57 protein-coding genes, 1 tRNA gene and 1 pseudogene (2 of these 59 cut by a window edge) are annotated in these 55,067 nt (G+C 68.5%); 28 read left to right on the top strand and 31 right to left on the bottom strand.

Annotated features, from left to right (window positions below; all coding sequences use genetic code 11):
- On the top strand, nt 1-517 hold the 3' portion of the coding sequence (locus ACQUSX_RS01395; RefSeq protein ID WP_428905191.1) for a 3'-5' exonuclease. It extends 191 nt beyond the left edge of the window; only the last 517 of its 708 coding nucleotides appear in the window; its start codon lies off the left edge, out of view; its stop codon occupies nt 515-517.
- Nucleotides 518-618: 101 nt separating this feature from the next.
- On the opposite strand, the gene ACQUSX_RS01390 is transcribed toward ACQUSX_RS01395, so the two are convergent.
- The 3 genes from ACQUSX_RS01390 to glgA form a co-directional block, all read right to left on the bottom strand.
- Entirely contained in the window at nt 619-876 is a 258-nt protein-coding gene (locus ACQUSX_RS01390; protein ID WP_047520045.1) for a type B 50S ribosomal protein L31, read from the bottom strand.
- 84 nt (nt 877-960) lie between these two features.
- Nucleotides 961-1,743: an ABC transporter ATP-binding protein gene (locus tag ACQUSX_RS01385; RefSeq protein ID WP_428905190.1), complete on the bottom strand. Its 783-nt coding sequence runs from the start codon at nt 1,741-1,743 to the stop codon at nt 961-963.
- Nucleotides 1,744-1,761: 18 nt separating this feature from the next.
- Nucleotides 1,762-2,946, bottom strand: coding sequence for a glycogen synthase (gene glgA, locus ACQUSX_RS01380; RefSeq protein WP_428905189.1), 1,185 nt, complete (start codon nt 2,944-2,946; stop codon nt 1,762-1,764).
- 46 nt (nt 2,947-2,992) lie between these two features.
- Between glgA and glgC the strand changes: the two genes are divergently transcribed.
- The 3 genes from glgC (at nt 2,993) to ACQUSX_RS01365 (ending at nt 5,654) form a co-directional block, all read left to right on the top strand.
- Nucleotides 2,993-4,234 (top strand): glucose-1-phosphate adenylyltransferase, encoded by a 1,242-nt coding sequence (gene glgC, locus ACQUSX_RS01375; protein WP_428905188.1) that lies wholly within the window; start codon nt 2,993-2,995, stop codon nt 4,232-4,234.
- A 16-nt stretch (nt 4,235-4,250) separates the two neighbouring features.
- Nucleotides 4,251-4,886 (top strand): phosphoserine phosphatase SerB, encoded by a 636-nt coding sequence (gene serB / locus ACQUSX_RS01370; RefSeq protein ID WP_428905187.1) that lies wholly within the window; start codon nt 4,251-4,253, stop codon nt 4,884-4,886.
- An 81-nt stretch (nt 4,887-4,967) separates the two neighbouring features.
- Nucleotides 4,968-5,654: an alpha/beta fold hydrolase gene (locus ACQUSX_RS01365; protein WP_428905186.1), complete on the top strand. Its 687-nt coding sequence runs from the start codon at nt 4,968-4,970 to the stop codon at nt 5,652-5,654.
- 9 nt (nt 5,655-5,663) lie between these two features.
- Here the strand turns inward: ACQUSX_RS01365 and ACQUSX_RS01360 are convergent, their stop codons facing one another.
- On the bottom strand, nt 5,664-6,374 hold the full coding sequence (locus tag ACQUSX_RS01360) for a beta-ketoacyl-ACP reductase (RefSeq protein WP_428905185.1): 711 nt from the start codon (nt 6,372-6,374) through the stop codon (nt 5,664-5,666).
- Between the two features lie 135 nt (nt 6,375-6,509).
- Between ACQUSX_RS01360 and ACQUSX_RS01355 the strand changes: the two genes are divergently transcribed.
- From ACQUSX_RS01355 to ACQUSX_RS01335, 5 genes are read left to right on the top strand one after another with little or no spacing between them, the layout of a single operon-like run.
- Nucleotides 6,510-7,073 (top strand): DUF4190 domain-containing protein, encoded by a 564-nt coding sequence (locus ACQUSX_RS01355; RefSeq protein WP_428905184.1) that lies wholly within the window; start codon nt 6,510-6,512, stop codon nt 7,071-7,073.
- A 52-nt stretch (nt 7,074-7,125) separates the two neighbouring features.
- Nucleotides 7,126-7,533: a DUF3099 domain-containing protein gene (locus ACQUSX_RS01350; protein ID WP_428905183.1), complete on the top strand. Its 408-nt coding sequence runs from the start codon at nt 7,126-7,128 to the stop codon at nt 7,531-7,533.
- A complete protein-coding gene (locus ACQUSX_RS01345; RefSeq protein WP_428905182.1) occupies nt 7,530-7,727 on the top strand; it encodes a hypothetical protein in 198 nt (65 codons plus the stop codon). Before ACQUSX_RS01350 ends, ACQUSX_RS01345 begins: the two co-directional genes overlap by 4 nt.
- The gene (locus ACQUSX_RS01340) at nt 7,724-8,539 is read left to right on the top strand and encodes an SURF1 family cytochrome oxidase biogenesis protein (RefSeq protein ID WP_428905181.1); all 816 of its coding nucleotides are present in this window, start codon (nt 7,724-7,726) and stop codon (nt 8,537-8,539) included. Before ACQUSX_RS01345 ends, ACQUSX_RS01340 begins: the two co-directional genes overlap by 4 nt.
- The gene (locus tag ACQUSX_RS01335) at nt 8,536-9,099 is read left to right on the top strand and encodes a GrpB family protein (RefSeq protein ID WP_428905180.1); all 564 of its coding nucleotides are present in this window, start codon (nt 8,536-8,538) and stop codon (nt 9,097-9,099) included. Before ACQUSX_RS01340 ends, ACQUSX_RS01335 begins: the two co-directional genes overlap by 4 nt.
- A 38-nt stretch (nt 9,100-9,137) precedes the next feature.
- Here ACQUSX_RS01335 and ACQUSX_RS01330 read toward each other — a convergent pair whose 3' ends face one another.
- The 3 genes from ACQUSX_RS01330 to ACQUSX_RS01320 form a co-directional block, all read right to left on the bottom strand.
- Nucleotides 9,138-10,550: a glycosyltransferase gene (locus ACQUSX_RS01330; protein ID WP_428905179.1), complete on the bottom strand. Its 1,413-nt coding sequence runs from the start codon at nt 10,548-10,550 to the stop codon at nt 9,138-9,140.
- Entirely contained in the window at nt 10,537-11,820 is a 1,284-nt protein-coding gene (wecB, locus tag ACQUSX_RS01325; protein WP_428905178.1) for a non-hydrolyzing UDP-N-acetylglucosamine 2-epimerase, read from the bottom strand. Before wecB ends, ACQUSX_RS01330 begins: the two co-directional genes overlap by 14 nt.
- Before the next feature lie 143 nt (nt 11,821-11,963).
- Complete coding sequence (locus ACQUSX_RS01320; RefSeq protein WP_428905177.1) at nt 11,964-13,562, bottom strand: ABC-F family ATP-binding cassette domain-containing protein; 1,599 nt, start codon at nt 13,560-13,562, stop codon at nt 11,964-11,966.
- Between the two features lie 162 nt (nt 13,563-13,724).
- On the opposite strand from ACQUSX_RS01320, the gene ACQUSX_RS01315 reads away from it, so the two are divergent.
- The 4 genes and pseudogenes from ACQUSX_RS01315 to ACQUSX_RS01300 all read left to right on the top strand — a co-directional run.
- The gene (locus ACQUSX_RS01315; protein ID WP_428905176.1) at nt 13,725-14,393 is read left to right on the top strand and encodes a DedA family protein; all 669 of its coding nucleotides are present in this window, start codon (nt 13,725-13,727) and stop codon (nt 14,391-14,393) included.
- A 5-nt stretch (nt 14,394-14,398) separates the two neighbouring features.
- Nucleotides 14,399-15,640: a sensor histidine kinase gene (locus tag ACQUSX_RS01310; RefSeq protein WP_428905175.1), complete on the top strand. Its 1,242-nt coding sequence runs from the start codon at nt 14,399-14,401 to the stop codon at nt 15,638-15,640.
- Nucleotides 15,637-16,308 carry a response regulator gene (locus ACQUSX_RS01305; protein ID WP_428905174.1) on the top strand — a complete coding sequence of 224 codons (672 nt, stop codon included), beginning with the start codon at nt 15,637-15,639 and terminating at the stop codon, nt 16,306-16,308. Before ACQUSX_RS01310 ends, ACQUSX_RS01305 begins: the two co-directional genes overlap by 4 nt.
- 118 nt (nt 16,309-16,426) lie before the next feature.
- A pseudogene (locus tag ACQUSX_RS01300) lies at nt 16,427-17,485 on the top strand (acyltransferase family protein); the annotation flags it as partial.
- Nucleotides 17,486-17,692: 207 nt separating this feature from the next.
- Here ACQUSX_RS01300 and ACQUSX_RS01295 read toward each other — a convergent pair.
- The 3 genes from ACQUSX_RS01295 to ACQUSX_RS01285 are packed head-to-tail and all read right to left on the bottom strand — an operon-like array spanning nt 17,693 to nt 19,568.
- On the bottom strand, nt 17,693-18,289 hold the full coding sequence (locus ACQUSX_RS01295) for an energy-coupling factor transporter transmembrane component T family protein (RefSeq protein ID WP_428905173.1): 597 nt from the start codon (nt 18,287-18,289) through the stop codon (nt 17,693-17,695).
- A complete protein-coding gene (locus ACQUSX_RS01290; RefSeq protein ID WP_428905172.1) occupies nt 18,286-18,966 on the bottom strand; it encodes an energy-coupling factor ABC transporter ATP-binding protein in 681 nt (226 codons plus the stop codon). Before ACQUSX_RS01290 ends, ACQUSX_RS01295 begins: the two co-directional genes overlap by 4 nt.
- On the bottom strand, nt 18,963-19,568 hold the full coding sequence (locus ACQUSX_RS01285) for a biotin transporter BioY (protein WP_428905171.1): 606 nt from the start codon (nt 19,566-19,568) through the stop codon (nt 18,963-18,965). Before ACQUSX_RS01285 ends, ACQUSX_RS01290 begins: the two co-directional genes overlap by 4 nt.
- Before the next feature lie 87 nt (nt 19,569-19,655).
- Here ACQUSX_RS01285 and ACQUSX_RS01280 point away from each other — a divergent pair, with 87 nt between their 5' ends.
- Nucleotides 19,656-20,210 (top strand): TetR family transcriptional regulator, encoded by a 555-nt coding sequence (locus ACQUSX_RS01280; protein ID WP_428905170.1) that lies wholly within the window; start codon nt 19,656-19,658, stop codon nt 20,208-20,210.
- Here the strand turns inward: ACQUSX_RS01280 and ACQUSX_RS01275 are convergent.
- From ACQUSX_RS01275 to sufB, 7 genes are read right to left on the bottom strand one after another with little or no spacing between them, the layout of a single operon-like run.
- On the bottom strand, nt 20,185-21,576 hold the full coding sequence (locus ACQUSX_RS01275; RefSeq protein WP_428905169.1) for an MFS transporter: 1,392 nt from the start codon (nt 21,574-21,576) through the stop codon (nt 20,185-20,187). The two genes, ACQUSX_RS01280 and ACQUSX_RS01275, sit on opposite strands and share 26 nt — an antisense overlap.
- Nucleotides 21,573-22,748 carry a MalY/PatB family protein gene (locus ACQUSX_RS01270; protein ID WP_428905168.1) on the bottom strand — a complete coding sequence of 392 codons (1,176 nt, stop codon included), beginning with the start codon at nt 22,746-22,748 and terminating at the stop codon, nt 21,573-21,575. Before ACQUSX_RS01270 ends, ACQUSX_RS01275 begins: the two co-directional genes overlap by 4 nt.
- Before the next feature lie 21 nt (nt 22,749-22,769).
- Nucleotides 22,770-23,099 carry a metal-sulfur cluster assembly factor gene (locus ACQUSX_RS01265; RefSeq protein WP_428905167.1) on the bottom strand — a complete coding sequence of 110 codons (330 nt, stop codon included), beginning with the start codon at nt 23,097-23,099 and terminating at the stop codon, nt 22,770-22,772.
- 9 nt (nt 23,100-23,108) lie between these two features.
- Nucleotides 23,109-23,879 carry a Fe-S cluster assembly ATPase SufC gene (sufC, locus tag ACQUSX_RS01260; RefSeq protein WP_428905166.1) on the bottom strand — a complete coding sequence of 257 codons (771 nt, stop codon included), beginning with the start codon at nt 23,877-23,879 and terminating at the stop codon, nt 23,109-23,111.
- The gene (locus ACQUSX_RS01255; protein ID WP_428905165.1) at nt 23,880-24,206 is read right to left on the bottom strand and encodes a non-heme iron oxygenase ferredoxin subunit; all 327 of its coding nucleotides are present in this window, start codon (nt 24,204-24,206) and stop codon (nt 23,880-23,882) included.
- Nucleotides 24,203-25,399, bottom strand: coding sequence for a Fe-S cluster assembly protein SufD (gene sufD, locus ACQUSX_RS01250; RefSeq protein WP_428905164.1), 1,197 nt, complete (start codon nt 25,397-25,399; stop codon nt 24,203-24,205). The genes ACQUSX_RS01255 and sufD overlap by 4 nt, the downstream gene beginning before the upstream one ends.
- Entirely contained in the window at nt 25,399-26,817 is a 1,419-nt protein-coding gene (sufB, locus tag ACQUSX_RS01245) for a Fe-S cluster assembly protein SufB (RefSeq protein ID WP_428905163.1), read from the bottom strand. Before sufB ends, sufD begins: the two co-directional genes overlap by 1 nt.
- A 238-nt stretch (nt 26,818-27,055) precedes the next feature.
- Between sufB and ACQUSX_RS01240 the strand changes: the two genes are divergently transcribed.
- Complete coding sequence (locus tag ACQUSX_RS01240) at nt 27,056-28,174, top strand: COX15/CtaA family protein (RefSeq protein ID WP_428905162.1); 1,119 nt, start codon at nt 27,056-27,058, stop codon at nt 28,172-28,174.
- A gap of 9 nt (nt 28,175-28,183) precedes the next feature.
- On the opposite strand, the gene ACQUSX_RS01235 is transcribed toward ACQUSX_RS01240, so the two are convergent.
- Complete coding sequence (locus ACQUSX_RS01235; protein ID WP_428907566.1) at nt 28,184-29,098, bottom strand: heme o synthase; 915 nt, start codon at nt 29,096-29,098, stop codon at nt 28,184-28,186.
- A gap of 275 nt (nt 29,099-29,373) precedes the next feature.
- On the opposite strand from ACQUSX_RS01235, the gene tkt reads away from it, so the two are divergent.
- From tkt to pgl, 6 genes are read left to right on the top strand one after another with little or no spacing between them, the layout of a single operon-like run.
- Entirely contained in the window at nt 29,374-31,479 is a 2,106-nt protein-coding gene (tkt, locus tag ACQUSX_RS01230) for a transketolase (RefSeq protein WP_428905161.1), read from the top strand.
- Nucleotides 31,476-32,588, top strand: a complete 1,113-nt coding sequence (gene tal, locus ACQUSX_RS01225; RefSeq protein WP_428905160.1) for a transaldolase — start codon at nt 31,476-31,478, stop codon at nt 32,586-32,588. Before tkt ends, tal begins: the two co-directional genes overlap by 4 nt.
- Nucleotides 32,585-34,189, top strand: coding sequence for a glucose-6-phosphate isomerase (locus ACQUSX_RS01220; RefSeq protein ID WP_428905159.1), 1,605 nt, complete (start codon nt 32,585-32,587; stop codon nt 34,187-34,189). Before tal ends, ACQUSX_RS01220 begins: the two co-directional genes overlap by 4 nt.
- A 32-nt stretch (nt 34,190-34,221) precedes the next feature.
- The gene (gene zwf / locus ACQUSX_RS01215) at nt 34,222-35,766 is read left to right on the top strand and encodes a glucose-6-phosphate dehydrogenase (RefSeq protein WP_428905158.1); all 1,545 of its coding nucleotides are present in this window, start codon (nt 34,222-34,224) and stop codon (nt 35,764-35,766) included.
- Complete coding sequence (locus ACQUSX_RS01210; RefSeq protein WP_428905157.1) at nt 35,763-36,698, top strand: glucose-6-phosphate dehydrogenase assembly protein OpcA; 936 nt, start codon at nt 35,763-35,765, stop codon at nt 36,696-36,698. The genes zwf and ACQUSX_RS01210 overlap by 4 nt, the downstream gene beginning before the upstream one ends.
- 4 nt (nt 36,699-36,702) lie before the next feature.
- Nucleotides 36,703-37,482 (top strand): 6-phosphogluconolactonase, encoded by a 780-nt coding sequence (pgl, locus tag ACQUSX_RS01205; RefSeq protein ID WP_428905156.1) that lies wholly within the window; start codon nt 36,703-36,705, stop codon nt 37,480-37,482.
- Here the strand turns inward: pgl and ACQUSX_RS01200 are convergent.
- A complete protein-coding gene (locus ACQUSX_RS01200) occupies nt 37,476-38,486 on the bottom strand; it encodes a DMT family transporter (protein ID WP_428905155.1) in 1,011 nt (336 codons plus the stop codon). The genes pgl and ACQUSX_RS01200 overlap by 7 nt on opposite strands.
- 43 nt (nt 38,487-38,529) lie before the next feature.
- Here ACQUSX_RS01200 and def point away from each other — a divergent pair, with 43 nt between their 5' ends.
- The 3 genes from def (at nt 38,530) to ACQUSX_RS01185 (ending at nt 40,765) form a co-directional block, all read left to right on the top strand.
- Nucleotides 38,530-39,096, top strand: a complete 567-nt coding sequence (gene def / locus ACQUSX_RS01195) for a peptide deformylase (protein WP_428905154.1) — start codon at nt 38,530-38,532, stop codon at nt 39,094-39,096.
- Nucleotides 39,097-39,194: 98 nt separating this feature from the next.
- Nucleotides 39,195-39,710: a septum formation family protein gene (locus ACQUSX_RS01190; protein WP_428905153.1), complete on the top strand. Its 516-nt coding sequence runs from the start codon at nt 39,195-39,197 to the stop codon at nt 39,708-39,710.
- A gap of 14 nt (nt 39,711-39,724) precedes the next feature.
- Nucleotides 39,725-40,765 carry a diaminopimelate dehydrogenase gene (locus tag ACQUSX_RS01185; protein WP_428905152.1) on the top strand — a complete coding sequence of 347 codons (1,041 nt, stop codon included), beginning with the start codon at nt 39,725-39,727 and terminating at the stop codon, nt 40,763-40,765.
- Between the two features lie 80 nt (nt 40,766-40,845).
- Here the strand turns inward: ACQUSX_RS01185 and ACQUSX_RS01180 are convergent.
- The 5 genes from ACQUSX_RS01180 to dusB all read right to left on the bottom strand — a co-directional run bounded on the left by ACQUSX_RS01180 (nt 40,846) and on the right by dusB (nt 46,234).
- Nucleotides 40,846-40,918 (bottom strand) — tRNA-Asn (locus ACQUSX_RS01180).
- Between the two features lie 86 nt (nt 40,919-41,004).
- Nucleotides 41,005-41,772, bottom strand: a complete 768-nt coding sequence (locus tag ACQUSX_RS01175) for an ATP-binding cassette domain-containing protein (RefSeq protein ID WP_428905151.1) — start codon at nt 41,770-41,772, stop codon at nt 41,005-41,007.
- Nucleotides 41,773-41,806: 34 nt separating this feature from the next.
- Nucleotides 41,807-43,663, bottom strand: a complete 1,857-nt coding sequence (dnaG, locus tag ACQUSX_RS01170; RefSeq protein ID WP_428905150.1) for a DNA primase — start codon at nt 43,661-43,663, stop codon at nt 41,807-41,809.
- Nucleotides 43,663-45,048 (bottom strand): deoxyguanosinetriphosphate triphosphohydrolase, encoded by a 1,386-nt coding sequence (locus ACQUSX_RS01165; protein ID WP_428905149.1) that lies wholly within the window; start codon nt 45,046-45,048, stop codon nt 43,663-43,665. The genes dnaG and ACQUSX_RS01165 overlap by 1 nt, the downstream gene beginning before the upstream one ends.
- Nucleotides 45,038-46,234 carry a tRNA dihydrouridine synthase DusB gene (gene dusB / locus ACQUSX_RS01160; RefSeq protein WP_428905148.1) on the bottom strand — a complete coding sequence of 399 codons (1,197 nt, stop codon included), beginning with the start codon at nt 46,232-46,234 and terminating at the stop codon, nt 45,038-45,040. The genes ACQUSX_RS01165 and dusB overlap by 11 nt, the downstream gene beginning before the upstream one ends.
- 59 nt (nt 46,235-46,293) lie before the next feature.
- Here dusB and ACQUSX_RS01155 point away from each other — a divergent pair, with 59 nt between their 5' ends.
- A complete protein-coding gene (locus ACQUSX_RS01155) occupies nt 46,294-46,788 on the top strand; it encodes a glutathione peroxidase (protein WP_428905147.1) in 495 nt (164 codons plus the stop codon).
- A 10-nt stretch (nt 46,789-46,798) separates the two neighbouring features.
- On the opposite strand, the gene ACQUSX_RS01150 is transcribed toward ACQUSX_RS01155, so the two are convergent.
- Nucleotides 46,799-47,479 (bottom strand): DsbA family oxidoreductase, encoded by a 681-nt coding sequence (locus ACQUSX_RS01150; RefSeq protein ID WP_428905146.1) that lies wholly within the window; start codon nt 47,477-47,479, stop codon nt 46,799-46,801.
- Between the two features lie 53 nt (nt 47,480-47,532).
- On the opposite strand from ACQUSX_RS01150, the gene ACQUSX_RS01145 reads away from it, so the two are divergent.
- Nucleotides 47,533-48,147, top strand: coding sequence for a P-loop NTPase family protein (locus ACQUSX_RS01145; RefSeq protein WP_428905145.1), 615 nt, complete (start codon nt 47,533-47,535; stop codon nt 48,145-48,147).
- Here ACQUSX_RS01145 and ACQUSX_RS01140 read toward each other — a convergent pair.
- Together ACQUSX_RS01140 and recO are read right to left on the bottom strand one after the other, a co-directional pair.
- Nucleotides 48,081-48,890: an isoprenyl transferase gene (locus ACQUSX_RS01140; protein ID WP_428905144.1), complete on the bottom strand. Its 810-nt coding sequence runs from the start codon at nt 48,888-48,890 to the stop codon at nt 48,081-48,083. The genes ACQUSX_RS01145 and ACQUSX_RS01140 overlap by 67 nt on opposite strands.
- The gene (recO, locus tag ACQUSX_RS01135; protein ID WP_428905143.1) at nt 48,887-49,648 is read right to left on the bottom strand and encodes a DNA repair protein RecO; all 762 of its coding nucleotides are present in this window, start codon (nt 49,646-49,648) and stop codon (nt 48,887-48,889) included. The genes ACQUSX_RS01140 and recO overlap by 4 nt, the downstream gene beginning before the upstream one ends.
- A 47-nt stretch (nt 49,649-49,695) precedes the next feature.
- Here recO and ACQUSX_RS01130 point away from each other — a divergent pair, with 47 nt between their 5' ends.
- On the top strand, nt 49,696-50,382 hold the full coding sequence (locus ACQUSX_RS01130; protein WP_428905142.1) for a trimeric intracellular cation channel family protein: 687 nt from the start codon (nt 49,696-49,698) through the stop codon (nt 50,380-50,382).
- Here the strand turns inward: ACQUSX_RS01130 and ACQUSX_RS01125 are convergent.
- Nucleotides 50,372-51,094, bottom strand: a complete 723-nt coding sequence (locus tag ACQUSX_RS01125) for a TetR/AcrR family transcriptional regulator (RefSeq protein ID WP_428905141.1) — start codon at nt 51,092-51,094, stop codon at nt 50,372-50,374. The two genes, ACQUSX_RS01130 and ACQUSX_RS01125, sit on opposite strands and share 11 nt — an antisense overlap.
- 67 nt (nt 51,095-51,161) lie before the next feature.
- Here ACQUSX_RS01125 and ACQUSX_RS01120 point away from each other — a divergent pair, with 67 nt between their 5' ends.
- The gene (locus ACQUSX_RS01120; RefSeq protein ID WP_428905140.1) at nt 51,162-51,542 is read left to right on the top strand and encodes a VOC family protein; all 381 of its coding nucleotides are present in this window, start codon (nt 51,162-51,164) and stop codon (nt 51,540-51,542) included.
- Between the two features lie 194 nt (nt 51,543-51,736).
- Here the strand turns inward: ACQUSX_RS01120 and ACQUSX_RS01115 are convergent, their stop codons facing one another.
- The 3 genes from ACQUSX_RS01115 to leuA form a co-directional block, all read right to left on the bottom strand.
- Complete coding sequence (locus ACQUSX_RS01115; RefSeq protein WP_428905139.1) at nt 51,737-53,029, bottom strand: HNH endonuclease signature motif containing protein; 1,293 nt, start codon at nt 53,027-53,029, stop codon at nt 51,737-51,739.
- Between the two features lie 144 nt (nt 53,030-53,173).
- On the bottom strand, nt 53,174-53,623 hold the full coding sequence (locus ACQUSX_RS01110) for a GNAT family N-acetyltransferase (RefSeq protein ID WP_428905138.1): 450 nt from the start codon (nt 53,621-53,623) through the stop codon (nt 53,174-53,176).
- Nucleotides 53,624-53,717: 94 nt separating this feature from the next.
- Nucleotides 53,718-55,067, bottom strand: partial view of a 2-isopropylmalate synthase gene (gene leuA / locus ACQUSX_RS01105; protein WP_428905137.1) — the 3' portion only. Its footprint extends 411 nt past the window's final position; the window shows 1,350 of its 1,761 coding nt (coding positions 412-1,761); its start codon lies beyond the right edge, outside the window; it ends in the stop codon at nt 53,718-53,720.

The following is a 55,067-nucleotide window of genomic DNA, read 5'->3' as shown; positions in this document are numbered from 1 at the left end:
CGCGGTGCACGGCATCAGCACCGCGCACGCGCGCGAACACGGTCGCCCGGCGCGCGAGGTCGTCTCCGAGGTCACCGAAGCTCTGGCGATGCTCTTCGCTCAGGGCCTGCCGATCGTCGCGTACAACGCGTCATACGATTTCTCGCTGCTCGCGCACGAGGCCCGCCGGCATGGGCTGCCCGAGCTGCACGCGCCGCAGCCGGTCATCGACCCGCTTGTCATCGACAAGGCACACGACCGCTACCGTCGCGGAAAGCGCACTCTGTCGGTGGTCGCCGAGCACTACGCGGTCGTGCTGGATGCCGCTCATGAAGCTTCGGCGGACGCCGTGGCCGCCGGGCGAGTCGCCCTCGCACTCGCCCGGCAGTTCGAACTGCCGGAGACGGCGGCCGAGCTGCACACACAGCAGATCGGCTGGGCGCGCCATCAGGCGGCAAGTCTGACCGAGTACTTCATCAAGGTCGGTCGTCTCGACCCCGAGGAGACCCTCGACGGAAGCTGGCCACTGCGCAGCTGAGGGCGAGCTCTTCACCAGCAGAACTCCGCGCCGCGACGCCGACCGACGTCCCGCGGGCAAGACGAAGGCCCCGCCGAGGCGGGGCCTTCGTCTTGAGCGGCTTACTTGGAGGAGCCGCCGAAGCCCTTGAAGCGCTGGTTGAACTTCTCGACGCGACCGGCCGAGTCCATGATGCGCTGCTTGCCCGTGTAGAACGGGTGCGAAGCCGAGGAGATCTCGACGTCGATGACGGGGTACTCCACGCCGTCCAGCTCGATCGTCTTGTCGCTGGTGACCGTCGAACGGGTGAGGAAGGTCTCGCCCGAGCCGAGGTCGCGGAACACGACGGCCTGGTAGTCGGGGTGAATGTCAGTCTTCATGGGGATCCTTACATGGTGCCCTGGATTGTGCCAGGAACGAGGGAAGTCTGTGGTGCGAACGCACCGAGGATCGAGTTTAGCAGATCAGACCGCACGCGCCGCGTAGCGGCCGCCGTCCATGGTGAGCGCGATCGGCATGCCGAACGCCTCGGTCAGAGTCTCTGCCGTGAGAGTCTCGGCGATCGGACCCGACGCGACCACGGCACCGTCGCGCAGCAGCAGCACGTGCGTGAACCCGACCGGGATCTCCTCCACGTGGTGCGTGACCATGACCATGGCGGGCGTCGTCGGCTCGCCGGCATAGCCGCTGAGCAGCTGGAGCAGCTCTTCCCGAGAGCCGAGGTCGAGGCTGGCCGTCGGCTCATCGAGCAGCAGCAGCTCCGGATCGGTCATCACCGCGCGCGCGATCTGCACGCGCTTCTGCTCGCCATCGCTGAGCGTGCCGAACAGCCGCTCTGCGAGATGCTCCAGACGCCAGTCGGCGAGCACACGACGAGCGCGACGCTCGTCGATGCCCTCGTATGCCTCGTTCCAGCGACCCATCACCGAATATGCGGCGGTCATGACGGTGTTCAGGACGGTCTCGTCGCGCGGAATCCGGCGGGCCATCGCCGAGGAGGCGAAGCCGATGCGCGGGCGCAGCTCGAAGACATCCGTGCGCCCCAGCGTCTCATCGAGGATCGACACGCTGCCGGATGTGGGATGCATCAGCGTGTCGGCCAGCTGCAGCAGCGTCGTCTTGCCCGCGCCGTTCGGTCCGAGCACGACCCACCGCTGATCCTCCGAGACCTCCCAGGTCACGTGATCGACGATGTTGCGACCTTCACGGCGCACGACGACATCGGTGAATTCCAGAGCGCTCGACATGTCGGCCAGCCTATCGGCTCAGGAGGTCAGCTCTTCGTACAGCGCGCGCGTGGTGTCTGCGATCGCTCCCCAGCTGAACTGCGTCCGAGCGCGCTCGCGTCCGGCGGCTCCGTACTCGGCGGCGATCGACGGGTCCCCGGTGACCTCGGTGAGGGCGGCGGCGAGATCCGAGACGTAGCGCTCGGGATCGACGGGGGTTCCGGTGCCGTCCTGCAGCTGCTCGATGGGCACCAGACGTCCGGTCACGCCGTCGTCGACGACCTCCGGGATGCCGCCCGTCGCCGTGCCGACGACCGCGGCTCCGCACGCCATCGCCTCGAGGTTCACGATGCCCAGGGGCTCGTAGACGGAGGGGCAGACGAAGGTGGTCGCGGCGGCCAGGATGGCGGAGAGCTCATCGCGCGGCAGCATCCGCTCGATCCAGATCACGCCTTCCCGGCTCTGCTGGAGCAGCCGGACTCCGTCCTGCACCTCGGCCATGATCTCGGGGGTGTCCGGCGCACCGGCGCACAGCACCAGCTGCACCTCTGGCGGCAGCAGCTGCGCCGCGCGAAGCAGATACGGCAGGCCCTTCTGGCGGGTGATCCGGCCCACGAAGACGACGGACGGTCTCGACGGGTCCATGCCGATGCTCGCCAGGAAATCCGGGTTCTCCACCGGCCGCCAGCGCTCCACGTCGATGCCGTTGTGGATCACGCGCACTCGCGCGGGGTCGACCTGCGGATAGCTGCGCAAGATGTCCTGCCGCATGCCGGCGCTCACGGCGACGATCGCCGCGGCGTTCTCGTAGGCGAGCTTCTCGATTCCGCTCGAGACGGCGTACCCGCCGCCGAGCTGCTCAGCCTTCCACGGGCGAAGGGGCTCGAGGCTGTGGGCGGTCAGCACGTGCGGGATGCCGTGCAGCTGCGATGCGAGATGGCCTGCGAAGTTCGCGTACCAGGTGTGACTGTGCACGAGGTCGGCGCCGGCGACGTCTGCGACCATGGCGAGATCGGTGCCGAGCGTCTGCACGGCGGGATTGGCGGCGACGAGTTCGGCCGGAGTCCGGTACGCGTGGGTGCCCGGTTCTGCGCGCTCCGCGCCGAACGCGCGTACCTGAACGTCGATGCTGCGTCTCAGAGCCGACACCAGTTCGGCGACATGCACTCCGGCTCCTCCGTAGATCTCCGGCGGATACTCCTTGGTGACGATGTCGACGCGCATGACTGCACGGTAGTACAACCACCGGTTCGCGCTCTATGGTGGAGCCATGTCGGCACCCAAGAAGGTTTTCGGGATCATCCTCGCCGGCGGCGAGGGCAAGCGACTGATGCCCCTGACGGCGGATCGGGCGAAACCGGCGGTGCCGTTCGGCGGGCAGTACCGACTCATCGACTTCGCCATCTCGAACCTCATAAATTCAGGGCTGCGCCAGCTGGTCGTGCTGACGCAGTACAAGTCGCACAGCCTTGACCGGCACATCTCGCAGACCTGGCGCATGTCGTCGCTGCTGGACTCGTACGTGACGTCCGTTCCCGCGCAGCAGCGGCTCGGCAAGCGGTGGTTCTCCGGCTCTGCCGACGCCATCCTGCAGAGCCTGAATCTCATCAACGATGAGAAGCCCGACATCGTCGTCGTCATCGGTGCGGATCACGTCTACCGGATGGACTTCCAGCAGATGATCGCCGCTCACGTGGCATCCGGGGCATCGGCGACCGTCGCGGGCATCCGCCAGCCGATCGCGCTCGCCTCGCAGTTCGGCGTCATCGACGCCGACGAGCAGACCGGGCGCATCCGCGACTTCCTCGAGAAGCCCTCCGACCCGCAGGGGCTCGCCGACTCCCCAAACGAGGTGCTCGTCTCGATGGGCAACTACGTCTTCGACGCCGATGCCCTGATCGCCGCGGTCGAGGCCGACGGCGAATCTGCCACCTCGGGACACGACATGGGAGGCGACATCGTCCCCTACTTCGTCGAACGGGGTGAAGCCGGCTACTACGACATGAAGCAGAACGACGTGCCGGGATCGTCGCCGCGGGATCGCTCCTACTGGCGCGACGTGGGGACGATCGACTCGTACTTCGACGCGCACATGGATCTCATCTCGACGCTGCCGATCTTCAACCTCTACAACACCGCGTGGCCGATCCGCACGCAGAGTGTGAACATCCCGCCGGCGAAGTTCGTGCGGGATGCCGTCGGGCGCATCGGCAACGCGATCGACTCGGTCGTCGCCGCCGGCTCGGTGCTCTCGGGCACGCATCTGGAGCGCAGCGTCGTCGGCGTCGGCGGGGTCGCCTCGGGCGGATCGACGATCACCGATTCGGTGCTGCTGGACCAGGTGCAGATCGGCCAGGGCGCGCGGGTGCACCGGGCGGTGCTCGACAAGAACGTGATCCTGGATGAGGGCGCGACGGTGGGCGTGGACAGGGAGCGTGATCTGGAGCGCGGCTTCACCGTCACGGACTCCGGCATCACGGTGGTCGGCAAGGGCATTCGCGTCGAGCGCTGACCGGTACGCTCGACGGGTGACTGCCGCGCGCTTCCTCGTCGTCCTCGATGCCGATTCCACCCTCATCCGCAATGAGGTGATCGAGCTGCTCGCCGAAGAGGCGGGGCGCCGTGCGGAGGTGCAGGCGGCGACCGAGGCCGCGATGCGCGGCGAGGTGGACTTCGCCGCGAGCCTGCGTTCGCGGGTGCGTGCGCTCACGGGCGTGCCGACCGCGGCCTTCGCCCGCGTGCAGAGCCGCATCGAGCCGACCCCGGGCGTGCGTGAGTTGACGGATGCCGTGCATCGGCGCGGTGGCGTCGTGGGCGTCGTCTCGGGGGGCTTCCACGAGATCCTCGACGCGATCGCACCGGGACTCGGCGTGGACCGGTGGCGCGCGAACCGGCTCAGCGTCACCGAGGGCGCGCTGTCGGGAACGGTGGATGGAGAGATCGTGGATGCTGCCGCGAAGGCCGCTTCGCTGACCGAGTGGGCAGCAGAGCTCGGTGTCGCCCCGCACGCCACGATCGCCATCGGCGACGGCGCGAACGATCTGCAGATGATGGCGGCCGCCGGGCTCGGCATCGCGTTCAACGCGAAGCCCGCAGTGCGGGCGGCAGCCGCGGTCGTCATCGGGCCGCAGGACCTCTCCGAAGTCATCGCGCTGCTGCCCTGATGACGCGCGAGCCGGCTCGGGTCCGCTGACGAGCGACGGATCGGCCTGGTGGATGTCGGATGCCCTGATTATCGTCGGGACATGGACATCATCCTCATCCCCGGTCTCTGGCTCGATGCGTCCACGTGGGACGCGGTGCTTCCCCGCCTGCAGGCGGCGGGTCATCGAACGCACGCGCTGACCATGCCAGGCGTGGGAGAGCCAGCATCCGACATCGGGATGGCGGAGTGGATCGATCACGTCGTCGCGCAGGTGGATGCCGTCGACGGTCCCGTCGTGCTTGTCGGGCACTCAGGTGGAGGCAACGTCGCCTGGGGCGCCGCCGACGCGCGGCCGGACCGCATCGCGCGCGTGGTCTTCGTCGACACCGTGCCGCCGGCGCCCGGACACGGCATCAGCGATTTCACGGTGGTGGACGGCGTCGTGCCGTTCCCCGGGTGGGACTTCTTCCCGGAAGAGGATGTCTGGGACCTCGATGATGCGATGCGCGAGCGCACCGCACCGCTGACGAAGTCGGTGCCGGCCCGAGTGCCGAGCGAGCCGATCGCACTCGGCGACGATCGTCGCTTCGACGTGCCGGTCACACTGCTGATGGGTGGCTACGATCGCGCGGAGCTGGACGCCGAGATGGCCAAGTGGGGTGAGTACGGCGCTGAGTACTTCGCCATCAGGGATGTCACCGTGGCGCGCATCGGCAGCGCGCACTGGCCGCAGTTCACGGCACCGGACCGGCTGGCCGATCTGCTCGTCGCCGCTGTGGAGCCGTGAGCGCGCGGCTCAGTGCCCCATGCCGAGTCCGCCGTCGACCGGGATGACGGCGCCGGAGATGTAGGCGGCGTCGTCGCCGGCGAGCCAGACGATGGCCGCAGCCACCTCGTCGGGGGTCGCGAACCGCCCCGCAGGGATGCTGGCCTTGTACTGCTTCTGCGTCTCCTCGGGCAGCTCGGCCGTCATGTCGGTCTCGATGAAGCCGGGGGCGACGACGTTCGCGGTGATGCCGCGGCCGCCGAGCTCGCGCGTGAGCGAGCGGGCGAAGCCGACGAGGGCGCTCTTGGAGGCGGAGTAGTTCACCTGGCCGGCCGAGCCGTACAGGCCCACCACGCTGGAGATGAGGATGACGCGCCCGAAGCGGGCTCGCAGCATGCCCTTGGAGGCGCGCTTGACGACGCGGAAGGATCCGCCGAGATTCGTGGCGACGACGCTGTCGAAATCGTCCTCGCTCATGCGCATGAGAAGGGTGTCCTTGGTGATGCCGGCGTTGGCGACGACGACCTCCACGGGGCCGAGCTTCTGCTCCACCTCGGTGAAGGCCGCATCGATCGCCGCGGCATCCGTCACATCGGCTCGTACGGTGAGAGTGCCCTCGGGTCCCTCCCCGCTGCGGGCGGTCACCGCCACGCGGTACCCGTCGCGGACGAAGCGTTCGGCGATAGCGCGGCCGATGCCGCGGTTGCCGCCGGTGACGAGGACGACGCGATCAGCGCTCATGTTTCGGGCTCCTGACTCGGGGAACGGACGCAGGCCATCCTACCGACGGCGCCCCGCGGTGCGTCCGGCAGCGCGCATTTGACATGTCTTCATCGCGACTGGGAACCTTCAGGGAAGGACGCAGAGGGGACCAGCGTGAGCGACCACTACCATCCCGACTCGCACCGGCCGGGAGACGATGTCGTGCCGCCGCGGTACGCGCCGCCGCCGCTGGAGGCCTATGGCCAGCAGCCGACGCCCTACGGGCAGCAGCCATACGGGCAGCAGCCATACGGGCAGCAGCCATACGGGCAGCAGCCGCCCGCGCTTTACGGGCAGCACCAGGCCCCGTACTCGCACAGCTATCCCGTGCCGCAATACACCGTGCCGCAGTACACCGTGCCGCAGTACACCGTGTCGCGCCCCACGAGCGGACTCGCCGTCGCCGCGATGATCTGCGGCATCGTCGGCGTGTTGGTCAGCCCGTTCATCGTCGTGTTCTTCATCCCGGTGGTGCTGCCCATCGCTGCCGTCGTGCTCGGCCACATCGCCCGTTCGCAGCTCAAGAGCAGACCTGAGGTGGGTGGCGCGGGCATGGCGCTGACCGGCCTCATCCTCGGTTACATCCCGATCGTCATCAGCGTTCTGGGACTGATCCTGGTGATCTTCGGCTTCGCCCTGTTCGGTGGTCTGCTGATGACGCCGGGAATGATGAGCTGAGCCGCCGAAGGCGGCAGCCGTCACCGCCACCGCGGCGTAGGCTGGAAGCACCGTGAAGCGCTCCGCCCATGCCCCCGCAGTCACCTCCCTGCCGCAATCTCCGCAGGATGAGGCGACGCATCGTGTGCGCCGGTACGCGCTCACGATGGGCATCCGCACGGTGTGCTTCCTGGCCATCGCCCTCGTCCAGCCGTTCGGCTGGTGGACCTGGGTGTTCGCGGCGGGGGCCATCTTCCTGCCGTACATCGCCGTCGTCTACGCCAACGCCGGCTCTGACAGCACCGCATCGACCGTCGAGTCGCCGGAGCTTCAGCTCGAAGCTCCCGCACCGACGCGGGCCGCACCGCAGAGCGATCACGATGTGTTCACCATCCGCGAGCGCACTGCCGCTGAGCCGGTCGTTCAGCCCGAGGGCGATACTGCGACCGACGATGATGAGCCGAGGGACGATGCGCGATGACGGCGGAGTTCGAATGCGCGCGTGCCGAGTGCCGGGCCGCGGCGACGCATCACATCGTGTGGCGCAATCCGCGCATCCACGGCCCTGAACGGCGCAAGATCTGGCTGGCGTGCGATGACCACGTCCGTTTCCTCAGCGAGTATCTGAGGGCCAGGGACTTTCCGGTCGAGGTCAACGAAGGGCTGCCCGAGTGAAGCAACGTCTGCTGCGCTGGGGCGCCTATGTGCTCGTCGCGATCGCGTTCGCCATCGGATGCGTCTTCCTGTCCCAGTGGCAGTTCGATCGCAACGAGTCGCGCGCCACGCAGATCGCGCTGGTCGAGCGCAACTACGATGCGGAGCCGAGGCCGGTCAGTGACGTCATCGACGCAGACGGCGAGCTGAACCCCGACGACGAGTGGAGACCGGTCGAGCTGCGCGGTGAGTACCTGGCAGACGCCCAGCTTCTCGCGCGCAACCGCCCGCACGGCGGAACGAGCGCGTTCGAGGTGCTGGTTCCGTTCCGGGATGCGAGCGGGCTGGTGCTGCTCGTGGATCGAGGGTGGGTGCCGCCGGGCGAAGGTCCGCTGCCCGACTTCGTTCCCGCTCCCCCGGCCGGCGAGACGACGGTGATCGTCCGGCTGCGGCCGGGCGAGCGGCTGCCTGCATCCGGCCGCACGGCTCCGGAGGGACAGGTGCCGACCATCCACCTGCCGACGGTCGCGGAGCTGACCGACACGGGAATCGTGACGGGAGCCTACGGTCAGATGGTGTCCGAGGATCCTGCACCAGATGCGCGTCCGAGCGGCTTCAGCGCACCGACCGAGGATCCGGGTCCTCATCTGTCGTACGCGATCCAGTGGATCCTGTTCGCCATCATGGGGTTCGCCTTCCTCGGGTATGTCATCCGCATCGAGATCACGAAGGCACGCGAGGACGCCGGCGAGATCCCGAAGCAGGAGCCGCGCCGCCGTCGCGACCGGGACGCCGACGACGAGGACGCGCTGCTCGACTCGGTGCCGCGGTGAGCGCCCGCCGCTCTCTTGTGCATGCACTCGCAGACGCCGATCTCGGCCTGCGTCGCGGGGTGGTCGATCTGGCACCGGCGTCGGATGCCTGGGCGCGGGCATTCACGCATGTGCACGGAGTGCTCCGGGCGACAGCACCGGCGTCCGTCACGGCGATCGAGCACATCGGCTCCACGGCCGTGCCCGGCCTCGACGCCAAGCCGATCATGGACATCGGCATCGGGGTGCGACCGGGCACGCGCCTTGCATCCCTCGACGACTGGCTGACCGGTCTCGGCATGCTGCTGCGCGGGGATGCCACGGATGTCCGCCCCGACCGCATGTACGGTTACGAGCTGCAGCCGATGATCCGGCTCGTGAACGTCCATGTGCTGGAGCATGATTCCCAGGCGTGGCGCGACTACCTGAGGTTCCGCGATCACCTCCGCTCCCGCTCTGAGGACCGCGACGAGTACGGCATCCTCAAGCAGTCCCTCGCCGCCCAGCATCCCGATGACCGCCTCGCCTATATCGACGGGAAAGCCGACTTCATCATCGCTCGCCGAGGCGACGCGCGGTGAGTTCTGCGTCGCTCACTCGGCAGTGAGTTCTGCGTCGCTCACTCGGCAGTGAGCCGCGGGCTCGCCGGAGCGATGGCCTCGCGCTTCGTCTTCGCCCAGCTCTTCGCCCCCGTGAGCTGGCGCAGCAGCGAGCGGTACACGACGGGATAGATGAGCCACGAGTAGACGAGATACAGGTGCGCGAGCAGCACACCGACGAAGAACGCGCCGACCCCGCTCCTTCGCCGCGCGAGCAGCACCCCGATCACCCCGGGAAGGGCTGAGAACACGTAGGCGAGCACGACGATGAACACCGTGAGCGGTGGCCGCGAGACCCCTGTCGCGAGGAACACGATGCTCAGCACGACGGAGAGGCCCACCCATGCCTGCACCACGGGCGTGAGCAGATACCAGAGCTGATCCCACCGGGCCACGATGCCCACGCGCGGGTTGCGTATCGTCGGCCAGATGAGATCGAACACCTGCCACCCGCCCTGTGCCCACCGCGTGCGCTGACGGTACAGCGCCCGCAGCGAATGCAGGCCCTGCTGCTCGATGACCACGTTCGACGCCTGGGCGCCGCGCCAGCCGGCATGGATGAGACGGAGCCCGATGTCCTGGTCCTCCGTGAGCCGCCCCGCCCGCCAGGGTCCGACACGACCCTCGGAATCCTCGACGGCGATGTCGTCGAGCGCTGCGAGGCGATTGAACTGGCCGTTGCCGCCCATGTTCGCGGTCCCCCAGCCCGTGCGGCCCAGCTGGAACACCGTGCCGAAGACACCGAACTCGAGATCCTGAGCGACGGTGATCAGACCGTCCCGATTGTAGATGCGCACCTGCGACTGCACCCCGCCGGTGCGGTCATCGGCGAAGAACCGCGCCACTCGCCCGGCCATCGGATCGAGCCTGCCGTCGGCGTCGACGATCGTCACGATGACCCGCGCCGGATCCCAACCGCGATAGGGACCTTCGGCGAGCACAGTCCGATGGAGGTGGCGCCAGGCGTCGTTGAGCGCCTCGGACTTGCCCTGCCGAGCGTTCGGCGCGACCCGGGTGAGCACCGTGAGGTCGGGCGCCCGGATGCCGGCGAGCACCTCCCCGGTGCGATCATCCGATCCGTCGTCGATCACGAGGATGCGCTTGTGCGTCACCTGCACCTCGCTGAGCCGGCCCACCGAGTCAGCGATCACCGTCTCCTCGTTGAGCGCCGGCACCATGAACACCCACAGGTACTCGTGCTCGTGCGAGAGATCCTTGCCGCTACCCGTCGCGCGAGCCGCTCTGCGCACTTGAGATCCGGCTCGCACGGCGAGGATGAAGAGCGAGGCCGTCGAACCCGCGACCATCACGATCGCGACGATGAAGATCGGCACCGCCCAGGGTGGCAGCCCGTCGTAGATGTGCGCGACGAACTCGGTGACCTCTTCGAACCATCGGCCGATCGCCGCCCAGCTCATGTCAGGACCCGACATCAGTCGAATCGTCCGCCAGACCGAGCCTGCGGTGCACAGCCGTGCGCAGACCGTCGCCACTCAGCTCCTGCGGTGGCCGGCCGTCGCGCAGCACATGCTCGAGGGCCTGCACGATGCGCTCCGACGCCTTGCCGTCGCCGTACGGATTCGAGCGCGAGGCCCTGCGGGCATGCTCCGCGTCGTCCTCGATCAACACGGTCGCCTCGCGCACGATCCGCGCCGTGTCGGTGCCGACGAGCACAAGCGTGCCCGCCTGCACGCCTTCCCCGCGCTCGGTCGTGTCCCTCGCGACGAGCACCGGCGTGCCCAGCGAGGGGGCTTCTTCCTGCACGCCTCCGGAATCGGTGATGATGAGCCTTGCCGCACCCATGAGCCGGGCGAAGTCGGCGTACTCGCGAGGCTCGACGAGGAAGACGTTGTCGCGACCGCCGAGCGCATCCACCAGCGGCTGCCGTGCGACGGGGTTCGGATGCATCGGCACGACGAATCGAGCGTGCGAATGGCGCTCGGAGAGCGTGCGCACCGCAGCTGCGATCTGCACGAGCCCGTCGCCCCAGTTCTCACGACGGTGCGCCGTGACGAGCACGAGCGGGTGAGCCGCATCGATCTCGAGTGCTTCGAGACCGGCGCCGAATCCGCCCTGCTCACCGGCTGCCCACTGCAGCATGTCGATCGAGGTGTTGCCCGTCACGACCACCCGGTCGTAGTCGACGCCCTCGCGCACGAGGTTCATCTTGTTCTGGGTCGTCGGAGCCAGATGCAGCGCGGCGATTCGCGAGATGAGCTGCCGGTTGCCCTCTTCGGGGAACGGCGAGAGCAGGTTCGAGGTCCGCAGCCCGGCTTCGACGTGCACCACGGGGATCTGCAGGTTGAAGGACGCGAGTGCGGCGGCGGCCGCCGAGCTCGTGTCACCGTGCACGAGGCATGCGACGGCTCCGTCGACCCCGCGACGCCCGTCGGCGAGATACTCGGCCGGCACAGTCTCGCCCGCCCACACGCGGTCGACTCCGACCATCACGCGAGCGAACATCTCGTTGAGGGTCGGGCGCACGCCATCGACCGCTTCGGACGCGCGCAGATTCGCGTCGACCCGCATGCCGACGCTGCGAATGAGACCGTCCACCAGATCGGTGTGCTGGCCGGTGGAGATGACGACCGGCCTGAACGTCCCGGAGTCCTGCAGCGCCCGGATCACCGGGATCATCTTGATCGCCTCGGGCCTCGTTCCGATCACCACGAGCACTCGAGTCCGCTCACTGTACGGGATCACCCGTGTCTCCTCCCGCTGCATCGCCACGCCATCCGACGGTGCGCATTCTTCACGATAGCGATGAACCGATATACCGGCGGTGAGGACACCCGCGATTCAGCGGAGCATTGCTTGAGCAATGATGACGCGGAGCACCGCAGTCGTCATGCGAGCTCGATGAGGTCCTGGTACTCCTTGCTCCAGATGTCCTCGACGCCATCGGGCAGGATGAGCACGCGCTCGGGGTTCAGCGATGCCACGGCACCAGGGTCGTGCGAGACCAGGACGACCGCGCCCTCGTAGTGCGCCAGCGCGTCGAGGATCTCCTCGCGAGACGCGGGGTCGAGGTTGTTGGTCGGCTCGTCGAGCAGCAGCATGTTCGCCGATGACACGACGAGCGTCGCCAGCGACAGGCGGGTCTTCTCTCCGCCGGAGAGCACCCCCGCGGGCTTGAGCACGTCGTCGCCGGTGAACAAGAACGAGCCGAGCACCTTCCGCGCCTCGGTCTCGGTGATGTGCGGCGCCGCCGACACCATGTTCTCCAGGACCGACCGGTCGACGTCGAGGTTCTCGTGCTCCTGCGCGTAGTAGCCGACCTTCAGTCCGTGCCCCGGCTCCAGCTGGCCGGTGTCCGGCGCGTCGACGCCGGCGAGGATGCGAAGCAGGGTGGTCTTTCCGGCACCGTTCAGCCCCAGCACGACGACCTTCGAGCCGCGGTCGATCGCGAGGTCCACGTCGGTGAAGATCTCGAGCGAGCCGTACGACTTCGACAGACCGGACGCCATCAGCGGGGTCTTTCCGCACGGCGCCGGCTTCGGGAAGCGCAGCTTGGCGACCCGGTCGACCTGACGCACGTCATCCAGGCCGGAGAGCAGCTTCTCGGCACGCGCGACCATCTGGTGCGCCGCGGCCGCCTTCGACGCCTTCGCCCCGAAGCGCGCCGCTTGCATCTGCAGCTGCGTCGCCTTCTTCTCGGCGTTCGCTCGCTCCTTCTTGCGGCGCTCCTCGTCGGCCACCCGCTGGCGCAGGTAGTTCTTCCAGTTCATGTTGTAGATGTCGATGCTCTGGCGATTCGCGTCGAGGTAGAACACGCGGTTCACGGTCTCGCCGACGAGTTCGACGTCGTGGCTGATCACGATCAGCCCGCCCTTGTACCCCTTCAGGAACTCGCGCAGCCACACGACGCTGTCGGCGTCGAGATGGTTGGTGGGCTCATCGAGGATCATCGTCTCGGCATCCGAGAACAGGATGCGCGCGAGCTCGATGCGGCGACGCTGGCCGCCGGAGAGCGTGTTCAGCGGCTGGTCGAGGATGCGGTCGGGAAGCGACAGGTTGTGAGCGATGGACGCGGCCTCGGCCTCGGCCGCGTACCCGCCGAGCGCCTCGAATCGCTCGGTCGCGTTGGCGAACTTGCGCATGGCACGCTCGGCGATCTTCGGATCGTCGGATGCCATGTCGTGCGAGGCCTGCGAGATGGTCAGCTGGATCGAGCCGAGACCGCGGGCATCGAGGATGCGGGTGCGGGCGAGCATCTCCGGGTCGCCGGTGCGCGGATCCTGCGGCAGGTAGCCCAGCTCACCGGAGCGCGTGACCTTGCCGTCCGAGGCGAGCACGTCCCCCGCGAGCACCTTCGTCAGCGTCGTCTTCCCGGCGCCGTTGCGGCCGACGAGACCGATCTTGTCGCCGGCGGCGACGCGGAACGAGACGTCCGACATGAGGACGCGGGCTCCGACGCGGATCTCGAGTTCGTGCACGGCGAGCACAGCAAAGTCCGATCTACTGATTCCAAAGGGAGGGCGGCCGAATGGCCAGCCAATCAGTATACGCTGACCGCCCTGACCGCCCGCAGAACAGCACCACGGTATGACGCGGATACCTCCGCAGGGTGATGTGCCGGCGGATGCGGGGAACCTACCGTCGACAGCGTGGACGTGATCACTGCCCTCAACTCCTTCATCCTCGCCGCCGCGGCATCGCCCTGGCTGCTGCTGGTGATGTTCGCCGTGGCCGCGGTCGACGCCGTGTTCCCGCCTGTTCCCAGCGAGACCGTGCTGGTCGCGGGCGCCGCAGCGGCAGCTGCCTCGGGACATTGGCCGAGCGTGGTCGCCCTGTGCCTCGCCGCCGCGTTCGGGGCGATGATCGGCGACAACCTGGCCTACGCCCTCGGTCGCGCGATCGGCACGCGCCCCTCGCGCTGGATGCGCCGGCCGCGCATCGCGGCCGCGTTCGAACACGCCCAGCACGCGCTGGCGCACCGCGGCGCCACGCTCATCATCGGCGCGCGCTACATCCCCGTCGGACGCGTCGCCGTCAACATCTCGGCCGGGGCACTCGGCTACCCGTGGCGCCGCTTCGCGCCGATCAGCCTCGTCGCCGGTGCCACCTGGGCGGCGTACGGTGCAGCGATCGGCATCCTCGCGGGCAGCTGGCTCGCCAAGCAGCCCTTCCTGGCCGCAGTGCTCGGAGTCGCTGTCGCGGTCGTCGTCGGCGTCGTGGTCGACCGCTGCGCGGCGGTGCGCCGGCGTCGCATCGCGATCTCCGTTGAGGACGAGGCCGAGGATGCCCGGGAGCAGCCGGCTCGAGTGGGAGGATGACAGCTATGCGCAGCACAGCCGGCGAGACGACGAGGCGCGGGCCCTTCCGGCGCCTGCGAGATCGTGAGCTCGGCCAGCTCGTCGTGCTGTGCGTGGCCGCGGTGGTGCTGTATCCCATCCTCGTGCCGGTCCACGCGGCGATCTACGGCACCTACCTGCCTGCGGCGATGCTCCTCGGGGCAGCAGCGGTCACAGCGCCGCTCCTCAGTCGAAGACACCCGCGCACAGCCATCGTCCTCTTCCTCGCCGCCGTACTGCTGCTGCCGCTTCTGGCGACTCTCCCCGAGGCGACGACGATCGCGCCCTGGCCGTGGTCCGTGCCCATGATCATCGTCTTCGTCGTCTTCGTCGCCGCCATCACCCTGCAGCACGGGTGGCGCCACGGCCTGCTCGTACTGGCCGCGGGCACCGCGCTGTCACTGGTTCCCTCGGCAGCCGTTCCGAGCGCCGCGTCTTCCGGTGCGGTGATCGCTGATCTGATCGTCACCACCTCTGTGGCCGCCGCTGCCCTCCTCATCGCCATCCTCATCGCCGGGCGGTTCCGGATCGCCGATGAACTGACCCGGGAGCGCGCCCAATCCGCGCAGGAGCAGGCGCGCCGAGAGCTGGTGGAAGAGCGCACGCGCATCGCCAGGGAACTGCACGACGTGGTCGCGCACAGCATGTCGCTGATCCAGGTGCAGGCGTCGACGGCCCGCTACCGGATTCCGGCCCTCGCTGATGATGCGGCCGAGGAGTTCGAAGGGATCGCCGCTGCCGCGCGCGGCTCGCTCGGCGAGATGCGCCGCATCCTCGGGGTGCTGCGCACGGAGGATCATGCGGCCGAGCTGACGCCGCAGCGCGGGATCGATCAGATCCCGGCGCTGGTCGAGACCACGCGCCGGGCCGGTGCCGACGTCTCGATGTCCGGGCAGGTGGTCGGCGACGTCGATGCGGCCGCGCAGATCGCCCTGTACCGCATCACCCAGGAAGCCCTGAGCAACGCCGTCCGGCACGCGTCCGGCACGATGATCACCGTCACCCTCTCCGCCACGAGCGAGACCGTCTCGGTGCAGATCGTCAACAGCGCGACCGAGCGAGTCTCCGACTCGACCACGCCCGGGCACGGTCTGCGTGGGATGTCCGAGCGCGCCGCGCTTCTCGGAGGCGCGGTGCAGGCCGGCCCGGCGGACGACGGCGGATGGTCGGTGTCGGCGTGGCTGCCCAGGCTCCCGGCATCCGATGCCGCGCAGGAAGGACTCTCATGACGATCCGAGTGCTTGTCGCCGACGACCAGGGCATGGTGCGCGCCGGCTTCGCGGCGCTGCTCGACGCGCAGGACGGCATCTCGGTCGCCGGCCAGGCCGCGGACGGCGAAGAGGCGGTGCGGCTGTCCGCCCGACTCGATCCCGACGTGATCCTGATGGACGTGCGGATGCCCGCGCTCGACGGCATCGCCGCGACGAGGCGCATTCTCGGACCGTCCTATCCCTCGGCACACGTGCCCCGCATCCTGATGCTGACGACGTTCGACGTCGACGACTACGTGTACGACGCGCTCGAGGCCGGCGCCAGCGGATTCCTGCTGAAGGATGCCCTGCCGGACGATCTCGTGCACGCAGTGCGCGTGATCGCCTCGGGCGATGCTCTGCTCTCGCCGCGGGTGACGAGGCGCATGATCGAGCAGTTCTCCTCGCGGCGGCCGCGGCAGCGCCCCATCGATCCTGCGTTCTCCTCGCTCACGGAGCGCGAGAGCGAGGTGCTCGTGCAGATGGCGCAGGGACGGTCCAACGCCGAGATCGCTGGGACGCTGTTCATCGCCGAGCAGACGGTGAAGACCCATGTCGGGAAGGTGTTCGCGAAGCTCGGCCTCCGCGACCGTGTGCACGCCGTGATCTACGCCTACGAGAACGGACTCGTCGAGCCGTCCGCGTGACCGGCAGGTCTCCGGCGCCCTCATACTCCGGTACTGCCGCAGACAGCACCCCGGAGTGATGTCTGCGCAGGCATCCGCTCCATAGCCTCCGAGGACACCACGATCCCCGGAGGCTCAGATGTTCTCGTCCCCGTCCGCCTTGCCCGTCCGCTCGGGTCGCGATCACGCGATCGACCTCGTTCGCGCGCTCTGCGTGGTCGCCGTCGTCGTGCTTCACTCGCTGATGGTCGGCGTCACCCTCGACGCGGACGGACCGGTGTTCGCCAACGCGGGTGACTCCGGATGGTGGCTGGTGCCGGTCAGCTGGGTGCTGCAGGTGATGCCGCTGTTCTTCGTGATCGGCGGATTCTCGGCGTACACCGCGTATCGGCGGATGCAGGCACGAGGCCTGTCCGGCACCGCGTTCGCCACCGCACGCCTGGTCAGGCTGCTGCTTCCCGCGGCGGCGGTGATCGCCGCCGCGGGCGTCGGCCTTGCGGCGCTGACACTCGCCGGCGTTCCCACGGACCTCATCGAGACCGCCGGCTACCGGTTCGGGCAGCCGCTGTGGTTCCTCGCGGTGTTCCTGCTGTGCCAGGCGCTCGTCCCCGTGCTCGCGCGTGCGCACCGGGCCGCGCCGTTCATCACGATCTCCGCGCTCGCAGCCGCTGCTGTCATCGTCGACATCGCGCGGGCCGTCACCGGGGTGGATGCCGTCGGATTCCTCAACCTCGCATTCGTCTGGCTGACGATGCAGCAGCTCGGCTTCCTGCTCGCGGACGGTCGAGTGGATGCGCTCTCGCGTCAGACGCGCATCCGCATCGGGGCGACTGCTCTGGCGATCCTCGCGACGAGCTTCGCCACCGGAGTGCACTCCCCCGACCTCATCGAGAACATCAACCCGCCGACCACGGCACTGATCCTCGTGGGCATCGTGCACACCGCCGCGTTCACGCTGCTGCGCGAGCCGCTCTCCGCACTCGCATCAGGACGGCTGTCCAGATTCACCTCGTTCGTATCCGAGCGGGCGATGACCATCTACCTGTGGCACATGTCGGTGCTGCTCGTGCTCGCCGGGATGTCGGCGCTGCTGGCATCCGTCGACATCCTCGATCTGCCCGCCCCCGCATCGTCTTCGTGGTGGCTCAGTCGCCCCCTCTGGCTGGTGCTCGCCCTCGGGATCACGGCGCTGATCAGCATCCCGCTCTCGCGGATCGAGACGATCCGGGCGCCCAGGGTGGCCATCGGCAGCGCGCGCGTCACGGCAGCCACGCTGATCGGCGCCGCAGCGATCGGCATGCTGCTGGTGCGCGGGACGACGACGAGCACAGCGCTGATCGCACTGGCCACGCTGGTCACCGCCCTGGCCATGGTGATGCCGCGCGCAGCGCTGGTTCCGAGCGGGTCACCGCGTGAGGCCGCGTGCAGCCAGTGCATCCCCGACGTCGTCTGCGTGCCGGAGCGTCAGCACCAGCAGCGGCAGCGCGGCGCGCACCCCGAGCCGGACGCCGCGGGCGCGCTGCGCGTCGCGCACCTGCACCACGAAACCCGCCAGCACCGGGATCATCGCGATGGTGAGTGAGATCGCGAGGGCCGCGGACGCCGGGTCGATGCCGACGAAGCGCAGCGGCCGCAGCACGCGCTGCAGCACATCGAGCAGGTCGCCCATCCGGGTGGTCCGCGTGACGAGCTCGGCGAGCAGGATCAGGGCGATGACGCGCCCCGTGTTCTCGATCGCGGCCACACCGCTCACGAACAGCCACAGTGCGCCGCCGAGCACGACGATCAGCCAGCGCAGCCGCCACCATGACTGGCACAAGAGACGCCACCCCAGTCCGCACAGCGGGTAAAGGACGGATGCCACGGCCAGCACGACGAGCGTACCGATCACTCCGGGGCGCAGCAGCGAGATCAGCAGAGCGGCGACCGCCAGCCCCAGCAACTTCGCGCCGGCGGGCAGCCGGTGCAGGGGCCCGTCGCCGGGTCGGTAGAGGGAGATCATGCCGGTATCCGGCGATATCGCTCGATGACCTCGTCCGGCATGCCGACCGCCGCCACCGTGCCCTCGACGAACAGCACGGCCTGCTCGCAGCGTGCCGCGAGCTCGAGATCGTGGGTGACGATCACGACCGGCACCTCGAGCCCCAGCAGCAGATCGCTGATTCGCCGGGCGTTGTGCAGATCGAGCAGGGTGGTCGGCTCATCGGCGACGACGAGATCGGGCTCGGTTGCGAGCACAGCCGCGATGGCCAGCAGCTGCCGCTGCCCTCCGGAGAGATCGGATGCCGGCTGATCGCCGCGACCGGCGAGCCAGTACTGCGCCAGCAGAGCCTCGATCCGCGCCGGGCGCTCTTTCTTCGGCAAAGCGCCGAGCGAGAGCGCGAGGTCCTCGGCAGGCGTGGGCATGAGGATCTGCGCCTCGGGATTCGTGAAGACGAATCCGACGCGCGAGCGCAGTTCAGCGGCATCCGAGAGCGGGTCGAGACCGAGCACGCGCACGGTCCCCGCCGTGGGCAGCCGCAGGGCGTTCAGCAGTCGCGCGAACGTCGATTTGCCCGAACCGTTCGCGCCGATGACGGCGGTGCTGCGGGCAGTGAGTGAGACCGAGACGTCACGCAGGATCTGCGTGTCTGCGACCGCGTACCCGACACCGTCGAACTGGATGCCAGGCCCGGTCACGGTGCCGTGGGTGCGGCCGCGGATGCCGCGGGAGCAGCCGTCGGCGATACGGCGTCCGGGAACGCACGCGGGTACGCGCGGCGCAGCGCCACGGCCAGCACTGTGGCGAGCACAGCCTTGATGAGATCTCCCGGCAGGAAGGCGAGGCTCGACAGCGCGGTCAGATCCAGCGGAACACCGGTCACCCACGCCTGCACCGGGATGCCGAAGAGGTAGACGACGAGGATGCCGCCGACCACGGTGGCAAGTCCCGCCCGCCACCAGGTGAACCTTCCGCTGTGCGCGATCGCGCCGATGACCATCGCGCCGACCACCCAGCCGAGCAGGTATCCGGCGGTCGGGCCGACGAAGACTCCGAGTCCGCCTCGGCCTCCCGCGAGCACCGGCAGGCCGATCGCCGCGACGGCGAGCACGATGAGGATCGCGAACGGCGCCCGTCGTGCTCCGAGGACGAGGCCTGCGAGCATGACGCCGAGAGTCTGCCCGGTGATCGGCACGCCGCCGGGCAGCGGAACCAGCACGGTGCCGAGCACGATGATAAGGGCGGCGAACAGTGCGATGCGCGCGAGGTCGGCGCTGAGCGGGCGGCGGGTGGCGGCCATGAGGATCCTTTCGGGACGTGCTGACGGGTTCGGAGCCGATTCTTCCTGAACACCGTTCACCTGAACAGTGTTCACTATACTGGTGTCATGCCTCCGTCCCGACACGATCGCCACGGCGTCATCGACTGCGCCCTGCGGCTTCTCGACGAGGTGGGCCTGCCCGATCTGTCGATGCGCCGCATCGCCACCGAGCTCGACGTGCAGCCGAGCGCCCTCTACTGGCACTTCCCCAACAAGCAGTCGCTGCTGGCCGGCGTCGCCGATCGCATCCTCTCCGCCGTTCCCGATCCGGACCCGACTGCCGACCCGATTCGGGTCGCCCGCGCCGTCCTCGACGCGCTCCTGACCTACCGCGACGGCGCCGAGGTCGTGATGAGCGCATACGCACTGCGCCTCGGCGCGCCCCGCGCGCAGCGCGCGCTGGCCGCATCGCTGCGCTCGCACCCGCAATCCGAGCCGATGGCGGATGCCGCGTTCGAGTTCATCGTGGGACACGCCATGCTGCTGCAGCAGCGGATGCACGCGCAGAGCATCGGCGCTGTCGAGCCCGATGCCGATGACCCGACCGCCCATTCGGATGCCGTCTTCGACACGGGCATACGAGCGCTGGCCGGACTCAGCGCCGGCCGTTCCCCAGTCTGAGCCCCGGCAGCAGAGCGAGCAGCATCAGCGCCGCCGCCACGGCGTACACCGTGACGAATCCCGAGCCGAGCAGCGGCATCGCAATGAAGCCGAGACCGGCGATCGCCACGGCGAGTGCCGAGCCGGTGGCATCCGAGATCGACAGCGCCGATGAGTTGAACCCCTCGTTGCGCGGCGTCGAGTATGCCAGCGTGAGCACCGTCAGCCAGGGGTAGAGCAGCCCCATACCCGCACCGGCGAGACCCCACCCGATCACGATCGGCCACGGGGAGTGCCACACGAGGATCACCAGCAGGATGCTGAGCATCGCCAGCATGATGAGGGTGAAGGCGATGAGCATGATGCGGCGGCTTCCGAGCCGCTCGCCCCACCGCCCCTGCGCCGCGGATGCGCTCGACCAGCCGAGCGCCGCGAGGGTCAGGGCGAGTCCCGCGATCGACGGCGTGAACGCATAGTCGTCCATCAGGAGCTTCGGGATGAACGCCTCCGCGGCGAAGAACGCGCCCGCCACGAGCCCTCGGGTGAGCACCACGCTCGGCAGACCCGCGCGCGCCCGCAGCGTCCCCTTCGGGAGCAGCGGCAGGAGCGCGACACCGATCACGACGAGGCCCAGCAAAGCGAGCAGAGCACCGAAGTGCACGGGCAGCTCGGCGGCGAATCCGACGGCGACCGCACAGACCGCGACGGTCACCGCGAGCAGCATCCGCGTGGCGAATCGCGTCCCCGCATCCCCTGCCTCATCTCCATCGTCGGCAGCCGCGGTCCCATCGGCATCGGTGGACAGCGAGATGTCGCGCAAGCGCTGCATGACGAGCAGGAACGCCGCTGCGATCAGCACCGCCACCCCGAGGAAGGTCCACCTCCAGTGCAGGAACTCGGTCACGACACCGGCGAGATACGGGCCGATCATCGAAGGCACCACCCACGCCGCGGCGTAGGCGGCGAAGATGCGTCCGTGCAGACGCGGCGGATACACGCGTGCGACCACGACGTACAGCGCCACCGTCTGCCCGCCTGCGCCGAGCCCCTGCAGCAGCCGCCCGGCGATGAACGTGTACATGTCCAGTGCGAGACCAGAGACCAGCAGGCCGGCGGCGAACAGCGCCACCGAGGTGTACAGCGCCGCACGGGGACCGCTGCGATCGCTCCAGGTGCCGGCGGCCACCATGCCGATCACGCTGGTGGCGAGCGTGCCGGAGAAGGCGACGGCGTAGAGCGACTCGCCACGCAGATCGACGCTGACGACCGGCATGACCGTGGTCACAGCGAGAGCCTCGAGGGCGGCGAGGAAGATCAGGACGACGGAGCCGATCGTGATGCCGAGCCTGGTGCGATCCCAGATCGTCTCGGCGGCCGGAGCGCTCACCCCCGGTGCTCGTGGTCGGCGGCGCGCAGCGATGCGATGCGTGCGACGGCTTCGCGGATGATCTCGGGGCTGGTCCCGAAGTTCAGGCGCACGTGCCCCGCGCCCTCTTCGCCGAACGCGGGCCCGAAGTGCAGCGCGACCTTCGCCTCGCGCAGAATGCGGCGCGAGGGATTCTCGCCCCAGCCGAGATCCGAGAGGTCGATCCACGCCAGATAGCCGGCATCGGGCATCCGATATCGCGCCTCCGGAAGGTGCTCGGCCAGCAGGTCCGCGAGCAGGCGCCGATTGGCGTCGAGGGTCAGCAGAAGGCCGTCCAGCCATGCATCGCTCTCCGGTGCGAACGCGGCGACGGCGGCGAGCAGTCCGAACTGTCCGGTGCGCCACTCCACCTCGATCGGCAGCGCGCGCAGCAGTCGCTTCGGCTCGGGCGATGCCGCGACCATCAGCGCGCACTTCAGTCCGGCGAGGTTGAACGCCTTGCTCGCGCTGACGACCGCGAACCCGGCCTGTGCGGCATCGTCGCCGGATGCCAGGAACGGGGTGAACTCGACCCCGGGTTGCACCAGTGGCGCGTGGATCTCGTCGGAGACGACCGCTACGCCGTACCTCACGGCCAGAGCCGCCAGGTCGCGCAGCGACTGCGCGGAATGCACCGTGCCGGTCGGGTTGTGCGGGTTGCAGAGCAGGACGGCGCGAGCGCCGGCGGCGAGGGACGCCTCGATGCCCTCGAGATCCAGTTCCCATCCGACGCCGGTATCACGCAGCGGAACCCGCTCCACGACGCCACCGGCCTCTTCGACCAGATCGAAGAACGGCGGATACACCGGCGGATTCACGATCACCCGCTCACCTGGCTGGATCACCCGGCGAAGGATCTCGACGACGCCCATGCTGACATCCGCGGTGCTGCGCATGCCCTCAGGATCGGGAGCCCAGCCGTACCGGCGCTCGGCGAACGCCGCGTAGGCGGCCGCAAGCGGAGTGCGGGATGCCACATACCCGGTGTCGCCACCGCGCACCGCGCGCTCAAGCGCGCGGGTGACGGCCGGTGCCAGAGGGAAGTCGGTCTCGGCGACGAAGAGCGGGAGCACCTCGTCGGGGTACTCCCGCCACTTCTCGCTGGTCCGCTCGCGCAACTCCGTCAAACTGAGCGCCGTGACAGGAACGGCCATCGTGTCCTCCGGACAGGTGTGTCAGATGGCGAAGCCGAGGGCGCGCATCATGTCACGCCCGTCATCGGTGATCCGCTCGGGGCCCCACGGCGGCATCCACACCCAGTTGATGCGGAACTGGTCCACCACCGAGTCCAGAGCCTGCGCGGTCTGCTCCTCGAGCACGTCCGTCAGCGGGCAGCCCGCGCTGGTCAGCGTCATGTGGATGACCAGCGCGTCGTTGTCGTCGTCCCAGGACAGGTCGTAGATCAGTCCGAGGTCGACAACGTTGATCCCGAGCTCGGGATCCATGACGTCCTTGAGAGCCTCGGTGACCTCGTCGAACTTCTCCGGGGTGAGGGTCGCGGTCATGCCCTCAGCCTACGCTTCGATCGGGGCGGCCGGGTCGATGAACCGGTCGTACCCCTCGTCCTCGAGGCGGTCGGCCAGCTCGGCGCCGCCTTCTTCGACGATCTTGCCCGCGACGATCACGTGCACGAAGTCCGGGCGGATGTACCGCAGGATGCGCGTGTAGTGCGTGATGAGCAGAACGCCGAGGTTGGTGGCCTCCTTGGCGCGGTTGACGCCCTCCGAGACGATCTTCAGCGCGTCGACGTCGAGACCGGAGTCGGTCTCGTCCAGGACGGCGAACTTCGGCTTGAGCACCTCGAGCTGCATGATCTCGTGGCGCTTCTTCTCACCACCGGAGAAGCCCTCGTTGACGTTGCGCTGCGCGAACTTCGGGTCCATGCGCAGGTTCGTCATGGCGCCCTTGACGTCCTTGGTCCACTGACGGATCGAGGGAGCCTCGCCGTCGATCGCCGTCTTCGCCGTGCGCAGGAAGTTCGTCACCGTGACACCGGGGATCTCCACCGGGTACTGCATGGCGAGGAACAGGCCGGCGCGGGCGCGCTCGTCGACGCTCATCTCCAGGACGTCCTCACCATCGAACGTGATGGTGCCCTGGGTGACGGTGTACTTCGGGTGACCGGCGATCGTGTAGGCCAGGGTCGACTTGCCCGAGCCGTTCGGGCCCATGATGGCGTGCGTCTCACCGGTGTTGATGGTGAGGTCGATCCCGTTGAGGATCGCCGTCTCGCCCTGATCGGTCTCGACCGTTACGTGCAGGTCGCGGATCTCGAGAACAGACATTCAGACTTCCTTAATGACAGTGGGGTCGATGAGCACGTCGTCGCCGTCGATCTGGACGACGTAGACCGGGACGGGCTCGTAAGCGGGGAGGTTGAGGGGCACGCCGGTCTCGAGCGAGAAAGCCGAGCCGTGTGCCCAGCATTCCAGCGTCTTTCCTTCGACGAAGCCCTCGGAGAGCGAGATGTCACCGTGCGTGCAGCGGTCGCCGATCGCGTGGATCTCGTCGTCGGCGTCCTTCACGATCGCCATGGCCACGCCGTCGAGCTCGACGCGCAGCGGGGTGTCCTGCTCGAGCTCGCTGACGCTGCACGCGCGCTGCGCGCTCACTCGTCCACTCCTGCGAGTTCGGCCTCGATGGCGACGAGGAGCTCGTCCTGCACGGACGGGACGCCGATGCGCTGCACGACCTCGGTGAGGAAGCCCAGCACCACAAGGCGGCGCGCCTCCTCCTCGCGGATGCCGCGAGCCTGCAGGTAGAACAGCTGCTCGTCGTCGAAGCGTCCGGTCGCGCTGGCGTGGCCCGCGCCGGCGATGTCGCCGGTCTCGATCTCGAGGTTCGGGATCGAGTCGGCGCGCGCGCCCTCGGTGAGCACCAGGTTGCGGTTCGCCTCGTACGAATCGGTGCCGACGGCATCGGGGCCGATGAGCACGTCGCCGATCCACACGCTGCGTGCGCTGGCGCCCTTGAGCGCGCCCTTGTAGAGCACGTCGCCGGTGGTGTGCGCACCCTTGTGGTGGAGGTAGACCTGGCTCTCGAGGTGCTGCCCGGCGTCGGCGAAGGACAGTCCGTACAGGTAGCCGTGCGAACCGGTGCCGGAGAGCTCGACGCTCGGATTCACGCGCACGATGCCGCCGCCGAAGCTGACGACGATGTGGGTGAGCTCGGCGTCGCGGTCGACACGCGCCTGGTGGGCGGACGCGTGGATCGCGTCATCCTCCCACTGCTGCACGGTGACGAGCTTGAGCTTGGCGCCGTCGCGGACGATGATCTCGAGGTTCTGCGCGTACTGCGCGGTGCCGGTGTGTCGCAGGATGACGGTCGACACGCTGTGCCGCCCGGCCTCGATCACGAGATGGGCGTCCGCACGGCCGCCCTGCCCGTCGATCTGCACGACGATCGGCTCGGCGACCTCCTCATCGTTCGGGATGCTCAGATGCATGGCATCCGACGTTCCCTGCCATGCCACGGCGGCGACGACGTCCTCCGGGACGAAGAACTCGCCGCGCGGAGTCGCGCCGTGCGCAAGCGCCGGTCGAAGGTACTGCTCGTGGCTGACGGTGTAGGTCACGCCGTCGTTCGCGGAGGCGATCTCGAACAGCGGCTTCAGCTGTGCGACCGGCGTGTGCTTCCAATTGACCTCGCGGCCGGTGGGAGCGCCGAACTCCTCAGGGTCGAACGACCTGGGCCGCTCGGAGCGGGTCTGCACCGGCACGAAGCCGGCGTCCGCGACCTGTGCGGCGGGGTCGATGTGCGCGTTCGTCTGCGGCGCCAGCTCGGGCGCCTGTGTGGGGGCCGTCATCAGCCGACACTGCCTTCCATGCCCATCTCGATGAGCTTGTTCAATTCCATCGCGTACTCCATCGGCAGCTCCCGTGCGATCGGCTCGATGAAGCCGCGCACGATCATCGCCATCGCCTCGGTCTCCTCGATGCCGCGCGACTGCAGGTAGAACAGCTGCTCCGCGCTGACCTTCGAGACCGTGGCCTCGTGTCCGAGCTGCACGTCGTCGACGCGGATGTCGATCGAGGGGTACGTGTCGGAGCGCGACTGGGTGTCGACCAGCAGGGCGTCGCAGACGACCGAGTTGGCGGAGTGATGCGCGGCCGGGTCGACGCGGACCTCGCCGCGATAGCCGGAGCGTCCGCCACCGCGGGCGATCGACTTCGAGACGATCGACGACTGCGTGTGCGGCGCCATGTGCACCATCTTCGCGCCGGCGTCCTGGTGCTGGCCGGGGCCTGCGAAGGCGACGGACAGCGTCTCGCCCTTCGCGTGCTCGCCCATCAGGTAGATCGACGGGTACTTCATCGTCACCTTGGAGCCGATGTTGCCGTCCACCCACTCCATCGTCGCGCCCTCATGCGCGACGGCACGCTTGGTGACGAGGTTGTAGACGTTGTTCGACCAGTTCTGGATCGTCGTGTAGCGCACGCGGGCGTTCTTCTTCACGATGATCTCGACGACGGCCGAGTGCAGCGAGTCGGACTTGTAGATCGGAGCCGTGCAACCTTCGATGTAGTGAACGTAGCTGCCCTCGTCGGCGATGATCAGGGTCCGCTCGAACTGACCCATGTTCTCGGTGTTGATGCGGAAGTACGCCTGCAGCGGGATCTCGACGTGGACGCCCTTGGGGACGTAGACGAACGAGCCGCCCGACCAGACGGCCGTGTTGAGCGCCGCGAACTTGTTGTCGCCGGTGGGGATCACCGTGCCGAAGTACTCCTCGAAGAACTCCGGGTGCTCGCGCAGCGCCGTGTCGGTGTCCATGAAGATGACACCCTGCTCCTCGAGATCCTCGCGGATCTGGTGGTACACGACCTCGGACTCGTACTGCGCGGCCACGCCGGCGACGAGACGCTGGCGCTCGGCCTCGGGGATGCCGAGACGCTCGTACGTGTTCTTGATGTCGTCGGGGAGGTCCTCCCACGACTGCGCCTGCTTCTCGGTGGAGCGGACGAAGTACTTGATGTTGTCGAAGTCGATCTCGCTGAGGTCTGCACCCCAGGTCGGCATCGGCTTGCGCTCGAACAGCGACAGACCCTTCAGACGGGTCTTCAGCATCCATTCGGGCTCGTTCTTGAGCGCGGAGATGTCGCGCACGACGGCATCCGACAACCCGCGCCGCGCGCTTGCGCCGGCGGCATCGGGGTCGTGCCAGCCGAACTCGTACACCCCCAGACTGTCCAGCTCCGGGCGGTCGATCAGGACATCCGACATGACACACTCTCCTCAACACGGGCCCAGACGGTGTCATCCGCCCCGGCATGCCTCAGCTCCGTCGAGTATGCGGAGATCGGATGCCGTTCATGGGCCCTCATCGTCGGCGCGGAACACGCGCCTAAACTGTCAGTGGTGGACGACGCACTGCGCGCGTCCATCACAACAATCCGATTCTACAGGTTCCGCCTGACGGACGGGCCGTGCTCGTCGCGCGCCGGGGCGGGCCGGAGGCTCCATGACTGACATCGTCGCACCCGAGACGACCCCCGCTCCGACCGGCTGGCGAGACCGCTTCTTCGCCTGGCTGCCCACAGAGGTCGACGCGCGCGTGCGGGCGTTCGCCTGGCTGTCGTTCATCTTCGAGGTCTTCATCATCGGCACCGGCGGTGCGGTGCGACTGACCGGTTCGGGTCTCGGATGCTCGGAGTGGCCATTGTGCACGCCCGAGTCCCTGGTGCCGACGCCCGAGCAGGGCATCCACGGCATCATCGAGTTCGGAAACCGCACGATCACGGGCGTGGTCGGCATCCTCGCCATCGTCGTGCTGCTGTTCACGCTGCACATCGTCGGCGGCCGGCGGGCGTTCACGACGACGCTGTGGTTCGCGCTCGGCGGCATCGGCACCGGCGGCGTCCTCTACGCCATCGCCGCGGTCGCGGGCCACGACGACCTGGCCTTCCCCGCGTTCGCCGCAGGCCTGCTGCTGGTGGCCGTCATCGCCGCCGTGCAGTCGGTCCGCACGATCACCGGCCGCCGTGACCTGCCCGTGCTGGCATGGGTCGTTCTCGTCGGCGTCATCGCCCAGGCGTTCGTCGGCGGAATCACGGTGCTCACCGGACTCAACCCGCTCATCGTCGGATTCCACTATGCGGCGTCGCTGGCACTGGTGTGCGTGACCACCGCCTACCTGGTGCGCATGGGCGAGGACGCCGGACCCCGTGAGAGCACGGCGCCGAAGTGGTTCATGATCCTGTCGCACGTCACCGGCCTGGCACTGGCCATGACCATCTTCGTCGGTGTGCTCACGACCGGCTCAGGACCGCACTCCGGTGACGCGAACGTGATCCGCACCGGCTTCGACGCCTCGGTGCTCGCGCATGTGCACTCCTGGCCCGGCTACATCCTCACCGGGCTGGTGCTCGTGCTGACTGTGGCGGCCTGGATCCTGCGACTGCCGGTGCGCAGCTGGCTGCTGGTGCTGGTCGTGGCGATCAGCGCGCAGGTGATCGTCGGCGTGTGGCAGGCCCGCGAGGGCCTGCCCGCCCTGCTGGTCGGCATCCACATGGTGCTGGCGGCTCTCGCCGCCGCGACCTACACGGTCGTGGTGCTGAAGCTCAAGCGGCCGGTCGGCTGACCCGATCGATCAGAACGGCAGCAGCGGATCGATCGCGACCGACACGAACAGCAGCGTGAGATACGTGATCGATGCGTGGAACACGCGCATCGGCCGCGGCTCTCCCCCGCGGACCGCGCGGTTGTACAGCCGGTGCGACTCGTAGATGAACCAGCCGCCGAAGACCAGCGCCGAGACCGTGTAGACCAGCCCCATGTGCGCGACCGGCACCAGCAGCAGCGAGCAGGCGACCGTCGCCCACGCGTAGAGGATGACCTGCAGACCGACCTGCGATGCAGAGCGGGTGACGCCGAGCATCGGCACTTCGACGTCGACGTAGTCGTCCTTGTACTTCATCGACAGCGGCCAGTAGTGCGGCGGCGTCCACAGGAACACGAGCACGAACAGCACGAACGGCGGCCACGCCAGCGACTCGGTGACGGCTGTCCAGCCGATCAGCACGGGGAAGCACCCGGCGATGCCGCCCCAGATGATGTTCTGCTCGGTGCGTCGCTTGAGGATCATCGTGTAGATCACGACGTAGAAGAAGATCGCGCCGGCGGAGAGCGCGGCGGTGAGCCAGTTCGTCGTCAGCAGCAGCCAGATGGTCGAGACGACGGCGAGCACCCAGGAGAAGACCAGCGCGCCGCGGGCGGACACCTCGCCGGTGACCAGCGGACGGTTCACCGTGCGCTTCATGTGCACGTCGATGTCTCGATCGAGGTACATGTTGAACGACGCCGCGGACGCCGCGCTCATCGCACCGCCGAGCACGGTCGCGAAGACGAGCCAGAGGTTGGGCAGTCCGCCGGCGGCGAGGAACATCACCGGCACGGTCGAGACGAGCAGCAGCTCCATCACGCGCGGCTTGGTGAGGGCGATGTAGCCGCGGATCTTCTGACCGAACGAGTACGTGGTCTCGGTGGTCTGCGATGTCGTCGAGATCGCGATCGCCTCCTTCTGAGCGGGCACAGGCAAACTCCTTCCAGTCTATGCCAACCGGCGTGTCGCACCGCCCCGCCGCGCATGTCCCTCGGGACGACTCGCGGCGCGCCGAACAGGGTCTCGGGCGCCGGTGCAACCGAGAGAAACACGCCCCGGAGCGTGCGAGCCCGCGGGTATGCTGAAAACCACTCGCGCGCCCCGCGCTGTGCACCCGCCCGCCACTATGAGGCGGACCGCGCTGGAAGACGGGCGCCTTCACCGACGTCAGATGGAGCATGACCGTGACAGAGTTTCAGTGGGATGAGATCGATCGTCGCGCGGTGGACACCGCCCGAGTCCTCGCGGCTGATGCCGTGGAGAAGGTGGGCAACGGTCATCCCGGCACGGCGATGAGTCTCGCCCCTGCGGCGTACCTGCTGTACCAGCGGGTGATGCGTCACGACCCGGCAGACGCCGACTGGCTCGGCCGGGATCGTTTCATCCTGTCGGCGGGCCACTCGTCGCTGACGCAGTACGTGCAGCTGTACCTGGGCGGGTTCGGACTCGAGCTGGACGATCTGAAGTCGCTGCGCACGTGGGGCTCGCTGACTCCGGGACACCCCGAGTACGGTCACACGAAGGGTGTGGAGATCACGACCGGTCCGCTGGGTCAGGGTCTGGCGTCGTCGGTCGGGTTCGCCTATGCGGCGCGCTACGAGCGGGGTCTGTTCGATCCGGATGCTGCGCCGGGCGAGAGCCCGTTCGACCACTTCGTGTACGTGATCGCCAGCGACGGCGATCTGCAGGAGGGCATCACCAGCGAGGCATCGTCGCTCGCCGGGCACCAGGAGCTGGGCAACCTCATCGCGATCTACGACTCGAACCAGATCTCGATCGAGGACGACACCGACGTCGCATTCACCGAGGACGTCGCGCAGCGATACGAGGCGTACGGGTGGCACGTGCAGACGGTCGACTGGAAGAAGACCGGCGAGTACGTCGAGGATGTCGCCGAGCTGAACGCGGCGATCGAAGCGGCAAAGGGCGAGCAGTCCAAGCCGTCGCTGATCATCCTCAAGACCATCATCGGCTGGCCGGCACCCGGCAAGCAGAACACCGGCAAGATCCACGGCTCGGCGCTCGGCGCCGACGAGCTCGCGGCGACCAAGAAGGTCCTCGGCTTCGATCCGGAGCAGAGCTTCGTCGTCGACGACGAGGTCATCTCGCGCACGCGCGGACTCGCACAGCGCGCCGCCGACGAGCGTGCGCAGTGGCAGACATCGTTCGACGAGTGGGCGGCGGCGAACCCGGAGCGGAAGGCACTGCTGGACCGCATCGAGGCTCACGAGCTTCCCGAGGGCATCGCCGATGCGCTCCCCTCGTTCGAGGCCGGCAAGGACGTGTCGACCCGCGCCGCGTCCGGTCAGGTCATCAACGCGCTCGCCGAGCAGCTCCCGGAGCTCTGGGGCGGCTCAGCGGACCTCGCCGAGTCGAACCTCACCACCATCAAGGGCGCGGCATCCTTCATCCCCACTGAGTGGTCCACCCACGAATGGACGGGTGAGCCGTACGGCCGGGTGCTGCACTTCGGCATCCGCGAGCACGCCATGGCCGCGATCGTGAACGGCATCGTGCTGCACGGCCCGACGCGCGCGTTCGGCGGGACGTTCCTCATCTTCAGCGACTACATGCGACCCGCGGTGCGTCTGGCCGCGCTGATGAACATCCCCAGCATCTTCGTCTGGACCCACGACTCGGTCGCACTCGGCGAGGACGGTCCGACGCACCAGCCGATCGAGCAGCTGGCATCGCTGCGCCTCATCCCCAACCTGACGGTCGTCCGGCCTGCTGACGCGAACGAGACCGCCGCCGCTTGGCTGGAGCTCCTGCGCCGTCATGAGGGCCCCGCGGGCATCGCGCTGACCCGTCAGAACATCGCGGTGTTCGATCGCGGCGACGGTGCGGCATTCGGTGACACGTTCGCCTCCGCCGACAACACCGCCAAGGGTGCCTACGTTCTCGCCGAGGCACCGGGCGGCACGCCCGATGTCATTCTGATCGCCACGGGCTCCGAGGTGCAGCTGGCCGTCACCGCACGCGAGAAGCTCGCCGCGGACGGCGTGAACGCCCGGGTCGTGTCCGCTCCGTCACTGGAGTGGTTCGCTGAGCAGGACGACGCGTACCGCGAGTCCGTCCTGCCCAAGGCCGTCACCGCACGCGTGTCGGTCGAAGCCGGCTCCGTCGTCGGCTGGCGCGGCATCGTGGGCGACCGCGGCCGCTCGGTCGGCATCGACCACTTCGGCGCGTCCGCTGATTACAAGACCCTGTTCGAGAAGTTCGGCATCACCGCCGAGGCCGTCGTCGAGGCGGCGCACGAGAGCATCAAGGAGAACAACGCATGAGCACCCCCACCGCAGCCCTCTCCGCTGCCGGCGTGAGCATCTGGCTGGATGATCTCTCCCGCACGCGCATCGATTCCGGCAACCTGCAGGAGCTGATCGACACGCGCAACGTCGTCGGCGTCACCACCAACCCGACGATCTTCGCCAACGCGATCACCGACGCCGACGACACCTCCTACGACGCGCAGGTGCACGAGCTCGCCGTCGCGGGCGCCTCCGCCGAAGAGGCCGTGTTCGCCGCGACCACTCAGGACGTCGCGGCCGCGCTGGACGTGTTCCGTCCCGTGTGGGAGGCGACGAACCACGTGGACGGACGCGTGTCGATCGAGGTCTCCCCCGACCTCGCCCACGACACCGACGGCACCGTCGCTCAGGCCAAGCAGCTCTGGGCCAAGGTCGACCGCCCGAACCTGCTCGTGAAGATCCCCGCCACCAAGGCAGGACTCCCCGCGATCACCGAGGCGATCGGCGCCGGCATCAGCGTCAACGTCACCCTCATCTTCAGCCTGCAGCGCTACGCCGAGGTCATCGACGCATACCTCACCGGGCTCGAGAAGGCCAAGGAGGCGGGGATCGACCTCTCCGGCATCCACTCGGTCGCATCGTTCTTCGTCTCGCGCGTCGACACCGAGACCGACAAGCGCCTCGCGGCCATCGGCACGGACGAGGCGACGGCGCTGAAGAGCAAGGCCGGACTCGCCAACGCGCGCCTCGCCTACGAGCTGTTCGAGAAGTCCTTCGCCGAGAGCCGCGCCGTGGCTCTGCTGGATGCCGGTGCGAACCTGCAGCGTCCGCTGTGGGCATCCACGGGCGTCAAGGACCCGAACCTCCCGGACACGCTGTACGTCACCGAGCTCGTGGCCCCCGGCGTCGTCAACACGATGCCCGAGAAGACGCTCGAGGCGACGTTCGACCACGCCGTCGTCAACGGCGACACCGTCACCTCCACCTACGAAGACGCCCATCAGGTGTTCGCAGACCTCAAGGCCGTCGGCATCGACTTCGACGATGTCACCCAGGTTCTGGAGGACGAGGGCGTCGAGAAGTTCATCGACTCCTGGCACGGTCTGCTCACCAAGGTCGCGCAAGGGCTGGACGCGGCGCGATGACCGTCGCGGTGCACGTGTCGCAGCCCGCCAAGGCGGCCGTCGACGAGCTCGTGCCCGGTCTGGTCGCAGGCCTCGTCGCGTCGCGCCTCACGGCGGGCGCCACCGATCTGTGGGGTGCGGATGCTGAGGCCGAGGCCTCCGTCCGCCTGGGCTGGGTGGAGGCGGTCTCCACCTCGCGCCCGCTGGTCGCCGAGATCGTCGCGCTTCGCGAGGAGCTCGCGGCGCAGGGCATCCACCGCGTCGTCCTGGCCGGGATGGGCGGCTCCTCGCTTGCCCCCGAGGTGATCGCGAACACCGCCGGCGCACCGCTGGCCGTGCTGGATTCCACCGCGCCCGCACAGGTGCTCGATGCCATCGACGACGACCTCAGCGGAACGGTGCTCGTGGTCTCGTCGAAGTCCGGCTCCACGATCGAGACCGATTCGCAGCGCCGTGCGTTCGAGACGGCCTTCAGCGACCTCGGCATCGATCCCGTCGGCCGCATCGTGGTCGTCACGGATCCGGGTTCGCCGCTGGATGTCTCGGCACGCGCGGCCGGCTATCGCGTCTTCAACGCCGACCCGAACGTCGGCGGTCGCTACTCGGCGCTGACCGCCTTCGGACTCGTGCCGTCAGGTCTCGCCGGCGTCGACATCGGCGAGCTGCTCGATGAGGCCGAGGCATCCATGCTGCAGTTCGCTGTGGACACCGCCGACAACCCGGCGCTGCGCCTCGCCGCCGCGATCACCGGCGTGCCTCCGCGGCGCGACAAGCTGGGCCTCATCAGCGACGGCACGCACATCGACGGACTGCCGGACTGGATCGAGCAGCTGATCGCCGAGTCGACGGGCAAGGCGGGCACCGGCATCCTTCCGGTCGTGATGCTGCCCGTCTCGCCCGAGGTGGAGTCGCGCCCCGACGATCTGCAGATCGTGCGCCTGGTCGACGACGCCGATGAGTTCCATCCCGCCGAGCTCCATCGCGGCGAGATCCTGGTCAGCGGCACGCTCGGCGCGCAGCTGCTGCTGTGGGAGTACGCGACGGCGATCGCCGGGCATCTGCTCGGGATCAACCCCTTCGACCAGCCCGATGTCGAATCGGCGAAGGACGCCGCGCGCGGACTGCTCGACGCACGTCCGGAGCCGACTGCTCCCGCATTCGTCCAGGGCGGCATCGAGGTCCGCGTCTCCGATCCCGCGCTGGCTGACTCGGGCACGATCGAGGGTGTCATGGATGCCCTGTGGGCGCGACTCGGGCCGGATGGCTACGTCGCGGTGCAGGCATACGTGAACCGCATCGAGATGTCGCAGCTGCAGGGTCTGCGCGAGATGATCGCCGCCGACTCCGGACGCCCGACCACCTTCGGGTGGGGTCCTCGGTTCCTGCACTCCACGGGCCAGTATCACAAGGGCGGGCCCGCACAGGGTGCGTTCCTGCAGATCCTCGAGCGCACGGACGTCGATCTCGAGATCCCCGGGCGCCCGTTCACGTTCGGACAGCTCATCGCCGCACAGGCCGCCGGCGACGCCACCGTGCTCGCCGACCACGGCCGCCCCGTCGTATCGTTGACCATCACGGATTCCGCGGACGACGTGCTGGCGCTGTTCGAAGCCGCCCAATAAGTCGCTCCCCCACCTGGAGAATTCCCTCACCGATGACTGCCCCCATCTCTCGCGGACACAACCCGCTCCGCGATCCCGATGATCGCCGGCTGAGTCGGATCGCCGGGCCCAGTGCCCTGGTGATCTTCGGCGTGACCGGCGACCTGTCGCGCAAGAAGCTCATGCCCGCGGTTTACGACCTGGCCAACCGGGGGCTGCTGCCGCCGGGCTTCGCCCTGGTCGGCTTCGCACGGCGCGACTGGGAGGACCAGGACTTCGCGCAGGTCGTGTACGACGCCGTGAAGCAGCATGCGCGCACCGAGTTCCGCGAGGAGACCTGGCAGCAGCTGCTGCAGGGCATCCGATTCGTTCAGGGGACGTTCGACGACGCGGATTCGTTCCGACGCCTTCGCGACACGGTCGAGAAGCTCGACATCGAGCGCGGCACGATGGGAAACCACGCCTACTACCTGTCGATCCCTCCGAAGGACTTCCCCACCGTCGCGCGCCAGCTGAAGGAATCCGGTCTGGTCGGCGAGCGAAGCGACGACGACACCTGCTGGCGTCGAGTGGTGATCGAGAAGCCGTTCGGCGATGACCTCGAGTCCGCGCGCGCGCTGAACGAGGCGCTCGAGGTGGCGTTCCCGGCCGATTCGATCTTCCGGATCGATCACTACCTCGGCAAGGAGACGGTGCAGAACATCCTGGCGCTGCGCTTCGCGAACGAGCTGTACGAGCCGATCTGGAACCGGAACCACATCGACCACGTGCAGATCACGATGGCCGAGGACATCGGCGTCGGGGGACGCGCCGGCTACTACGACGGCATCGGCGCGGCTCGCGACGTGATCCAGAACCACCTCCTGCAGCTGCTCGCGCTCACCGCGATGGAAGAGCCGATCAGCCTGTCCGCCGAGCATCTGCGCGCCGAGAAGGAGAAGGTCCTCGAGGCCGTGCAGCTGCCCGCCGACCTGTCGCACGCAGCGGCGCGCGGTCAATACGCCGGCGGCTGGCAGGGCGGCGAGAAGGTGAACGGCTTCCTCGAAGAGGAGGGCATGAACCCGCAGTCGACGACCGAGACCTATGCGGCTCTCAAGCTCGAGATCGCCACGAGGCGCTGGGCGGGTGTCCCGTTCTACCTGCGCACCGGAAAGCGGCTCGGACGCCGCGTCACCGAGATCGCCGTCGTCTTCAAGCGCGCACCGCAGCATCTGCTCGGACGCACGTCCGAGCTCGGTCAGAACGCGCTGGTGATCCGCGTGCAGCCGAACGAGGGCGTCACCATCCGCTTCGGCTCGAAGGTGCCCGGTGCCGGTACGCAGGTGCGCGACGTCACGATGGACTTCGGCTACGGCCACGCCTTCACCGAGGCGAGCCCCGAGGCGTACGAGCGGCTGATCCTGGATGTGCTGCTGGGCGACCCGCCGCTGTTCCCCCGGCACGAGGAGGTCGAGCTGTCCTGGAAGATCCTCGACCCGGTCGAGAAGTACTGGGCGAGCCTCGACGCCGCGCCGGAGCAGTACGCGCCCGGCTCGTGGGGGCCGGCATCCGCCGATGACCTTCTTGCCCGCGACGGCCGAGTCTGGAGACGCCCGTGATCATCGATCTTTCCGACACGACGGTCAGCCAGGTCGCCAAGCAGCTCGTCAAGGTACGCGAAGAGGGCGGCGCGGTCGCTCTCGGACGTGTGCTGACGCTCATCATCACCGCGCGCAACGGGGTCGCCGAATCGGCGATCGACGCCGCCAACGACGCCTCGCGCGAGCATCCGATGCGGGTCATCGTCCTCACCACCGGTGAGGGCGAGGCGCGTCTGGACGCGCAGATCCGCGTCGGCGGCGACGCAGGCGCCAGCGAGGTGGTCGTCCTGCGCGCATACGGCGATGCCGCGAGCAATGCCGAGAGCCTCGTCACCGGGCTGCTGCTTCCGGATGCCCCGGTCGTCGCCTGGTGGCCGGGTGAGGCGCCGACGGATGCCGCGACATCGCCGATCGGGCGCATGGCGCAGCGCCGGATCACCGATGCCGCGACGAGCACCGATGTGCGCGAACGGCTATCGCTGCTGGGGCGCACCCATGCTCCCGGCGACACCGACATCGCCTGGACCCGCCTGACGCACTGGCGCGAGCAGCTCGCGGCCGTGCTGGATCAGCCGCCGTTCGAAGAGGTCACCTCCGCCGAGGTGCGCGGGGCCGCAGCCTCGCCATCGACCGCGCTGCTCGCCGCCTGGCTTCAGATGGCGCTGGACGTTCCGGTGACCTGGTCGTACGAGGACCCGCACGAGTGGCAGGAGGGCATCAAGTCCGTGCGCCTGACCCGCGCCAGCGGCGACATCCTGCTGGAGCGTCCGTCGGCCACCGTCGCGATCCTGACGCAGCCGGGCCAGCCCGATCACGAACTGCATCTGCCGCGGCGCACGCTGCGCGAGTGCCTCGCCGAAGAGCTTCGCCGGCTGGACGCCGATCTGCTCTACGGTCGAGTCATCACCGAGGGCTGGAAGCGCCTCGGACCGCCCGAGCGAGGGGAATGAGCCGATGAAGGTGCAGGGAACGACGAAGTCTGTGGTGGTGGAGCCGACGCCGGGGGCGCTGGCGACCCGGGTGGCGGATCGCTTCCTGACTCGGCTCATCACGCGCACGCGCAACAACCGCGTCGCGCACGTGTGCCTGACGGGCGGTTCGATGGGCGGCGCAGTTCTCGAGGCCGCCGCCGGCGATGCGCGCATCGGCGAGATCGACTGGTCGCTGGTGCACTTCTGGTGGGGAGACGAGCGATTCGTCGAGCGCGACAGCTCCGACCGCAACTCGCTGCAGTCGCGCACCGCGCTGCTGGATCACATCCCTGTTCCCGCTGAGAACATCCACGAGGTCGCGGCTCCCTCCGACGGCCTGACGCTCGACGAGGCCGCTGCGGCGTACGCCGCTGATCTCGCCCGCTACGGCACCGACGGAGAGGACTGGCCGTCATTCGCGGTGTGCTTCCTCGGCGTCGGACCGGACGGTCACATCGCGTCGCTGTTCCCCGACCGCACGGAGGTGACGGTGACGGACGTCGCAGCACTCCCCGTGCGCAACTCGCCCAAGCCGCCGGCGGAGCGGGTCACCCTCACGAGACCGGTCCTGAACGCCTCCAAGCGCGTCTGGCTGGTGCTCACGGGTGCGGACAAGGCGTCGGCGCTCGGCCTGGCACTCGCGGGTGCCAGCTACGCCAGCGTCCCTGCCGCCGGGGCGAAGGGCCGCAGACGCACGATCTTCTTCGTCGACGAGGCGGCGGCGTCCGAGGTCTCCCCCGACCTCATCGATCGCGACTACTGAGCGGGCGGTGCCGGCGAGTCGCCCGGCCCCGGGCCGTCGCTTCCCCGCTTGATGCGCAGCTCCTGGCTGTCGCTGAGCACCTGCGGATGATAGCGTGCCAGGCCGTAGACGCCCCATACCGCGATCGCACCCGCGACGCCGAACATGATCAGGACCCACAGCGGCGCGGCGTCCGCCTCGCCGAGCACGAGTGCGCCGATGAGGACCGCGACGATCGGATCGATCACTGTGAGCCCGGCGATCACCAGATCAGGCGGCCCCGAGCTGTACGCGGTCTGCACGAAGTAGGCCCCGACGCCCGCCGCGGCGATCAGTGCGATCAGGCACACGACGGTCAGCCAGTCGAAGTTCTGCGCCTGGATCCGGCTGATGATCGCCTTGGCGAGTGTGGCGACGAATCCGTACAGGACACCCGCGCCCGTCACGTAGAACATGGCGCGCATGCGGTGACGCAGGATCAGCCAGCCGGCTCCGAAGACGATGATCACCAGCAGCAGGATCGTCAGGATCATGAACAGGTCCTGGTCGCTGATCGGCCGCTCGGTGGCGTGCAACGCGGCAAGGCTGACGAAGAGGAAGATGCCGCCGATGCACGCCGCGATCGCTATGAGCGACTGCCTGGTGGGCGTGTGTCCCGAGATGCGGGCGTTGAGCAGGGTCGTGATCACCAGCGCGACCGCACCCAGCGGCTGCACGACGATCAGCGGAGCGACCGCGATGGCGCTGAGCTGGCACACGATCGCAAGCCCGAGCATCAGGGTGCCGATGATCCAGGACGGGCGGGTCAGCAGCGCCTTCAGCTGCGCGCCGCTGAGACCGCTCGCGCCCTCGGCGCCGGTGATCCGCTCGACCTTCTCGACGCCGCGGTGCTGGTACTGCGCACCGAGCGACATGAACACGGCTCCGGCGAGAGCGAGCGGGATGCCCAGCAGAAGGCCCGGGTTCGCGAAGACGCCGACCAGCTGATCGCTGATGTCAGCGGCGAACTCCACCCCATGATGCACTGTCCCACCCTACCCGGCGAGCCGGTGCCAGTAGGGTTAAGGCGTGGCTGTTCTTCCGATTCGCATCATGGGCGATCCTGTTCTGCACTCCCCCGCGAGCGAGGTGGCCGAGGTGACGGATGAGATCCGAACCCTCGTCGCGGACATGTACGAGACCATGGATCTCGCCCCGGGCGTCGGCCTCGCAGCCCCTCAGGTCGGCGTGGCGCTGCGCCTGTTCGTGTACTCGTACGTCGACGACGAAGACAATCCCTGGCGCGGCGAGATCATCAACCCCGTGCTGTGGATGGCGCCGCTCGAGCCGGGCTCGCCCGACCCCGATGAGGAGTCCGAGGGCTGCCTCTCGTTCCCCGGCGAGCGATTCGCTCTTCGTCGCTCCGACCGTGTGCTGGTGACCGGATCGGACCTGACCGGTGCCGCGGTGCGCCTCGAGGTCGACGGGTGGCGCGCGCGCATCCTGCAGCACGAGTTCGACCATCTGGACGGCGTGCTGTACGTCGACCGGCTGTCCGACAGCGACTGGAAGACCGCGCAGAAGATCGCGCGCAAGCGCGGCTGGGTGCGCGGCGGACACAGCTGGATGCCGGGAGTCGACGACCTCGAGGGCTGATCCCGGCCGCGTGATTTGGCCACCCCTCGCCCGATCAGTAGGTTTCTGTGGGCGGCATCCGCCGCATCCACTCCCCTTCACGCCCTGGAGCGCACCTCATGAACTCTCGTCACATCCGCCGTGCAGCGGCAGCTGCCGGCTCGACGATCGCCGCAGTCATCCTGCTTTCGGGATGCGGCATCGCCGCCAACGTCTTCAGCGCAGGCGCCCAGCGCGACGAGAGCGGAAGCGTCACCGAAGATTCGAACATCGACATCTTCGATCTGAAGGTGGGCGACTGCAAGATCGCCGACGACGTCAACAGCGAAGAGCTCAGCGCCACCAACGTCGTGCCGTGCGCAGACCCTCACGATGAGGAGATCTTCCACGAGTTCGAGCTCCCCGACGGCGAGTACCCGGGTGAAGAGGCGATCTACACCGCGGCGCTCGAGGGCTGCGAGCCGGAGTTCGAGTCGTTCGTCGGCATCAGCGAGGAGGAATCGTCGCTGACCTACGCCTACTTCTCACCGACCCCGCAGGGATGGAGCGAGGTCGATGACCGCGTGATCCAGTGCGTGCTGTTCACCGAGGACGGCTCGCAGCTCGAGGGCTCGGCCGAAGGCACCAAGATCTGACCACGGAGGCAGAGATGACCACATCGATCCGCATCGGCATCGTCGGCTACGGCAACCTCGGCAGGGGTGTGGAGCGCTCGCTCGCGCTCAACCCCGACATGGAGCTCGTCGGCGTGTTCACGCGTCGCGACCCGGAATCCGTCACCGCAGTCGACGCCGGCACCCGCGTGCGAGGCATCGAAGCGCTGGACGGGGAGCGCGGCGACATCGATGTGCTGATCCTCTGCGGCGGTTCGAAGAGCGATCTGCCCGAGCAGACTCCTGCACTGGCGTCCGCGTTCAGCGTCGTCGACAGCTTCGACACGCACGCTCGCATCCCCGAGCACTTCGACGCCGTCGATGCGGCGGCGAAGGCGGCGGGCACGACCGCCGTGATCTCGACCGGCTGGGATCCGGGACTGTTCTCCCTGCAGCGGCTGTACGGCGAGGCGATCCTGCCGCAGGGCGAGACGTACACGTTCTGGGGTCGCGGGCTCAGCCAGGGGCATTCGGATGCCATCCGGCGCGTCCCCGGCGTCGCCGGCGGCGTGCAGTACACGATCCCGTCGGACGACGCCATCGCGCGCGTGCGCGCCGGTGAGCGGCCGGGTCTGAGCACGCGCGAGAAGCACACCCGCGAGTGCTTCGTCGTGCTCGAGGACGGCGCCGACGCGGATGCCGTGCGCGAGGCGATCGTGACGATGCCGGACTATTTCGAGCCCTACGACACCACGGTGGCGTTCATCACTGCGGAGGAGCTCGCGCGCGATCACGCAGGCGCCCCGCACGGCGGTTTCGTGATCCGCAGCGGCACGACCTCTCTGGGCAGCAGCCAGGCCAAGGGCAGCAGCCAGGCCAAGGGCAGCAGCCAGGCGAAAGGCACCAGCCAAAGCATCGAGTTCCGCCTGGCACTCGAGTCGAACCCGGAGTTCACCGCCAGCGTGCTGGTGGCGTACGCCCGGGCGGCGGCTCGGCTCGCAGCATCCGGCGATCACGGCGCGAAGACGCCGTTCGACATCGCGCCGGGGCTGCTGTCGCCGAAGTCGGCCTCGCAGCTGCGCGCAGAGCTGCTCTGAGCGCGGCCCGCGCAGCCCGCTGAGGGCCTGCCACCAGACGGAAGAAGCCCCGATCCGCTCGGATCGGGGCTTCTCGTCGGCTCCCCCGGTTGGACTCGAACCAACAACCTGCCGGTTAACAGCCGGCTGCTCTGCCAATTGAGCTACAGGGGAATGTGCGCGCTGAGCGAGCAACCCGTCCAGCTTAGCAAACTCCGAGCGCCCCTCAGAACTCGACGAACCGCCCGGGCGTGGCGTGCTCAACCACTGAGATCGGGTTCGGCATCCGGCGCCCAGATGAGATTGTCGCCCGCGCCGCGCGCGACGACGTGACCGGCGCGAAGGATGAGCGCCTCGGCCTTGAGTTCGCGGATGAACGCCGCATCGTTGGTCACCAGCAGGGCCGCCATCGCCCGCTCGGTGCGGCGACGCGTGATCGCGTCGAACACCACCGGTCGCACCTCGAGGTCGAGATTGGCGAGCGGTTCGTCGGCGATGAGCACGTGGGGCTCGAGCATCAGGGCACGGGCGATGGCGACGCGCTGACGCATGCCGGCGCTGAGCTCGTAGGGGAACTTCGTCGCCGCGCCCAGCGGCAGGTGGAGCTCATCGAGCAGGGCCGCGACGCGCATCGCCATCGCCCGGTTGTTGACCTTCTTCTGGCGAGACGTGATCGGCTCCGAGATCACTTCGCCGACGGTGAGCCGGGGCGGCAGCGATGCACCGGCCGCCTGTCCGACGTGACCGGTCAGCGCCGTCAGCATCCGCTTCTTGCGTCCCGGCTTTCGAATGTTCACACCGCACACCTGTGCGCGGCCGCCGGCGACCTTCAGCGAGGCGTCACCCATGCCTGCCAGCGCGGTGACCAGTGTCGACTTGCCGGATCCCGTCGATCCGCCGATGCACATCAACTCGCCGGGGTGCACTGTGAACGTGACGCCGTCGATCGCCCGGGTGACTCCTCCGTGGCCGATCCGATCGATCACCAGGTCATGACAGTCGATCGCGGCATCGTCGGCGGAGGGCATGTCTCCATCCTGCCCTGCTCGGGCGCCTCGACGCTCACGACTCGACGAATCGCAGCCGTTCCACGTCGACATCGCGCAGGCGCATGCGCAGCGCACGGCCTCCGTCCGAGTCCGCCGGAACGCGCTGCACGGCGCCCAGCAGCTCGTTCTTCTCCCGCTCGATGCTGCGCAGAATCAGACGACGGCAGAGGTCGGCGGCGGACGCCAGTGCGCCCGCCTCATCGCGCGCCGGGAACGGCATCATCAGCAGCTCGCCGGCCAGCGACCTGTACGGCTCGCGCACGGCATCCGCCGCAGCCGTCGCCCAGCCGACGCGCGTGCGGTCGGCGACGGATGCCACGGACTCGCGCACCGCTTCCAAGCCGGGGTGCCGGAACGGCTCCGCGAGCGCCCTCGCCATCACTGCCTGATCGATGCGGTGCCCGTACTGCAGCACTCCCATCAGTGCGTCGCGCTCCAGCGCGACCTCGGCCGTGCGCGGCAGATCCGCCAGACGCACGCGGGTGATCGTCTCAGGCTCCCCCACGGCCGGCGCGGGAGCGGATGCCTGCGGGCTCTGCGGCTCGCGTGCTCCGCGCATCTCGCGCTGCACCTGCTGGCGGACGGCGGTCGGATCCATGCCGAGGCGCCGGGCCAGCACCCGCTCATAACCGGGACGCAGCAGTTCATCGCGGATCGCGCCGACGATGGGCGCAGCGGCGCGCAGGGCACCGACCTGCCCCTCGACGGTGGCGAGGTCGTAGCCGGCGAGCTTGCGGTCGATCGCGAACTCGAACATGGGCAGCTTCGCGTCCATCAGGCCCCGCACCGCGGCATCCCCGCGCTGCAGGCGGAGGTCGCACGGGTCGAGTCCGTCGGGTGCGACCGCGACGAAAGTCTGCGCGGTGAACCGCGAGTCCTCCGAGAAGGCGCGCAGTGCCGCCTTCTGGCCGGCCTCGTCTCCGTCGAAGGTGAACACCACCTCGCCGGCCGCCGAGTCATCCCCCATCACGCGCCGCAGCACCTTGATGTGCTCGGCGCCGAACGCCGTGCCACACGTCGCGATCGCGGTCGTGACTCCCGCGAGGTGGCAGGCCATCACGTCCGTGTAGCCCTCGACGACCACCACACGCCGCGGGTCGCCGCGGGCGATGTCGCGCTTGGCCAGATCCAGCCCGTACAGCACCTGCGCCTTCTTGTAGATCGGCGTCTCGGGGGTGTTCAGGTACTTCGGGCCCTGATCGTCGTCGTAGAGCATGCGCGCGCCGAAGCCGATCGTCTGCCCGGTGACGTCACGGATCGGCCAGACGACGCGCCCGCGGAAGCGGTCGTACACCCCGCGCTGACCGGCCGAGACCAGCCCGGCGGCCGTGAGCTCGTCGCGGGTGAAGCCCTCGGCGATGAGGGCCTTGGTCATGTTCTCCCACCCGCGCGGCGCGTAGCCGACGCCGAAGTGGGCGGCGGCGCCCGCGTCGAAGCCGCGCTCGCCGAGGAAGCGCCGTGCGCTCTCGGCCTCGGGGCTGAGCAGCTGACGACGGAAGTACTCACCTGCGGCCGTGTTGGCCGCGTACAGGCGGCTGCGCCCGCTGGTCTCCGGAGCCGCCCCGCCGTCTTCGTAGTGCAGCGCGTAGCCGATGCGGCCGGCGAGACGCTCGACTGCCTCCGTGAAGCTGACGTGGTCCATCTCGCGCAGGAACGAATACACATCGCCGGATGCCCCGCAGCCGAAGCAGTGGTAGTAGCCCACCTGGGGCCTGACGTGGAAGCTGGGGCTCTTCTCGTCGTGAAACGGGCACAGCCCCTTCATCGATCCCACGCCGGCGGACTTCAGCGCGACCCGCTCGCCGACGATGTCGGCGATGTTGGTGCGCGATTTGACCTCCTCGACGTCGGCTTGAAGGATGCGTGGCATCAGACGGCCCCTTCAGCGACCGCCTGGGGCTCGGCGCGCCGACGCGCACCGGGACGCACATGCCGTGGCGTCCAGATGCCGACCTCGGCCGGATCGATCTCGCCGACCAGTCGGTTGTGCCAGTCGACGGCGGTCTGGTCGGTCAGGCTCGCGACCTGGTCGACGACGACGCGGGCGCGCTCGGCATCCGTCGTCGCGGCATGGAAGTCCGCCGAGAACGCCGGCTCGAGCACATCGGCGCCGGCCGACCAGAGCGCATCCGTCGACCACAGCGCGTCGGCGAGACGCTTGAGCACCCGACGCTGCTCCTTGTACACGCCGCGGCGGGCGTCGATCGTGACGATCGCCTGGCCCATGATGCCCTTCAGCACGGCGATCTCCGCTTCAACGACCCTGGGCACGACCACGTGTGCACTGTATCGGGCCAGGGAGTCCCCCGGGTAGGCCTCGCGGGTCGCGGCGACCGAGGCGCGCGCGAAGCGCCCGATCATGTCGCTGGTGATGTTCTTCAGCTTCGCCAGGTCGCGCCGCGAACGGTCGAAGGACTTCAGCCACATCTGCTGCCGAGTGAGCCGGTAGAGGGCGTCGGCGAGCTCCTCGCGCGTGAAGTCGTAGCCGACCCACTGCTGGATGCGCCCGACGAGCGGGTGATGCTCGACCGGATCCGAGAGCTGTGCGACGTCGACGTAGCCGTTGACGATCGCGTCCTCGAAGTCATGCACCGAATACGCGATGTCATCCGACAGGTCCATGATCTCGGCCTCGATGCACCGCAGGCGACCCGGGGCTCCCTCGCGCATCCACCGGAACACCTCCTCATCCTCGGGGTAGACGCCGAACTTCAGCCGTCCGCCGGGGTCGGGAACGGGGTTGTCGACGGTCCACGGGTACTTGCACGTGGCGTCCAGGCTCGCACGGGTGAGGTTCAGCCCCACCGAGTGCTCGTCATCGTCGAGCACCTTCGCCTCGAGCCTGGTCAGGATGCGCAGCGACTGTGCATTGCCCTCGAAGCCGCCGATGTGCTCGGCCCACTCGTTCAGCGCGCGCTCTCCGTTGTGTCCGAAGGGCGGATGCCCGAGATCGTGGCTGAGGCAGGCCGTGTCGACCACGTCGGCAGAGACTCCGAGTGCGCTCGCGAGCTCGCGCCCCACCTGCGCGACCTCGAGCGAGTGGGTGAGGCGGTTGCGGGCGAAGTCCGCCGTGCTGGCCGGGCTCAGCACCTGCGTCTTCGCCGCGAGGCGGCGCAGAGCCGCAGAGTGCAGCACGCGCGCGCGGTCGCGCGAGAAGCCGTCGCGCTCGGATCGATGGGTCTCGGCGAAGAAGCGCTCTGCGTCGTGCCCGCCATACCCAGGGATCTGCGTCCCCGGACGCGTCTCAGCCGCCATCGTTCTCGATCTCCGCCCCGCGCATCATGTCGCTGACGCCCTCTCCGATCTCTCGTGAGTCCAGCCATCCCTCCGGCAGTGCGGTGCGCTTCGGCGATCCAGCGCGGCCGCGCTGGCCCTCGGCGCCGATGCCCGGATAGGGAGCGTCGCCGAGGGTGCCGAGCAGGTCGTCGATCTCCTGCAGCGTGGATGCCTTTGTCAGCGCTGAGCGCAGCTCGCCGCCGACCGGATAGCCCTTGAAGTACCACGAGACGTGCTTGCGGACGTCCTTGCAGCCGCGGTCCTCGTCTTCGAAGAAGTCCACGAGAAGCTCTGCGTGCCGGCGGAATGCCGCTGCGACGAACTGCAGGGTGGCGTCGACGCGAGGTGCCGCGGGCGCGTCAGAGGGGCCGAGTGCGGTGGCGAGCTCACCGAACAGCCACGGGCGTCCGAGGCATCCGCGCCCGACGACGACGCCGTCCGCGCCCGTCTCAGCCAGCATCCGCACGGCGTCGTCGGCTGACCAGATGTCGCCGTTGCCGAGCACCGGGATGCTCGTGACCGCCTGCTTGAGCTTGCCGATGGCGTTCCAGTCCGCGTGGCCGGAGTAGTACTGCGAGGCCGTGCGGGCGTGCAGAGCGACGGCGGCCGCGCCGACGTCCTCCGCTGCGCGCCCCGCGTCGATGAAGGTGAGGTGGTCGTCGTTGATGCCCTTGCGCATCTTCACGGTCAGTGGCACATCTCCCGCGGCCTTCACAGCGCGATCGACGATGTCGGTGAACAGGCCGAGCTTCCACGGCAGCGCAGCACCGCCGCCCTTGCGCGTCACCTTCGGCACCGGGCATCCGAAGTTCAGGTCGATGTGGTCGGCGCGGTCCTCGGCGACGATGATGCGCACGGCCTCGGCGATGGTGGCCGGATCGACCCCGTACAGCTGAATCGAGCGCGGCGTCTCGGACTCGTGGTGCTGGATCAGCCGCATCGTGATGGCGTTGCGCTCCACGAGCGCGCGAGAGGTGATCATCTCGCTCACATACAGTCCTGCGCCGTACTCGCGGCACAGTCGGCGGAACGCGGTGTTGGTGATGCCCGCCATGGGGGCGAGGACGACGGGCACGTCGAGCTCGATCGGACCGATGCGCAGGGCGGGTGCCTGCTCGGTGGCCGGAGCCTGATCGGCGACAGGTGCGGAAGCAGTGACAGTCATATCCTGTCCATTCTCCCAGACTGGACCGGGCGCGGGCTGTACCGAATTAGGCTGTGGATATGACCGACCTGTCCGTACGCCAGATCCCGTTCACCGACGCCTCCGGAGCGGAGCAGACCATCGACGGGGCGGGTGCAGACGTCGCACTGGTGGTGAATGTGGCGTCGCGCTGCGGCCTCACACCGCAGTACGCCCAGCTCGAGCAGCTGCAGCGGGCGTACGGCGACCGTGGCTTCACGGTCCTCGGCTTCCCGTGCAATCAGTTCATGGGCCAGGAGCCAGGGTCGATCGAGCAGATCCAGGAGTTCTGCTCGACGACCTACGGCGTGACCTTCCCGATCAACGGCAAGACGAAGGTCAACGGCCGCAACGCCGCCGAGCTCTTCAAGGCGCTGAAGCAGACTCCGGATGCCGATGGCAAGGCGGGCCGGGTGGAGTGGAACTTCGAGAAGTTCCTGGTCTCCGCCGACGGCTCGGTGCAGCGCTTCCGTCCGAAGCAGCGGCCGGACTCGCCTGAGGTCGTCGCGGCGATCGAGAACGCACTGACCCGCTGATCGGGCCGGGTCACGCTTCGGCGGTGGCGTCCTCGCCGCGCTTGGACCACAGGTCGCGCAGCACGTTCTCGAACGCCTCCGGCGGCTGGGCTCCCGAGATGCCGTACTGTCCGTCGATGACGAAGAACGGCACGCCGTTGATCCCGTAGGCACGCGCCTGAGCCTGATCGGCGCGCACGTCGTCGAGGTACTGGTTCGACTCGAGCGCGGTGCGCGCCTCATCGGCATCCAGCCCCACCTCGACGGCAAGGGCGACGAGGTCATCGATCCGGCCGACGTGCTTGCCCTCGGTGAAGTACGCGGACATCAGCCGCTCCTCCATGTCGTGCTGGCGGCCCTTCGCCTTGGCGAAGTGCAGCAGCTCGTGCGCCTTGACGGTGTTCGTGTGCTGCAGCAGGTCGAAGCGGTACTCCAGCCCCGCCTTCTGGGCGACGCCGGTGACGTTCGCGAGCATCTGCTCGACCTGCTCACGGGGCATCCCCTTGTGTCCGGCGAGGAAGTCGACCTCGTCGCCGTCGAAGTCCACCGGGGTGTCGGGTGCGAGCTCGAACGAGTGGAAGGTGACCTCCACCTGCGGGGCGTCTTCGCCACCCGCCGTCGCGGCGATGCCCTTCTCGAGGTTTCGCTTGCCGATGTAGCACCACGGGCAGGCGATGTCGGACCAGATGTCAATGGAGATGGGTGCAGTCACACTCGGAGCCAACCATCGCGCGCCCGGATGTATTCCGTTGTTAGCATCGACGGATGCTAACCGCCCGGGATCCGCTGCCCTTCCCACCCCGGCGCATCCTCATCGCGGGCGTGTCCGGATCGGGCAAGACGACGCTCGCGCGGCGCATCGGAGCGCGCTTCGATCTGCCGCACCATGAACTGGACGCGCTCCACCACGGCGCGGACTGGACTCCGCGGCCGGAATTCCTGGACGACGTGCGCTCATTCGCCGCGACCGACCGCTGGGTCAGTGAGTGGCAGTACACGTCCAAGGGCGTCGACGACGTCCTGCCGCCCCGCGCCGAGGTGTGCGTGTGGCTGGACTACGACGACCGGCTCGTGCGCGCCCGGCTGTGGCGCAGGACGCTCGGGCGCAGCATCCTTCGGCGCGAACTCTGGAACGGCAACCGAGAGCCCACCCTGTGGCGGCTGGCGATCACGACCGCTCCCGAGGAGAACGTGCTGCGCTGGCAGGCGAAGACGCTGAACGTGTGGCGGGAGCGGATGCCGGAGTACGAGCAGCGCTTTTCACATCTGCGGATCGTGCGGCTGCGGCACCCGCGAGAACTCGGGCAGTGGCTTCAGGCGTCGGTGGCGGCGTCTGGGACGTCGACAGCACCGCCGAAGCGGCGATCGCGCGCCAGGTAGACCCCGATCGCACGCCACAGCTCGTCGCGCGAGAAGTCCGGCCACAGCGTGTCGAGGAAGACCATCTCGGCGTACGCCGACTGCCAGAGCAGGAAGTTCGAGGTGCGCTGCTCCCCCGAGCTGCGCAGGAACAGGTCGACGTCCGGCATGTCCGGCACGTAGAGGTGCCTGCGGATCTGCTTCTCGGTGATCGCGCTCGGCTTGAGACGGCCGGACTTGACGTCTTCCGCCATTGCTCGCATGGCGTCGACGAGTTCGACGCGGCCGCCGTAGTTCACGCACATGGTGAGGGTCAGCACGTCGTTGTCGCGGGTGAGCTGCTCGGCGAACTGCAGCTCTTTGATGACCGAGCCCCACAGGCGCGGCTTGCGGCCTGCCCAGCGCACGCGCACGCCCCACTCGTTGAGCTGATCGCGTCGACGATGCAGCACGTCACGGTTGTAGCCCATCAGGAAGCGCACCTCTTCAGGCGAGCGCGCCCAGTTCTCGGTGGAGAAGGCGTAGACGGAGAGGTGCTTGACTCCCGCCTGGATGGCACCGGCCACGACGTCGAGCAGCACCTCTTCGCCGGCCTTGTGGCCCTCGATCCGGTTCAGACCTCGGCGATTGGCCCAGCGCCCGTTGCCGTCCATGACGATCGCGATGTGGTTCGGCACGGCCGGGAACTCCGGGGGCATCCGGCCCGTCCAGTCCAGCGGGCGGAACGGCACGGCGTCCTTGTGCGTGTAGGGCTTCGGTGTCACGGGGCTCCTGCCGAGGATGCTGGGCCCCTGAGCCGGTCGAGGGGCACGTGCTCGAGCGAGCGGATGCCGCGCTCGAGATGGAACTGGGCGTACGCCGCGACGATCCCGGATGCCGCCGCCATGTCTGCCGGCGGCGCGGAGTCGATCGTCACCCAGTCGCCGCGCATGAGCGCGCGCAGCAGCGCGAGGGAAGACGGTGCGATGCGCGGGCTGCCGGCCGGTGCGCAGGCTTCGCAGACGAGACCGCCGAGCGGGGCGCCGAAGTGCGAATGCGGGCCCGGCGCGCCGCAGCGGGCGCAGTCCTCGAGCGCCGGCGCCCATCCGGAGAGGGCCATCACGCGCAGCAGATAGGAGTCCAGGATGTTGCGCGCGCTGTGCTCGCCGCGTGAGAGCGAGCGCAGCCCGCCGACGAGCAGCAGGTACTGCTCGGAGGTCGCCTCCGCCTCGTTGAGCCGGTCGGCCGTCTCCACCATGGCGCTGGCCGCGGTGAACCGCTCGTAGTCGACGGCGATGTCCGCACCATACGCGCCGAGCGACTCCGCCTGCTGCACGATGTCGAGCGAACGCCCCTTGTAGAGCTGCACATCGGCGATCATGAACGGCTCCAGTCGTGAGCCGAACTTTGACGAGGTGCGTCGCACGCCCTTCGCGACGGCGCGGATCTTGCCGTTGCGACGCGAGAGCATCGTGACGATGCGATCAGCCTCACCCAGCTTGTGGGTGCGCAGGATCACTGCTTCGTCTCGATAGGTGGGCATCTGTCGATTATCCCCCGCCCCGCCGACAACGCGGAAGAATGGAGGGCGTGAGCGAACCGACCTTCATCATCCCGCTGTGGGCCGATCTGCTGGGTGTGGGCCTCGGTGGCATCCAGGGCGCGATGTTCGCCTCCGGCTTCCAGGGGCAGCGCAGGCTCGACTGGCTGGGGGTGGCGATCATCGGCATCATGATCGGCATGGGCGGCGGTCTCATCCGCGACCTGATGATCGGCCAGCCGCCGGCGACGCTGCAGAACAACTGGTACCTGGTGACGGCGGCGGGCGCCGCGCTGTTCGGGATGCTGCTCGCGGGCGTCTTCAACAGGATCAACACGTTCATCGTCGTGCTCGACGCGGTCGTGATCGGCATGTTCGGCGCGTTCGGGGTGAGCAAGGCGATCGCTTTCGGCATCCCCGTCGTGCCCGCCGTCTTCATCGGGGTCTGCGCGGCCGTGGGCGGCGGTGTGCTGCGCGACATGCTGATGGGCCTGCCGGTGGCCATCATGCACGTCGGTTCGCTCTACGCGGTCGCCGCCGGCGCGGGATGCACCTTCATCGTGGTCGCGCACGCGTTCAGCATGAACATCACCGTCGCCGCGGTCTTCGGCATCGTCGTGACCGCGGTGATCCGGGTGCTGTCCGTGCTGTTCGACGTGTCACTGCCCGAGCAGCGTCGCCTGCACCGGCGAAAGGTCGCCGCGGAGACCGGAATGATCCCGATCATCAAGCCGTGACGACGGATTCCAGACCGGACAGAACCCGCGCGAGGCCGAACTCCCACGCCGCGTTCGCGTCGTAGGGCGCGCCCAGCTGCTCGCCTGCCGCAGCCCCGACGCGGCGGGCAAGCGGGTAGTCGTCGCCGACGAGGTCCGCGAGCGTGTCGGCCGCCTGTTCCCAGAAGGCGCCGAACTCCGCCGGGCCGGAGGCTGCGATCATCCGGCCCGCCGCCGCGCGGACGAAATCGAGTACGAAGGTGAGCGCTGCATCTCGATCCACGTCGCTCAATCCTGTCGCATTGAACGCGCGCAGCTCGCCGTCGTACTTGGCGATCGTGCCGGGTCCGAGTGCGGTCCGCTGATCATCGATCTCGAGGAGCCAGGGGTGCGCCTGCAGCAGTGCAAGGTTCGCCTCGGCGACCGCGCGCAATCCCATTCGCCAGTCGTCTTCATCGACGGGGATGCCGGCGACTTCGGCGTGCGCGCGATCCGCCATCAGCACGAGCAGGTCGTCGCGGCTGTTCACATGTGTGTAGACGGACATCGGCGTGATCTCCAACTCATGTGCGAGCGCGCGGATCGTGACCGCGTCAAGACCGTGGGCATCGGCGATGCTCATCGCCTCAGCCACGACCTGCGGCGTGGACCAGCGCGCCCTCGGACCTCGACGACCCGTTCGGGCGGTGCCCGCTCTCTCCCACCAGAGCAGTTCGATCAGATTCTTCGCCATCTCGGAATATCCATCCTCTCCATCAAGTTACCTTATACGCTGTACGCAGTTTACCGACGGGAGACACATGAACATCAACCAGACCGCGATCTCGCTGAACGTCGCCGACGTGCAGGCCTCGGCGGACTTCGCCAAGGCGCATTTCGGATACGAGGAGGCCATGGCCGCCGAGGGCTTCGTGTCGCTCCAGCATCCGAGCTCCGCCACGAACGTCATCTTCCTGGCGACGGGATTGGAGACCTTCCGCCCGCGGGAGATCGCCGGGCCTGCCGGGCAGGGGCTGCTGCTCGTCCTCGTCGTCGACGACATCGACGACGAGTACGCGCGCATCACCGCAGCGGGTGCGCGAGTCGTGACCGAGCCCGAGACCGAGCCGTGGGGCGAGCGCTATTGCCAGTTCGCCGACCCCAACGGGCTCATCTGGCAACTCGTGCAGTGGGTCAGCTGACGGATGCAGCGGGTCGACTGACGGATACCGACGATCGACTGACGCGCACTGGTCGGCTGACGCGCACACTGGTCGGCTGACGCGCACACTGGTCGGCTGACGCGCACACTGGTCGGCTGACGCGCACCGACGATCGGCTGACGCACACACTGGTCGGCTGACACCCACCGACGATCGACTGTACGCCGACGCGTTCAGAAGGGAGCCACCGTCACGTTCGCGGACGTGTCCGCGAACGTGACGGTGTTCTGCGGCGGTGGTCTGTCGACGTACGTGTGCCCGGTGGGGCTGGTCCATTCGAGCAGTCCGTCGTCGAGCTGGACGACGTGCCAGGGCGAGTGGTGTTTGAGCGTGTGATGTCGTCGGCACAGCGCGCCCAGGTTGCCTTCTTCGGTCGACCCGCCGAAGGCGGCGTCGAGAGTATGGTCGAGATCGCTTTCGCGCACCGGCATCCGGCAGGTGGGGAATCGGCAGCGTTGATCGCGCGCTCGCAACTGTCTGCGGAGCGTCGCGCCGGGGCGGTATCTGTCGGTGGCGAGCAGCGCGCCGGTGAACGGGTGTGTGAGCAGTCGATCCCACCCTGATGCGGCCCCGGCCAGTACGCGCGCCGTGGCCGGGTCGATCGGACCGTGCCCGTCCAGTTCCGCCGGCGGCGACTGTGCTCCGCCCGCACGCTCGCGGCCCATCAGCGTCAGCGCAGGGACAGTGACGCTGATGTGAGCGGTGACCGCAGCCAGCAGGCCGTCTTCGGTGTCGTGCCCGGCCGGTGCGCCGGTAAGCAGCAGGTCCATCGCGATGTCGAACCGCTTCTGCGCAACAGTGCGCGGATCACTCGGACCGCTCGCGCCGTCGACCTTGCTCCCAGTCTTCGCCATACCGGTGAGCCGGTCGAAAGCGCCGTGGATGAGCGCCGTCGGTCCGAACAGACGCATCTCGCCCATCGCGTCCGGGTGGTCCTGTACCCAGGCTCCGCGCTCCTCGCGCGCGTCCTGATGACGCTCTTCGATGGACCGGGGCTGATGCTGCTGGGCGATGCGCTCCGCGAGAGGACGCACGCGGTTCGGGGACTCATCCTGCGCGAGTTCAAGCACCCGCTCCGAGTACGCCGCCCTGGCATCCGCATCCTCGATGTGCTCGCCCGCGTCGATGATCACCCGAGCATGACCCGCGCTGATCTGCCCGGCGCCCTGCGCCTGCCACACCAGCGGGAACCGCTCCACCGCGAGTTCCGCGGCCAGCATCCGCCGCTGCACGGTCCGATCGCTCACGCGCAGCGCCGTCGCCAGCTCCGCCGAGACCGTTCTCAGCGAGATGTCCGCCTCATCGGCATCACCAGCGGCAATGAGCGCCCACCGCGCAGCCAGCGCGAGCACGCCGTCGCGCGCCGCCTGCAGGCTGCTGATTGAGCGCTCCAGATCGCCCGCCAGGTCGACCAGCTCTTCGAGCGTGGTCACCTGCTCCACCGTCACATCCTGCAGCGCCGCCATACCTCCAGTACACCAGCAGCCACCGACATTAGAACAAAGATCTGATCCGAATCCCGGGAGCCAATGTCACGGACACATAACGAAGAGTCATCAGTCTTACGGGCGTCCGTGCGCATGCCAACAGCCTGCGCACGCGGTGGGTCCCTATCGCGGCGCTGGCGGCGTGAATCGAAGCACGTTCGTCTCCCGTCGCACGAAGCCCACCGACTCGTACAATCGCAGTGCCGACTCGCGCGCGGGCCGCGACGTGAGGTCGAGGGTGCGAAGGCCACGTTGGATCGCGAGTTCCGTCATTCGCACCAGGAGAGCGCGCGCAATGCCCTTCCCTCGCATCGCCTCGTCCACGACTACGTCATCGACGTGACCACGGAGCCCAGACGGCAGAGGGAACGTTACGAGCGTCGCGGCTCCGACGATGCGCCCACCTGCTCGCACCACGAGCAACTCCGTCGCGTCATGCGTGATGATCGTCGCCAGACGTGCCCGATCGAACGCCGCCGTTCTCGACAGCTGGGACAGCAGGTGAGAGATGTCGCGCGCATCGTCATCAGTCACGGATGACAGCAATTCGACGGTCGCAGGAAGCTCACTCATTCCGACAACATAGCTCTCCCGCCGAGACGCTCCCGTATGAGTTTCTGTCGCCTGACACCGGATCGGGCGTCAGAAACTCATACGGGAGTCGACGTCAGACGGCCGCGAGCTCGGGTGCCGCCTCGCGGGAGCGGATCGAGCGGTTCACGCACGAGACGATCGCCTTCAGGCTGGCGGTCGATATGTCGCCGTCGATTCCAACGCCCCACAGGCGCTGGTCGTCGACCTGCAGCTCGACATAGGCCGCCGCCTGAGCGTCTCCTCCGCTGGACATCGTGTGCTCGACGTAGTCGTAGAGCGAGATATCGAAGCCGCGTGCGCGCAGCACCTCGATGAACGCGGCGATCGGCCCGTTGCCGGTTCCCGCGGTGGCGATCGACTCGTCGTCGTCTCGCAGCACGACATCGAGCGACACCTCGCCTGTCATGTCACTGCGCGTCTGCGTGCCGAGCAGCTCGAACCGGCCCCATTTCGCGGCGGCGTCATCGGCCGGCAGGTACTCATCGGTGAAGATCGACCAGATCTGCTCGCTGGTGACCTCGCCGCCCTCGGCATCCGTCTTCGCCTGAACCACACCCGAGAACTCGATCTGGAGCTTGCGGGGCAGGTCGAGCGCGTGGTCCGCCTTCAGCAGGTACGCCACGCCGCCCTTGCCGGACTGCGAGTTCACCCGGATGACGGCTTCGTAAGACCGGCCGAGGTCCTTCGGGTCGACAGGCAGGTACGGCACGCCCCACTCGACCTCGTCGACGGTGACGCCCTCCGCTTCGGCGCGCGCGGCCATCGCCTCGAAGCCCTTCTTGATGGCGTCCTGGTGCGAGCCGCTGAACGCGGTGAAGACCAGGTCGCCGGCCCACGGGCTGCGCTCCGGGACGGGCAGCTGGTTGCAGTACTCGACGGTGCGCTTGACCTGATCGATGTCGCTGAAATCGATCTGGGGGTCGATTCCCTGCGTGAACATGTTGATGCCCAGCGCGACGAGGTCGACGTTTCCGGTGCGCTCGCCGTTGCCGAACAGGCATCCCTCGATGCGGTCGGCGCCGGCCAGGTATCCCAGCTCGGCGGCGGCGACGGCGGTGCCGCGATCGTTGTGCGGGTGCAGCGACAGGATCACGTTCTCGCGGTGCGCCAGGTGGCGGTTCATCCACTCGATCGAGTCGGCGTACACGTTCGGCGTCGCCATCTCGACCGTGGCGGGCAGGTTGATGATGACCTTGCGGTCGGGGGTGGGCTCGAGGATCTCGAGCACCTCGTTGCACACCTCCACGGCGTACTCGAGCTCGGTGCCGGTGTAGCTCTCGGGCGAGTACTCGTAGTAGACCTCGGTGCCCGGCACGGTCCTCTCGTACTGGCGGCACAGGCGCGCGCCGTCGAGCGCGATCTGCTTGACGCCCTCGCGGTCGGAGCGGAAGACCACCTCGCGCTGCAGCACGCTCGTGGAGTT

Origin of the sequence: Microbacterium alcoholitolerans (genome assembly GCF_050408615.1) — a bacterium.
Classification (GTDB): domain Bacteria; phylum Actinomycetota; class Actinomycetes; order Actinomycetales; family Microbacteriaceae; genus Microbacterium.
This window is presented reverse-complemented; position numbering and strand designations above follow the sequence as displayed.

Excerpts from the sequence above, each read along its gene's own strand:
- ACQUSX_RS01390 (WP_047520045.1), bottom strand. The coding sequence starts at position 876 with ATGAAGACTGACATTCACCCCGACTACCAGGCCGTCGTGTTCCGCGAC.
- ACQUSX_RS01385 (WP_428905190.1), bottom strand. The coding sequence starts at position 1,743 with ATGTCGAGCGCTCTGGAATTCACCGATGTCGTCGTGCGCCGTGAAGGT.
- glgA (WP_428905189.1), bottom strand. The coding sequence starts at position 2,946 with ATGCGCGTCGACATCGTCACCAAGGAGTATCCGCCGGAGATCTACGGA.
- glgC (WP_428905188.1), top strand. The coding sequence starts at position 2,993 with ATGTCGGCACCCAAGAAGGTTTTCGGGATCATCCTCGCCGGCGGCGAG.
- ACQUSX_RS01365 (WP_428905186.1), top strand. The coding sequence starts at position 4,968 with ATGGACATCATCCTCATCCCCGGTCTCTGGCTCGATGCGTCCACGTGG.
- ACQUSX_RS01360 (WP_428905185.1), bottom strand. The coding sequence starts at position 6,374 with ATGAGCGCTGATCGCGTCGTCCTCGTCACCGGCGGCAACCGCGGCATC.
- ACQUSX_RS01345 (WP_428905182.1), top strand. The coding sequence starts at position 7,530 with ATGACGGCGGAGTTCGAATGCGCGCGTGCCGAGTGCCGGGCCGCGGCG.
- ACQUSX_RS01330 (WP_428905179.1), bottom strand. The coding sequence starts at position 10,550 with ATGTCGGGTCCTGACATGAGCTGGGCGGCGATCGGCCGATGGTTCGAA.
- ACQUSX_RS01310 (WP_428905175.1), top strand. The coding sequence starts at position 14,399 with ATGCGCAGCACAGCCGGCGAGACGACGAGGCGCGGGCCCTTCCGGCGC.
- ACQUSX_RS01305 (WP_428905174.1), top strand. The coding sequence starts at position 15,637 with ATGACGATCCGAGTGCTTGTCGCCGACGACCAGGGCATGGTGCGCGCC.
- ACQUSX_RS01295 (WP_428905173.1), bottom strand. The coding sequence starts at position 18,289 with ATGATCTCCCTCTACCGACCCGGCGACGGGCCCCTGCACCGGCTGCCC.
- ACQUSX_RS01285 (WP_428905171.1), bottom strand. The coding sequence starts at position 19,568 with ATGGCCGCCACCCGCCGCCCGCTCAGCGCCGACCTCGCGCGCATCGCA.
- ACQUSX_RS01280 (WP_428905170.1), top strand. The coding sequence starts at position 19,656 with ATGCCTCCGTCCCGACACGATCGCCACGGCGTCATCGACTGCGCCCTG.
- ACQUSX_RS01270 (WP_428905168.1), bottom strand. The coding sequence starts at position 22,748 with ATGGCCGTTCCTGTCACGGCGCTCAGTTTGACGGAGTTGCGCGAGCGG.
- ACQUSX_RS01265 (WP_428905167.1), bottom strand. The coding sequence starts at position 23,099 with ATGACCGCGACCCTCACCCCGGAGAAGTTCGACGAGGTCACCGAGGCT.
- sufC (WP_428905166.1), bottom strand. The coding sequence starts at position 23,879 with ATGTCTGTTCTCGAGATCCGCGACCTGCACGTAACGGTCGAGACCGAT.
- sufD (WP_428905164.1), bottom strand. The coding sequence starts at position 25,399 with ATGACGGCCCCCACACAGGCGCCCGAGCTGGCGCCGCAGACGAACGCG.
- sufB (WP_428905163.1), bottom strand. The coding sequence starts at position 26,817 with ATGTCGGATGTCCTGATCGACCGCCCGGAGCTGGACAGTCTGGGGGTG.
- ACQUSX_RS01240 (WP_428905162.1), top strand. The coding sequence starts at position 27,056 with ATGACTGACATCGTCGCACCCGAGACGACCCCCGCTCCGACCGGCTGG.
- tkt (WP_428905161.1), top strand. The coding sequence starts at position 29,374 with ATGACCGTGACAGAGTTTCAGTGGGATGAGATCGATCGTCGCGCGGTG.
- tal (WP_428905160.1), top strand. The coding sequence starts at position 31,476 with ATGAGCACCCCCACCGCAGCCCTCTCCGCTGCCGGCGTGAGCATCTGG.
- ACQUSX_RS01220 (WP_428905159.1), top strand. The coding sequence starts at position 32,585 with ATGACCGTCGCGGTGCACGTGTCGCAGCCCGCCAAGGCGGCCGTCGAC.
- zwf (WP_428905158.1), top strand. The coding sequence starts at position 34,222 with ATGACTGCCCCCATCTCTCGCGGACACAACCCGCTCCGCGATCCCGAT.
- pgl (WP_428905156.1), top strand. The coding sequence starts at position 36,703 with ATGAAGGTGCAGGGAACGACGAAGTCTGTGGTGGTGGAGCCGACGCCG.
- ACQUSX_RS01190 (WP_428905153.1), top strand. The coding sequence starts at position 39,195 with ATGAACTCTCGTCACATCCGCCGTGCAGCGGCAGCTGCCGGCTCGACG.
- ACQUSX_RS01185 (WP_428905152.1), top strand. The coding sequence starts at position 39,725 with ATGACCACATCGATCCGCATCGGCATCGTCGGCTACGGCAACCTCGGC.
- ACQUSX_RS01175 (WP_428905151.1), bottom strand. The coding sequence starts at position 41,772 with ATGCCCTCCGCCGACGATGCCGCGATCGACTGTCATGACCTGGTGATC.
- dnaG (WP_428905150.1), bottom strand. The coding sequence starts at position 43,663 with ATGCCACGCATCCTTCAAGCCGACGTCGAGGAGGTCAAATCGCGCACC.
- ACQUSX_RS01165 (WP_428905149.1), bottom strand. The coding sequence starts at position 45,048 with ATGGCGGCTGAGACGCGTCCGGGGACGCAGATCCCTGGGTATGGCGGG.
- dusB (WP_428905148.1), bottom strand. The coding sequence starts at position 46,234 with ATGACTGTCACTGCTTCCGCACCTGTCGCCGATCAGGCTCCGGCCACC.
- ACQUSX_RS01155 (WP_428905147.1), top strand. The coding sequence starts at position 46,294 with ATGACCGACCTGTCCGTACGCCAGATCCCGTTCACCGACGCCTCCGGA.
- ACQUSX_RS01145 (WP_428905145.1), top strand. The coding sequence starts at position 47,533 with ATGCTAACCGCCCGGGATCCGCTGCCCTTCCCACCCCGGCGCATCCTC.
- recO (WP_428905143.1), bottom strand. The coding sequence starts at position 49,648 with ATGCCCACCTATCGAGACGAAGCAGTGATCCTGCGCACCCACAAGCTG.
- ACQUSX_RS01125 (WP_428905141.1), bottom strand. The coding sequence starts at position 51,094 with ATGGCGAAGAATCTGATCGAACTGCTCTGGTGGGAGAGAGCGGGCACC.
- ACQUSX_RS01120 (WP_428905140.1), top strand. The coding sequence starts at position 51,162 with ATGAACATCAACCAGACCGCGATCTCGCTGAACGTCGCCGACGTGCAG.
- ACQUSX_RS01115 (WP_428905139.1), bottom strand. The coding sequence starts at position 53,029 with ATGGCGGCGCTGCAGGATGTGACGGTGGAGCAGGTGACCACGCTCGAA.
- ACQUSX_RS01110 (WP_428905138.1), bottom strand. The coding sequence starts at position 53,623 with ATGAGTGAGCTTCCTGCGACCGTCGAATTGCTGTCATCCGTGACTGAT.